Below are 57,671 nucleotides of genomic sequence, written 5' to 3'. Positions count from 1 at the left end.
CGACGGCGCTCAGCGGCGAGGCGGCAGCGAACCTGCTTACCGTTTTCAGGATAGATCCTTTTTCCGCGGTCTCCGCCGCGCTCATGAATTTCGTGGCGCTCACGGCCGGCATCTGCGCGCTCGCTGATAAAAAAAATATAATCACACCGCGCAAGACGGCCTTTTTTCTTTTCACCTGCACCGGCATCCAGGGTATTTTTTACTCCAACGGCCTTTACCTGCTGACGCTCTTTATGGCGCTTACACAGTTCGGCGTGACGGGGCTCTACAGTAATTTTGAGACGAAGAAAAAACCTGGCGGAGAGTCAGTCTATTATTACATTTCGCGCGTGACGATGCTTGTCATGTTTTTTGCCGGCGTGCTCACTTTAAAATTTGAATACGGAACGGACAATATCAACGTGCTCGCCTCACGCATCGTCTCATCCGGCCCGTCGCTTGCGGCCTTCATCCTGCTTGCGGCGCCTATGCTCTATCTTTTCATAAAACCGTCTCCGTACCTTCCTGACGCGTCGCGCAACTGCTTTTTCGGCATAAGGACGCAGGCGTCGCTCTTCGTCGTCTTTCGGATAATTTTTTCTATCTATGGTCCAATGGACGGGCTGCAAAAGGTGCCGTATCTTTTTATCATGCTTGGCTTCGCTCTAATTCTGCTGGCCGTTTTCCTTTCATGCGCGGTGAAGGACCCCGCCGCTTTCATGAATTCAGTCGTCATGTATATGAAGGGGATGGTGCTCGCGGCGATAGGTATCGCGATGCACGGCGTCTTCGGCGCGGAGCGTGCGGCGCTTTACGGCGTGAGCGCGCTTGAGGGGATGATTTTGCTGTGGCTCGTATTCCTGCCGATAACTGCGGCGCTTGCCGTAATCACGGTATATCTGAAACAGGAGGGCGGCGGAGTTGAGATGTGGCGCGGAGGCGCTTTGCTTGACCGCGCGCCTATGGTGGCGGTGACGCTCTTTTTGCTTGCGGCGATGGTGAGCGGCCTGCCGCCGTTTATCGGGTACAGCGGAAAGCAGCTCCTCTTTCGCTCCGCTAATTTCATAAACCCGCTTGTTTTTGTATTTCTCTTCATTTTCACCGTGCTGATGCTGCTGACCTCTCTTCGTTTTCTCGTTTCGCTGATGACGGGCGGGCGCTCTCCTGGCTCGGAATTTGTCTTCAGCGGCGAGGCTACGATAGCTCTTCCGCTTATACTGCTCCTTACGCTGTTTGTGGGCGCTACGATGCTTCCCGGGGCGCTCTATGAGGAGTCGGTCGCGCCGTCCGTGGAGGCGCTTATCAACAGAACCGCGCCTGATTCGTCTGGCGCCGCGGAGGCCTCTGTGAAATGATACTGTTTAGGATAGCTACTGGATTTTTTATATGGGACGTATATAAATGGCTTTCTGTTTTTCTGCTCGCCGCGATAATCTTAGGGTTTTTTGTCAGCGCGGCCGTCCGTGTGCACGGCGGCCGGCTGGTGCGCGAGGAGAGGGCGAGGAAAATGGAGTATTCCGGCGTTTTCGACATCGAACGCTTCGCCGCGGCGATAACAAAACTTACTGTGGAACCGTGGGCCGAAATGCCGGCGTGCGGGTTGATTTGTCTGGCGGCGCTCGTTCTGTTTTTTGCCGCCGCTATATTTTTAAGGTGAGATGATATGGAATATATTTGGGCGTTTTTTAAATACTTCAACGCATGGCTGCTGATGGGCTTCGTGCTGGCGGCGGCGGTAGCTGCGGAAAAGATATATATAATTTTTACGGTGATAATCTCACGCAAAACGCTGCGCGAGGTGGGCGTGCCGCTTATCAAAAATGTTCGCGGAGCTTTCCGCCTTGAGGTCGGCCTTCCTGAGAGCGCCTCCGTCAATATCGCGCTGTACGGCCCCGCGCTTGCCTTTGCCGCGCTGATGACGGTCTGCGCCAGCATCCCGTTCAGCACCTTCATCCCGATAATCGACAACGGCGCCGATGTCATACAGATATTGCAGTTTATGCTGCTTTCGGAGGTCTTGGCCTTGATCTCGCTCTATGCGCTTGGCACAAAACAGGCTGAGAATGCGGCGCGTATCGAAATGGGCAAGGTGATCCGGCTTGCCGTACCGGTAGCTGCCTGTTTTGCCTCTCTCGCGGCCTTTCTTATAAAAAACGGTCTGGACAGCGACCCGTTCAGCCTCAACTCCTTTTCCATCGCGGGACAGCTTACGGCAATGTCCAGATGGGGCGTCTGCGGAACGGCTCTTTTTATCTTCACTATTTTGAGCCAGATACCTCACAGGGACTTCATGACGGGCTGCGCTCTGCTGAAACAGGGAGAGATTCCTGAGTACACAGGCGCGCCGCGCGGCATACTTCAGGTATGGGCGGTCTTTCGTTCGTTCATCATCGTGGCGCTCGTCACCTATATGTTTTTCCCCTCTAACTTCATAGCCACCATCAATAACGCCGTCGGCATCTCATGGCGCAGTCAGGCGCTGAACTTCGTCATCTTCTGGTTCTCAGTGGTGATTATGAGGACCGTCGCCGTGCCGGTCTGCTGGCTTTTGCTGGATCTGCTCAAGGCGCGGCTGCCCAAGCCGCTGCGCGAGACCTTCCTCGTTACCGCGTTTACAGCCTGCGCCATGCTTCTGCTCTATTATGAATGTATTCTGCTTTCACAGGAGGCTGCGGCCTTTTAACGGCCCTTTATGATATGAAAAATATAAAAGCAAACGCGGAAGGTGAAGTCCTAGTTATCTCAACCGGAGGCACCATAGTCTCTGTCGATCATGGTTTTGGCGCAGAACCGGACGCCGCCGCCGCGCACGCGGTGCTTGGAAGCGCCGCGGCCTGTTTTGCGGCGCGCGGCCTTCGCTGCTGTACGGATTTCATCTTCGGCGAGGCGGGCCGCGACAGTTCGGATATTGGGCCAAAAGAATGGGCCGCCATTTCCGCAAAGATAAACGACGCGGCGGCGCACGGCGTAAAAAAAATACTTGTCATTCACGGCACGGACACGATGGCCTTCACGGCGGCGTGGCTCGCGCTTGCCGCGCCCGGCGCCGCGGTGGTGCTCACAGGGAGCCAGAGGACGCCCGAGGCTTCTGATTTTGACGGCGACTCAAATCTGCGCGGCGCGGCGGAGCTGCTATGTTCGATAGATGAAGGCGTATTCATCCATTTCGCCGGAAAAAACTTCCGCGCCCCCTATGTGCATAAGGAAAATTCGTCGGAGCTTGACGCCTACACGCAGAGCTGCGGCGCGCGCGCCCTTCCTGAAGCGCCGCGCTCTCTGCTTGATGCCGCGGCAAAAGTCGGCTCGGTCCCTTCCGAGGAGCTTCTTCTTTTGCACGTTTACCCCGGCGTCGCGCCCCGCTTTGACGGCGCGTCTAAGATAGTGCTGCTTGAGGGCTACGGCGCCGGCAACATGCCGCAGCGCCTCCATGAAGCGTTTGCCGCGGCCTATGCCGCGCAAAAGCCCGTTGTCATCGCGGCAAGCTCCTGCGTCCACGGGGCAAAAGCGCCCGGCCTTTACGCCGGCGTGGGTATAGCGGGGCTTGCCGCAAAAAATTTCACAGTTTTTAGTCAAGGGAGCTATTCCCTTGAGTTCCTCATTGCATTATCATATCTTGCATTAGCGGCGGAACCGTCCGCTCCCGAAAAAGTTTTGGAATTATATCTTGAAAAATTTTAATAGATCACCGGAGGCTTAATCATGGCGTCAGAAAACAGAAATTTTATCAGTGACATAATCGCGGAGGACATCAAAAACGGAGTCGTAAAAGAGGTCGTGACCAGATTTCCGCCCGAGCCGAACGGCTACCTCCATATCGGGCACGCAAAATCCATCTGCCTCAACTTTGGCATGGCGAATGAGTTCGGCGGCAGGTGCAACCTTCGTTTTGACGACACGAACCCGGCAAAAGAAGAGACGGAGTATGTAAACTCGATAGAGAACGACGTCAAATGGCTTGGTTTTGAGTGGTCTGAACTGCGCTACGCCTCCGACTATTTCGACCAGTTCTACAAATGGGCGCTGGACCTTATCAGGGCGGGCAAAGCCTACGTCGACGATCAGAGCGCGGAGCAGATACGCGAAAATCGCGGCACGCTTACGAAGCCCGGCGCCGACTCTCCTTACAGAGAGCGCACTCCTGAGGAAAACCTCGAGCTATTCGCTAAAATGACAGCCGGCGAATTTGAAGAGGGAAGCCACGTGCTGCGTGCGAAAATTGACATGGCAAGCAATAATCTTAATCTGCGCGACCCAGTCATCTACCGCATATTGAAGCGCGAACACCACAGAACGGGCGCAAAATGGCTCGTCTATCCTATGTACGACTTCGCTCACGGTTTTGAGGACGCTATAGAGGGCGTCACGCACTCTATCTGCACGCTGGAATTTCAGGACCACCGCCCGCTCTACGACTGGTTCATCGCAAGCGTCGACGCGCCGCACGTGCCGCACCAGTATGAATTCGCGCGCCTCAACATCACCTACACAGTCATGAGCAAGCGCAAGCTTCACGAGCTAGTCGAGCTTGGCATCGTAAACGGCTGGGACGACCCGAGGATGCCCACGATAAGCGGTTTCCGCAGACGCGGCTACACAGCCTCTTCAATTCGCAGATTCTGCCGCGAGATAGGCGTCTCAAAGGCCGACAGTCTGGTCGAAGTGGAGCTGCTGCAGCACTGCCTGCGCGAAGAGCTCAACAAAACCGCAAAACGCGGGATGGCCGTGCTAAGGCCCCTTAAGGTGACGTTGACGAATTGGCCCGAAGGCTTCGTAGACGAGCTGCCCGCGGAGAACAACCCAGAGGACGAAGCGGCCGGAAGCCGTACCGTGAAGATGGGAAAAGAGATATACATCGAAGCGACAGACTTCATGGAAGAGCCGGTGAAGGGCTTCTTTCGCATGTCGCCCGGCAAAGAGGTGCGCCTCAAACACGCCTACATCATCAAATGCGAAGAGGTCGTAAAAGACGCAGAAGGAGGCGTAACAGAGCTGCGCTGCACCGTGGACATGGAAAGCCGCGGCGGAGACGCGCCGGACGGACGCAAAATAAAGGGCACTCTGCACTGGGTCTGGGCGCAGGATGCAGTGACCGCGAAAATAAATATGTACGACAGCCTCTTTACCCTGCGCAATATGAACGACATGGAAGATGGCAAAGACTATAAAGATTATCTGAACCCAGAGTCTCTGGTCGTTATAGAAAACGCGCTTGTGGAACCGTCGCTTGCCGCAGCCGCCCCGCTTGATAAATTCCAGTTCCTGCGCCACGGCTATTTCTGCGCCGACAGCGAAACCACGCCGGAACGCCCCGTCTTCAACCTCACAGTCTCATTGAAAGATTCATGGGGGAAAGAACAGAAGAAATAACGTTGCGCCACTGACGACAGTTGGATCAAGCTGACGCTCCAGGCTTCTTGAGGCTTGCTGCGTCGGCTTTATTTTTATCAGAAGTTAGCCGCCCGACGCACTATTGCTCTTGCTAACGTATATTAATCTAATATATACTGGCTATACATTGAATTACAGGAGGGGTTGCTATGGCAGCGGAAACATCCGTTATAACAGTTAGAGTAAAGAACGACACAAAACGGCTGGCGATGGAAAACGCGGAGGCAGCGGGTATTCCGCTTTCGACGCTCATAAACGCGTTTCTTGTAAAATTCGCGGCGGAGGGCGTCGTGCCTTTTGAGATAGGCGTGCCATGCACTCCGAACGCAGTGACACGCTCCGCTATGAGGGAGGCAAGAGAAGGACGCGCGACGCGCTGCGCCTCCATCGCGGACATGTATGCCAAATCAGGCATAGACAAGCCCGGCCATGCGTGAGCTTGACATCACCAACCAATATAAAAAAGATTTGCGCAGAGCCGTCAGACAGGGCAGAGATACCGATAAGCTTGATGAAATGATTTTTTTGCTCCTAAACGACGAGTGTATTCCAGAGAAAAATAAAGACCATGACCTCAAAGGCGGCAGGATAGGTTTTAGGGAACTTCATCTAGAGCCGGACTGGCTGTTGATATATGAAAAGCCCGACGAATTACGTCTTACACTGACACGGCTCGGTAGTCACTCTGAACTGTTCTGAGCGCGCTACGCTGAGCATAAAAATAACGGGAGCGATGATTTTCGCTCCCGTTATTTTTATGGCTTTGCGTATGGAAGCCGGCTAAAGGGCGCGGGCGTCAGGCCTCCGGTTTCAGGCGTCTGAGGTCAAGCTCGTCCGAGAGCATTTCAAGCGCCTTCACGCCGGCTACGGAGTTGCCGTTTGCGTTAAGCGCAGGAGAGAAGACTCCTATGCCCATGCGCCCGGGAGCCGCCGCGAGCACTCCTCCGCAAACGCCGCTTTTGCCTGGCAGCCCCACGCGCACGGCGAACTCGCCGGATTCGTTATAGAGGCCGCATGAGCTCATGAGGCCCAAAAGTATATATACGGTCTCCTTGGAGATAATCTTTTCCCCCGTGACGCAGGAGTGTCCGCCCGCCGCTATCATTGCCGCTATCTTTGCAAGAGAGCCGCTAGTGCAGCGGATGCTGCATAGCGTGAAATAAAAATCAAGGATTGAATCAACGTCGCCGTGCAGAAAACCCATGCTCTTCATAAAATATGCAAGTGCGCGGTTCCTGTCGGCGCTTCGTCTTTCCGAGGCGAAAACTTTCTCGTCTACGCCGTTTTCAGCGCCGGTTATTTTTTTGAAAAGTTCAAGGATAAGCCCAACGGAATCATTCTTATACGCCTTGTAGATGAGCGAGCAGACTGCGATGGCTCCGGCGTTCATGAACGGATTTGAGGGTTTTGAGGCGGTCATTTCGATCCGCATCAGCGAGTTGAAGGAGTCGGCGCTCGCCTCCATCCCGACGTGGCGAAAGACGTTGTCACGTCCGAAATATTCAATGGCGAAGGAAAGCGACAGTATCTTCGACATTGACTGCAATGTGAATATCTCCTGAGTGTCTCCCGTTTCCACAGCCTCCGCGCCAACAGGCTGGCAGCTCAGCGCGAAAAGCTCCGGGGACATGAGGGCTAGCTCCGGAATGTAGTCCGCGACCTTTCCGTCGGCGGACATGACTCGCGATTTATTGGCTATTTCATTCAGTAACGCCGTGCTTAGGACCCTGTCGTCTCGCATCTTCACCGCTCCTTATATGAGGCCGTAGTGCGTAAGTCTCTTTTTTGTCTCCTCTTTACCAAGCTGCGCCGCCACCTCAAAGACGCCGGGGCTTACCTTGCGTCCGGTCAGCGCCCAGCGCAGAGGCGTCGCCGCCTCTTTCATAGAGCTTTCGTTTGCGGCGAATATTCTTTCGGCCTCTTCGTGCAGATGGCCGCACTCGCCGCAGCCCCACGCCTCAAGCAGCTGCCCGTAGATCGTTTGCAGCTTAGGGCGCAGCTCCTCTTTGATGTCGGAGCCGTCGTAGCGCTCTGTTACGCGGCTGAAATCGAGGAAATAATCGCTGAACTCCGCCACCTGTATGGTAGTTTGGCCGCGGCCTCCCATCGTCTGAAGCGACGAGGCGAGATATTCGTCTGAAAAATCGCAGACGGGCAGCCCCATCTTGTCCCAGAAGGGGCGTATCACCTCAAGCAGTTTTTCTGGCGCCATGCGCTTCATCTGCTCCTGATTGAGGTGGTTCAGCTTGTCAACGTCAAGCACGGCGGGTTTTCTTGTGACGTTCTTTATGTCGAAGAGTTCGACCGCCTCTTCGCGAGTAAAGATGTCCTGCCCGCTGCGCGGCGACCAGCCCAGCAGAGCCAGGAAGTTGAATACGCCGTCGGGCAGGTAGCCCATGTCGTTGTATTCAAAGACGCTTGTCGCGCCCTGACGCTTTGAGAGCTTCTTTTTATCTTTGCCGAGTATCATCGGAAGGTGCGCGAAGGAGGGCGCCTCAAAGCCTAAAGCGTCGTAGATGAGCAGCTGCTTCGGCGTGTTGATGACGTGGTCTTCGCCGCGGATGACCATATTTATTCCCATCGTGTAGTCGTCGATGACGACGGCGTAATTGTAGGTGGGCATCCCGTCGCGCTTCATGATGACGATGTCCTTTATCGTGCCGTCCTGATTGACGGAGGCGTTTTCGCTGAGCACGTCGATGTCGCCGTAGACCTCGTCGTGGAAGTGCAGTTTTTTGCCCGGCTCTATCTTGTAGAAGACGGCGCCGTCATGTTCGTAGGCTTTGCCTTCGTCAAGCAGCTGCTGCGCGTATTTTTTGTAAAGGTGCATGCGCTCCGACTGACGATACGGGCCGTATTCGCCGCCCTTGTCGGGGCCTTCGTCCCAGTCCAGCCCCATCCAGCGCATTCCGTCTAAGATGCTCTGCTCGTATTCTTTTGTCGAGCGTTCGAGGTCGGTGTCTTCGATGCGCAGCACAAAGACGCCTCCTGTGCGGCGCGCGAGCAGCCAGTTGAAGAGCGCCGTGTGCGCGCCTCCGATGTGAAGCGAGCCGGTCGGGCTTGGTGCGAACCTTACTCTTATCTTCTTTTCCATCTATAATTCCTCCCAAAAAAAATTATGTTTTTTTATGCGGCGCGAATAACTGCGATTCCTTTAAAATCAACTTTGGAGTATCATAAAGGCGGCGCGCTTTATGCGCGAAGATGCAGCACCGCAGTTGTTTATTATAGCTTATGATAGCGGAGGATGGTCAATATGAAAAAGCAAATGTTGCTTGTGGACGGGCATGGTCTCGCCTTCAGGGGCTATTACGCGCTGCCGATGAACCTTGCGGCGGAGGACGGAACGCCGACAAACGCCATACTCGGCTTTACAAATATGCTGCTCAAAGCGCTCGACGAATGGCCGGTGGAGGGGCTGGGCATCTTTTTTGACGTAAAGGGGCCGACGAAGCGCCACGAACTTTTTAAAGATTATAAAGACGGGCGCAAGCCGACGCCGGAATCTTTCAAGGAGCAGCTCCCGATAATCTTGGAACTCTGCCGCGCTATGGGCTTTCCCGTCTTCACGCGCGAGGGCGTCGAGGCGGACGACCTCATCGTCTCCACCGCGGACGAAGGCGCGCGTGACGGCTGGGAGGTAAAGATACTTTCGGCAGACAAAGACCTCTTTCAGGTAATAAGCGACGACATCGAAGTGATCCGCCCGTCGCGCGGAGTGACGGACTTTGGCCTTTACAACGAGGCCAGCTTTGAGGAAAAATACGGCTTCAAGCCTCCGCTCATGGCGGACTATCTGGCGCTTGTCGGAGACGCGGTGGACAACATCCCCGGCGTGGCCGGCATCGGCGAAAAATCCGCGAAGGAGCTCGTCTCGCGCTACGGGGCGCTTGAAGGCATCTACGAACATCTGAACGAGATGGGCAAGGGACGCCGCGCAAAGCTGGAGGAGGGACGCGAGCTTGCTTTCAGAAGCCGCGAACTTATCGTGCCTCAAAAGACGGAGGCGGTGAAGTTTGTCGACCTCGACGTAAAAGAGCCGGACATGAAACAGCTTGCAGCGCTCTGCACAAGGCTTGGAATGAAAAAACTGCTCTCGCGCTTTGAAGGCGCGGAGGGCGTCCTTGCCGAAGAACAGGCGAAGGCCGCGGCCCAAAACGCAAGTGACGAGGCGGCGCGCGCCGTGCGGGTCTCTCTTGACGCTCTGCTTAGATCAAGTGAGCTGTCGCTTGCGTCAGACCCGGAGGACAAAGATAGATTCTTCGCGGCCGACCGCGCGCACAATGTGGCTAGCTTTTCGCTCTCCTCTCCGGACGAGCTTTCAAAGATAGCGCAGTGGGCGAAAGATGGAACCCTCACGCTCTATGGGTACCGCGCCCTCATGACGGCCCGCCCGGAAATGCCGCTGCCTGACGCAGCGCGCATAAACGACCTTGAGACCGCGCATTATCTTCTGCATCCGGACCAGAGCGGCGAAAAAGGCATCGCACGAGTCATAGGCGGTCCTCTTCCTTCGGGAGAAGAACTTGCCCTCAGACTCTTTGATTTCTACGGCCTCTGCGTGCCGGGGATTGAAAAATACGGCCTGGAAAAGGTGATGCGCGAAATAGACCTGCCGCTTGCAAAGACGCTTGCTGAGATGCAGCGTACTGGCATCTACGTTGACGCAAAGAGGCTGGCCGCCGTGGGCGAGCGGCTTGAAAAGAGCGTAGCCGAAACACAGGAAGATATCAACGCCTCAATAGGAGAGCCGGTCAACCTTTCGTCGCCGAAACAGGTTGGGACGCTGCTCTTTGAGATGCTGCACCTGCCGCCGATAAAAAAGAACCAGACTGGCTACTCGACCGACGCCGGAGTGCTTGAAGAGCTTTCAAAACTGCCGGAGCCGATGTGTGAGATGCCGAAAAAAATAATAAAATTCCGCGAAGAGGCCAAAGTCAACACCGGCTTCGTCCAGCCGTTTTTGAAACTTGGGCGCGAGGGCGGCGGCATCATCCACTCCACCTTTGACAACTTAGCAACCGGCACAGGACGCCTTGCCAGCCGCGACCCAAACGTGCAGAACATGCCGGTCTTCGGCGACTGGGCCGACGCATTCAGGGAATGCTTCGTCCCGCGCAAAGAGGGATACGTCTTTGTCGCGGCCGACTATTCGCAGATAGAGCTTCGCGTTCTCGCAGACCTTACAGGCGAGGAAAAGCTCATGCAGGCCTTCCACGAGGGAAGCGACATTCATCTGGAAACCGCGTCGTGGGTCTTCGGACTTCCGCCGGAGGATATAACGCCGGAGCAGCGACGTTTCGCAAAGGTCGTAAACTTCGGACTGCTCTACGGCATGAGCGCCTTCGGCCTCGCGCAGAGGCTCGGCATCCAGCGCGGCGCGGCGCAGAAGATGGTGGAGCGCTACTTCAGCGTGCTGCCTAAAGTGAAGGAATATATAAATACAAGCATCGCCGAAGCGAAGGAGCGCGGATACACGCTCTCCTCCTTCGGCCGGATAAGGCCGCTTGCGGAGGTGGCGACCGTAGCCGGACGCGGCAACAGCCCGCTCGACCGCGTGGCTATGAACACGCCGCTTCAGAGCGCAGCGGCCGACATCGCGAAGATAGCGCTCTTTCGCTTCGACGAGGCGCTTAAGAAAGATTTTCCGAACGCGCGCATCGTCCTCCAGATACACGACTCCATAATCTGCGAATGCAGAGAAGAAGATGCTGCGGCCGTCGAAAAACTGCTGGTAGAAACGATGGAGGGCGTCAACGTTTTGAAGGTGCCGCTGAAAGCCGAGCCAAAACGCGGACGTTCGCTGAAAGAGGTCTAGGAAACAAAAAAGTTCGCGGCGCCTGCGCAACAAAAAATATGCGAAATGGCGCGCGCATAAAAAAGCAGTCTGTTTTTTTCGTTTTTCAGCGCAAAGTTTCTCTTGGTAAAACTTGCGCTTGTGATGAATCTGGCATATAATACATTGCTGTATGTTAGACGTACTTGAACATCTGGAGGTGCAACAAATTGAAGAAGGATATCCACCCGAAATATGAAGTCTGCAAGGTGACCTGTGCCTGCGGCAATACATTTGAAACAAAGTCAACAGTCGGAGACATGAGAGTTTCCGTCTGCAGCGCATGCCATCCTTTCTACACCGGCAAAAAGGGCCGCGTCATCGAAGCGGGGCGTCTTGAGAAATTCCGTCAGAAATATGCCGGAGTTGACTACGGACAGAAGAATGTGAAAGAGACCGCCGAATAGCTTTTTCATTTAAGAAGGGAGGTGCGCTTGTGTGCGGCTCCCTTCTTTTTTCATCTCTTTTCACAAAAATTAATTTTTTAAAATTTTTCTTGATTATAAATCGTTAAGGAGTGATTCCGGCATGGCCGTTTTTGCAAAACTAATAGCAGCAACGCCCGAGGCCGACCGCATTGTAGCGGCGGCGGCGAAAATTTGCTACAGCCCGTCCGGCGCTGCGGAAATTCTTGACGGCCTTGACCCGGCAAAGACCGCCTCTTTTTTGAAAATGCTGCGCGAGGCGGGACATCTCTCCACCTTTGAACACGCTTCGTTTACCTTCGCCGTAGAAGGACTGAGCCGTGTCGCGACCCACCAGTTGGTGCGTCACAGAATGGCCAGCTACTCTCAGCAGAGCCAGCGCTATGTAGAGATGTCGGGTTGCCGCTGCATCGTGCCTCCGTCGGTCGAAGCGGACGCGAGGGCCGCGCTTATCTTCAAAGCTCAGGCTGACGCCGCTCATGAGGCCTACATGAAGCTCGTCGAGCTTGGCGTGCCGAAGGAAGACGCGCGCTTCATACTGCCGCACGGAGCGGAGACGCGCCTCGTCGTCACGATGAACGCGCGCGAGCTGCATCATTTCTTCGCGCTGCGCCTTTGCCGTCGCGCCCAGTGGGAGATACGCGACGCCGCGCGCGCGATGCTGCGCGAAGTGCGCGCCGCAGCTCCGCTGCTCTTTGAGACGGCGGGGCCGTCATGCGTAGTCTCAGGGAAATGCACGGAGGCGCACCCCTGCGGAGAACCGTATAAAAATATGGAGAGCCTGCTTTCCGAATGAGCCCCCTCCATCTGCTGAATATAGCGGCCGCCGCCCTTACGGAACTTCCTCCGAAGCGCATACCCGTAGGCGGTCAGGCCGTGATCGAAGGCGTCCTGATGAAGGGCCCCGAACACTGGGGGCTTGCCGTGCGCCAGCCTGACGGCAGAATATGCCTCAAGTCATGGCTTGGCTCGGACTGGCTGAAAAACGGCGTTTGGAAATGGCCCGTCATTCGCGGATTCGCCACAATGGTGGAGATGATGCGCATAGGGATGCGCGCGCTCTCCATGTCTGCCGACATAAGCCTTGGCGAAGAAGAAAAAATATCCCCGTGGGAGATGGCGCTCTCCATTGGCGCCGCGCTCATCGGCGTCGTAGGAATATTCCTTGCGCTGCCGATGTTCATCTCGGAGTTCATAACCTCGCACTTCGCGCTTTCCCATTTTGGAAAAAACATCGTGGAGGGCGTGACGCGAGGCGTGATCTTCATCGCCTACATAGCGGCCATCTCGATGTGGAAGGATATAGCGCGCGTCTTTGAATATCACGGCGCGGAGCACAAGACGATAAACGCCTATGAAAACGGCGCGCCGCTCACCCCGGAAGAGACCGCGAAATATTCAAGGATACACAGACGCTGCGGCACCTCCTTTCTGCTCGTCGTCATAGTCGTCAGCATCATGGTATTCTCGATAGTCGGAGGCGGCTCCGTTTTGTGGCGTGTTGGAAGCCGCGTCGTGCTGCTGCCGATCGTCATCGGGCTCTCCTATGAATTTATACGAGGCGCCTCCAATTCCGAAACATGGGGCAAAGCCTGCATAAAGCCGGCTCTTTCGCTCCAATATATAACTACGCGCGAACCCTCGGCCGACCAGCTGGAGGTAGCGCTCGCCGCGCTCGACGTGGCGCTTGACCCTAATAAAGATAATACAGGCGGTGAACCGACAGATGGAACTGATTGATAAATTAAAAGAGATCGAGGCCAGCTACAGGGAGCTCGAAGAAAAGATGGCAGACCCGGAAGTTGCCAACAACCAGCAGGAGATGCAGCTGCTTGGTAAAAAACATGTGGACCTCACCCCGATAGTGGACGCCTTTGCGCACTATGAGGCCGTCCTCAAAGGCATCGGCGAGGCGAAAGAGATGATGTCGGGCGACGACCCTGAGATGAAGGCTCTGGCCGAAGAGGAGCTTGCGGAACTTGAAGCGCAGGTGCCGCAGCTTGAAACGGACATACGCGTGCTGCTGCTTCCGAAGGACATCAACGCGGACAGAAGCGTCATCATAGAAATTCGCGGCGGCGCGGGCGGCGACGAAGCCGCGCTCTTCTCCGCGGACCTCTACAGGATGTACACCCGCTTCGCCGAACGCCAGCGCTGGAAGACGGAGATACTCTCCGGCAGCGAAACCGGCATAGGCGGCTTCAAAGAAATAATATTTAAAGTAGACGGAGTAGGCGCCTTCAGCATGCTTAAATTTGAAAGCGGCGTCCACCGCGTCCAGCGCGTGCCGGAGACCGAAGCGAGCGGCCGCATCCACACCTCGACCGCCACCGTCGCGGTGCTTCCCGAGGCGCAGGACGTAGACGTGGAAGTGCGCACTGAAGACCTTCGCATAGACACCTACCGTTCAAGCGGCGCGGGCGGACAGCACGTCAACATGACCGACTCCGCGGTGCGCATCACGCATATTCCGTCTGGCATAGTGACGACGTGCCAGGACGAACGTTCGCAGATAAAGAACCGCGCAAAGGCGATGGCGATGCTTCGTACGAAACTGTACGACGCGGAGCTGCAGCGCCAAAACGCGGCTATGGCGGCCGAGCGCAAAGGGCAGGTCGGAACGGGCGACAGAGCGGAACGCATACGCACCTACAACTATCCGCAGAACAGAATCTCTGATCACAGAATAAACCTGACGCTCTACAAGCTGGACCAGATACTTGACGGCGATATGTACGAAATGATCCGTATGCTCTCCGAAGCGGAACAGGCGGCGAGGCTCCAGGCCCTCTCGCTGTAGGAACGCGGCGTTGAAGATACAGGAGATACGGCGCGCCTGCTTTGCTCTGCTTTGCGAAAGCGGGACGGCGAGGCCCCAATATTCGGCCGATTTGATAATCAGGACGAAACTGGGCATCGAACAGGCGGCGCTGCTTTATAAAAATGAAACGATCCCCGAAGAGACTGTCAAGGGGATCGTTTCATTAACGGCGCGCAGGGCAAAAGGCGCGCCGCTTGCCTACGTGCTGCACGAAGCGGAGTTCATGGGCCACCCGTTCAAAGTGGGTAAAGGCGTGCTCATCCCGCGTCCTGAGACGGAGCTTCTCGTTGAGGCCGCGGCCGCCATGTTTCCCTCGGGAACGCCGGCGCGCTTTGCCGACTGGTGCGCGGGCAGCGGCTGCATCGCCATCTCTTTGCTGCTTGAAAACCCGAAGCTCACCGGCCTCTGCGTCGATAAAAGCCCGCAGGCGCTTCGCTGGTGCGCCATCAACAGGCGAATGCACAAGATGGAGGCGCGCCTTGATCTTATAAAAAACGGCGAGCCGTCGGAGGCGCCCATAGCGCCGCTGTCGCTTGACTTCATCACTGCAAACCCGCCGTACATACCGGAGGAAGAGATACCCGGCCTCATGCGCGAGGTGGCGGACTACGAGCCGCACATGGCGCTAGACGGCGGAGCCGGAGGGCTTTTTCTTTTCAAAAAATTCTTTAAGGCATTTCCGCCTTTCTTAAAATCTGGCGGTATGTTATTATGCGAAACGGCCGGGGAGGCCCAAATAAGAGCGCTTGAACTGCTGGCGCCCGACGAATTTGTTCTTGTGAATAAAATATCAGATTATAATGGAATTATTCGCCATATTATATGGCGCAAAAGATAAAATTTTATATAATAGCTATATTAAGAGAGTACTGCCCATACAACGAACAATAAATTATTCATCAAGGAAGGATGTTTTAAATGGAAAAGAGAGAACTGGTAATAATCGGCGCGGGCCCTGCGGGTCTTACATCGGCGATCTACGGACGCAGAGCGGGGCTTGACACGCTCCTTTTGGAAAAAGGTATCCCCGGCGGACAGATCAACATCACAGACGAGATCGAAAACTGGCCCGGCGTCATCCACTCGACAGGTTCAGAGCTTGGAGAATCGTTCCGCAAGCACGCGGAGCATTTTAAGACCGAGTTCCGCGACTGCACGGTCAAGAGCCTTGAAGTGCGCAACGGTTCCAAAATAATCGTAACGAACAAAGGCGAGATCGAGGCCGAGGCCATCATCATCGCGACAGGCGCCAGCTTCAGAAAGCTCGGATGCCCCGGCGAAGCTGAACTCACGGGCGCGGGCGTAAGCTACTGCGCGGTATGCGACGCGGCCTTCTTTGAAGGCGAGACTGTCGCGGTCGTAGGCGGCGGCAACGTCGCGGTCGAAGAGGGCGGCTACCTCACGCGCTTTGCCGACAAAGTCTATATAATCCACCGCCGCGACGAGTGGAGAGCCGACCGCTCAGCCATCGAGCAGGCCTTCGCGAACCCGAAGATCGTCCCCATCTGGAACAGCGTGGTAGAGTCTATCGAGGGCGAAGGCGTAGTTGAGAAGCTCGTACTGAAAAACGTCAAAACCGGCGAAATTTCAGACCTCCCCGTTGCCGGCTGCTTCGTATTCGTCGGCACAGAGCCGAACGTGCCCTACCTTGGCGCTGAAAACTCAGTCGTCAAACAGTCGCGCGGCGGCTGGGTCGTCACCAACGACAAAATGGAGACCTCCGTCGAAGGCATCTTCGCCGCGGGCGACGTGCGCGAGAAGTACCTCCGTCAGGTCGTAACGGCCGCGGGCGACGGCGCTGTAGCGTCAATGGCTGCCTACGCGTACATCACCGAGCAGCTTCACCTTCGCTCAGTGCTCATCGATCCCGACGAAGTCGTCGCGCTCTTCACCTCAAGCATCGACCAGGACCAGGTGAAGCTACAGGTCGAAGCCGAGAAGCTGGCGAAAGAAAACGGCACGAAAATAGCCTTCATCGACGGTTACAGAAACGGCAAGATGGTTGAGAAGCTCGGCATCGCGCAGCTTCCGACGATCGTTCAGATGAAAAAAGGTGCAATGGTCCGCTTCGCCGAACCGAAATCTATACAGGACATAAAAGATTTCATAGCGTAAGCTAAACACAAATAGTTCTTTCCGCCGCTCCTCCGTCGACAGCCAGCCTGTCGAAAGGGGGGCGGCTTTTTTATGCGCCGCAGATTGCGCCGCCTTTTTGCAAAATTATAAATGTTACATATTTGTTCGGCAAAAGCCCTTCTTCGTCTGTGACAATTATGGGTATAATAGATTTAGACTTTCCGTAGAAGGGAGAGATGGCTGTGAAAAAACACCTGATATTCGCGCTTGCGGTCTTGCTCCTCGCGCAGACGTGCGCGGCGTTTGCCGCGGCGTCGCCGGAGCCGAGCGACAAGACTATAAAAAAAGAAGAAAAAATAGGCCGCAAGGGAGCGGCGGAGATAGAAAAACAGATACCGCGCGTGCTGGACCCATCCGCCGAGGCGAAGCTCGCCATGATAACCGAGAAGCTTACCCCGTATATGCAGCGCGGCCTTGACTACAACGTGCGCATCATCGAGATGAAAGACCCTAACGCCTTTGCGCTCCCCGGAGGGCAGACCTACATCACGACCGGGATGCTTGAATTTTTGAAGAGCGAGGACGAGATAGCGGCGATACTTTGTCACGAGTTCGTCCACGCGGACCGTGCACACGGCATAGTGCAGGCCAAGCGCAACAACAAACTGATGCTGCTTTCGATAGCTGGACTCATTGCCGCGACGCAGGCAGGAAGCTCCGGCGCGGGCGTTGCGATGATGGCGAACGGCCTTCAGACCGCTATGATGAACTCCTATACGATAGAGCTCGAAAAAGAGGCCGACGAGCGCGGCATCGACATACTCTACAAAGCGGGCTACAACCCGGCCGCAATGCTAACTACGATGGAGCGGCTGCGAGTCGAAAAATTAAAACGCGCTCAGTATGAGCTGGGCATTTTTCAAACGCACCCCGAAGAGGAGGAGCGCGTCGACGCGGCGCTGAAATACCTGCGCGATAAGGGCATCGAAATAAAACGCAAAGATGTGGTGCAGTCGCTTAAAGTGACGGTCGACGCAGCCTCTGCGGACGTGAGGCTTAAGGTCGACGGCTCGTCGCTCATCGTGCTGCCGAAGACGGATGAGGCGCAAAAACTTTTCACAGTTCTTGCAAAGAGGCTCGACGAGGCGCTGGAGCTTGAGCTTGCGCCGTACGACATAAAAATTTTGGAGCTTGACGGCAAAAAGGCGCTCTATATCAGGCGCGACAAAGTGCTTGCGGAGGACGAGCTGATACAAGGTATGCCAGCGCTGCCCGAGATACGCGACAGAATAAACGACGCGCTCAACAAATCCCGCAGGGGCAGCCCATTGACTGACTATTTTCAATAAGCCCCAAAGAGTCTTAAATCCTGTAAAATGTAGCGTATAGACGAGGAGGGGTATTATTGTATATTTCACTTTACCGCAGATACAGGCCCCAGACATTTTCAGATATGGTGGGGCAGAGCGCGGCGGTCGGCGTGCTGCTTGAGTCGCTGCGCGAAGGTTCGCTCGGACACGCCTATCTTTTTTCCGGCCCGCGCGGCTGCGGCAAGACCTCCGCGGCGCGGCTTGTCGCGAAATCTCTTGACTGTTCGCGCAGAGATGATAACTGCGAGCCGTGCGGCGAATGTGAGAACTGCCGCGCCATAGCGGCCGGCGAACACCTTGACGTAATAGAGATAGACGGCGCCTCAAACAGGGGCATAGGCGAGATACGCGACCTTAAAAGCCACGTCAGCCTGAAGGCCCTTTCCGCCGCCTATAAGGTATATATCATAGATGAAGTCCACATGCTTACGGACGCCGCCTTCAACGCGCTCCTAAAGACGCTGGAGGAGCCTCCCGCAAACGTCGTCTTTCTTCTTGCCACTACGGAGCCGCACAAGGTCCCAGTCACCATACGTTCACGCTGTCAGCACATCCCGTTTCACAGAATAACTATCGCGGATACGGTGGCGCGCCTGAAATACGTCTGCTTGCAGGAAAATATCGCGGCGGACGACGAAGCTGTCTGGGAGATAGCGCGCCAGTCGGACGGCGCGCTGCGCGACGCGCTGTCGCTCACGGAACAGGCCGTAGCGCTTGGGCGCGGAAGCTTGAGCGTTGAGTGCGTGCGCGACCTCACAGGAGGAAGCAGCAGGAGCGAGCTGGAAAAATGGGTCGCGCAGCTGCGCACCGCGCCAAACGAGGCGGCGGCGTCGCTTGCCGGCGTCATGGCGCACGGCGTCTCGCCGGAACGTCTTTGCGAGGCGCTTTTCGTCCTCTTCCGCGATCTTTGGCTTTATTCGATGTGGAAAGAAAAGGCGCTTGACGCGCTTGAGACGTCTGAGGCGGAAAAGGCATATCTTGCCGCCGAAAGCGCGTTCTGGGACAAAGAAAAACTCCGCGCCGCCTGCGCCCTCTGCAACAGGCTCATGCCGCGCGCGCACTACGGAATGAAGGGCGACGTATTCAGCGGGCTCGTCTACATGGGGCTGCTGGACATCTTGTCAGGCGACGTTCCGCGCCTCGTACAGCCTCCCGCGGCGCCCGTTCCCGCGCGCGCCGCACCGACTGCCGCGCCGCTTTATACGCAGCAAGAGAGGCAAGTCGCGGCGCACCGCGCGCCGGTGCAGCAAGAGGCGCCCAGCCTCCCTCCCGAAGTGGCGCAGCCGGAAGAGGACGAGCCGTATATACCGTTTGCCCCGGCTGATTTGGGTGAGGCGTATGCGGCACAGGAGCGGCCGGTTTTAGCGCAGGCGCAGGCCTACGACGCCTCCGAGCTTTGCGCGCGGCTTGGCGACAACGAATTTTCGCGACTCATCGGCAAGCTTGACACGGACCGCCTTGCAATCGCGGCCGCGCTGCTTGACGCGGAGCTTTGCCGCAGCGACGGCAGTCTTGAGGTGCGCTTTGAACGCCCCGCGCCCGCGCGCAACTTCCTCGCCATTCCCAAAATCAGAAAAGCGCTGGTAGCGGCCGCCGCGAAATTGTGGGGCATAGAGGCCGAGGGCGGCGAAGAAAATAAACAGGCTCAGTCGTCCGCCTCGGGCAACATTTTTGAAGAGGCCGCAGCGCCCGTAAAAGAAGCTGGCCGCGCCGCGAAGCAGACGGAGGAAGAGACGCCGGAAGACGAGGCTCATTCGCTTGCCGCGCACGTGCTGCGGCTTGCCGGAGCCGAGCTACTCTACGTAGAAAGCGACGCCGCGGACGACGAGCCGGACGCCGAGCAGATCTAAGCAAAAAATCGGCATGAATATAAAGGGAATGAATAAATATGGAAAACGGTAAACCATTCGCACACCTGCACGTTCACAGTGAATACAGCCTGCTGGACGGCGCCAATCGCTGTTCTGCGCTAGCTGCTGCAACGCGCGACATGGGCATGAACGCAGTCGCTCTTACGGATCACGGCGTCATGTTCGGCTGCGTGGAGTTCTACAATAAATGCAACGAAGCCGGCGTGAAGCCAATTTTAGGCTGCGAGGTCTATGTGGACCCGAACGGGCATACCTGCCGCGAGGGGAAAAGCCAGAACCACCTCATACTGCTGGCCGAAAACGAAGAGGGCTATTACAACCTCACAAAGCTCGTCTCAATAGCGAACACCGACGGCTTTTACTACAAACCGAGGATCGACCACGATCTGCTCGCAAAACACAGCAAAGGGCTTATCGCCTCATCAGCCTGTCTTGGCGGGGAGATACCGCAGTTCATCATAAAAAACGACATCGAGGCCGCTCTGGCCCGCGCGTCGCTTTATAAGGACATCATGGGCGAAGGAAACTTTTTTCTTGAAGTGCAGCCAAACGGCATCCCTGAGCAGGCGATAGTCAACAAGACGCTCGTTGAGATGTCAAAAAAACTCGGCATCCCGCTCATCGCGACAAACGACTCGCATTACATGAAGCGTTCGGACGCCTCGTGGCACGACATACTGCTCTGCGTAGGCACGGGGAGCAAGGTGACAGACGAAAAGCGCTACCGCTTTCAGGGGGACGATTATTACTTCCGCTCGCCGGAGGAGATGTGGAGCATCTTCGGCGCGGAGCTGCCCGATTCGCTGATAAACACGCAGAAGATAGCGGACCGCTGCGACGTCAAGCTAAAGATGGGCCACTACTATCTGCCGGAATTTCCGCTGCCCCCCGGCGAGACGCTGTCGACGCATCTGCGCAGGATAGCGGCCGAAGGGCTGCGCCGCCGGCTCAAAACTGAAGAGCCGCCGCTGGACTATCTTGAACGGCTCGAATACGAGCTTGGCGTCATAGAGCAGATGGACTTTCCCGGATACTTCTGCATCGTCTCCGATATCATCGTCGCGGCCAAGTCGCGGAACATCCCGATAGGCCCTGGCCGAGGCTCCGCTGCCGGGTCGCTTGTAGCCTATTCGCTTGGCATAACGGACCTCGACCCCATAAAATACGACCTGCTCTTTGAACGCTTCCTGAACCCAGAACGCATAAGTATGCCAGATATCGACACCGACGTCTCCGACAAGGGGCGTGAAGAGCTTATCGCCTACATCGTTGAAAAATACGGCGTCGACCACGTATCGCAGATAATAACTTTCGGACGCATGAAGAGCCGAGGCGCTATAAAGGACGTCGGGCGCGCGCTCGACATCCCGATAGCCGAGGTCAACGCCATTGCGAAGCTCATACCGGCTATGCCTACGCCCGATATAAAAGACATTAAAGGCGCGCTTGAACATGTGCCGGACATGAAGACGGCATACGAGTCAAAGCCGGAGATAAAAAAACTGATAGACACGGCGATGCAGATAGAGGGGCTGGCGCGGCACTGCTCGCAGCACGCGGCCGGTGTCGTCATAACGCCGAAGCCGACAAGCGACATGGTTCCGGTGCGCAAGTTCGGCGAAAATCAGGTGGCCACGCAGTATCCTATGGAGCCTGTGGAAAAGCTGGGGCTGGTCAAGATGGACTTTTTGGGCCTCCGTACCCTCTCCGTGCTTGACGGCGCGGTGAAAAATATAGAGGGCAATGGCAAGGGGCGCATTGACCTGAACGACGTGCCGATGGACGACGCGAAGACCTTTGAAATGCTCCAGCGAGGAGAGACGCTAGGCGTCTTCCAGCTTGAATCCGCCGGCATCACGGCGCTGGTGCGGCGGCTCAAGCCCGACTGCTTCGGCGACGTAATCGCCCTCATGGCGCTCTACCGCCCCGGCCCGCTTGAAAGCGGGATGGTCGACACATACGTCAAATGCAAACACGGACAGGATCAGGTGCATTATCTGCATCCGAAGCTTGAGCCTTACATGAAGGACACCTACGGCGTCATCCTCTATCAGGAACAGGTCATGCAGAGTGCACAGGCGCTGGCAGGCTACTCGCTTGGCGAAGCCGACCTTTTGCGGCGCGCGATGGGAAAAAAGAAAAAAGAGGTCATGGAAAAGGAACGCGTGAAATTTGTCGACGGCGCCGTCAAAAACGGCGTTGACGCAAAGAACGCGGGAGAAATATTTGACATCATCGAAAAGTTCGCGGGCTACGGCTTCAACAAATCCCACAGCGCGGCCTACGGCCTCATCGCCTACTGGACGGCGTGGCTTAAAGCAAATTATGGGCCGGAATTTCTCGCCTCCTACCTCACGAGCCTCATCGGTTCCAAGATGGAGGTGCTCGGGCAGTACATAAGAAGCGTGCGCGACTCGGGCTACCCCGTTCTGCCGCCGGACATAAACGAATCAAAAGAGGACTTCACAGTCGTAGGCGAGGTCATAAGGCTGGGGCTATCCGCCATAGCGAAGGTTGGAGACGCCGCCGTAGCGAACATCATCGAAAGCCGTGCGAAGGCAGGACGCTTTACGTCGTTCTGGGACTTCCTGACGAAGATAGATACGCGGCAGGTCAATAAGGGCGTCATCGAAAATCTGATCAAGTCCGGCGCATTCGACAGCCTCGAACAAAACCGCGCGAAGTTGCTCAACTCAGTGCCGCTTTTTGTCGAGCAGGCGCAGCGTCAGTCGCAGGATACCAACCAGGCCTCGCTCTTCGGGGACGAGGACGACGCTATGCTTGTGCCGGAGATGGCGGAGATGGACGACTTCAACGAACGCCAGAAGCTGGACCTTGAAAAAGAGAGCATGGGGCTTTATATATCCGGCCATCCATACGACCAGTATGAGGAAAAGGCGACGCCGTACGTCACCTGCCCCATCTGTCAGCTTGGCAGATGGCAGTCTGGGCAGCCGGCGGTCACGGCTGGGCTGCTTACCGCAGTCGCGGAGAAATTCAGCAAAAGCTCCGGCAACCCGTACGGTACGGCGGTCTTTGAGGACAACTGCGGCACTGTGGACGTCTTGATCTTCGGCTCGCGCTGGACGCAGTTCAAGCCGATACTTGAGCCGGGACGCCTCTATTTTATAAAGGGCAAGCCGCGCGAGGACCGCGGAATATCAATAATGGCGGACGACATATTCACCGAGGACGAGTACAGTGTGAAATTGGACCGCCGCGCAGTCATCACGCTTCAGTGCGCGGGCGCGGCGGGAAAGTTCTACGACGATTTCTTTAAAATACTGACAAAGCATCCGGGGAAAAGTGAGATAATCCTTAAGATGGCAAACGGGGACGAGACGACCGTCTCTTTGATAAAAAAGATAAAGGTCAACATCTGCCCGGAGCTGAGAAAAGAGCTTGACGACATGTCGCAGGGACTGGTCACTTTCATATAGGCGGCACAGACAGGAGAGGAGAAGTAAAGATGGCTGTAAATTCTGAACACACGGCGGACTATATCACAGTAAAGGCGCTGGAAAGCGGCGTCACCGTCACCGGAGTAACGCGCGGCGCGGAGAATAAATTTCTGCACACGGAGAAACTTGAACAGGGCGAGGTCTGGATAGCGCAGTTCACGGAAAATATATCGGCGATGAAGATCAGGGGACACGCGAAGGTGATAACCTCTCACGGCGAAATCGAAAGTGGAAGATGAGGAAATCAAAGAGATAAAATGGAAAAACTGGAACGCAGTGTAAAGATAACATGCACCATAGGCCCGGCCTGCTGGGATCACGACACGCTATACGCCATAGCGGAGGCCGGCATGAATGTGGCGCGGCTGAACTTCAGCCACGGAGACCATGAGTCGCACGGAAAAACGATAGCGAACGTCCGCGCGGTGGAGCAGGAGCGTCAGCAGCCCATAGCGGTGCTGCTTGACACAAAGGGCCCCGAGATACGCACCGGAGAACTGCCGGGGCACGGGAAGATCATGCTTGCAGCCGACACGGACTTCACGCTGTTTTTTGATAAAAAAACCGGCGATGAAAACGGCGTCTACATAGACTACCCGCCGCTTGCGCGCGAGGTGAGCGCAGGTCAGAATATTTTCATCGACGACGGCGCGATAAACCTCGAAGTGCTTGAAACGTCGGCTGATGGAGTCAAGTGCCGCGTCATCGTAGGCGGCGAGCTTGGCGAGCACAAGGGCGTCAACGTCCCTGGCGCGGATCTTTCCGTGCCGACGCTCACCGAGAAGGATATCGCGGACCTTCGCTGGGGCGCTCTGCACAACGTAGACTACGTCGCCGTCTCCTTTGTTAGAAACAAGGAGGACATAATCGAGGTGCGCCGGATACTTGAAGAGGCGGGCGCGTCGGCTAAGATAATCGCAAAGATGGAGACGCGACAGTCCGTCGACAACATAGACGAGATACTTGACGTCGTTGACGGCATGATGGTGGCGCGCGGAGACCTGGGCGTTGAGATGAACACCGAAGACGTCCCGATGGTCCAGAAAGAGATAATAGAAAAATGCCGCGCTCAGGGCAAGCCCGTCATAGTGGCTACGCAGATGCTCGACTCAATGATACGAAACCCGCGCCCCACACGAGCTGAGGCAAACGACGTGGCAAACGCCGTCATCGACGGCGCGGACGCGGTCATGCTCTCTGGCGAGACGGCGGGCGGAAAATATCCCGTAGAGGCGGTGCGCACTATGAATAAAATAATCATGCGCACCGAGCGCGACCGCGAGCTGTGGCGCAGGAAGCCGCGCGCGACGCCCGCAGTCTGCGAGACGGCGGACGCGGTAAGCCACGCGGCGCGCGACATAGCAAAAGAGGTAGGGGCGGTCGCGATACTTTCGCTCACCTCCACCGGAGGCACGGCGCGCATGGTCAGCAAGTACCGCCCGCCCTGTCCGATAATAGCGGCGACGCCGAACCTTTCTACATGGAGGCAGCTTGCGCTCGTGTGGGGGGTCCAGCCCTTTATATGCCCGATGACGGGCGAACTTGAAAAATCAGTGACGAACGCCGTCACGCTCGTGACGCAGGAGGGGCTTGCGCGCACCGGCGACAACATCGTCATCACCTCTGGCGTGCCGCTAGGCGAGCCGGGCAGCACAAACATGCTCAACGTCTGGCGCATAGGCAACGTAGTCGGCAACGGCCTCTCACTCGGACGCAGGAGGCTCACGGCGGAAGCGGTGAAGGCCTTCACGCCGGAGGAGGCTCTTTTGAAGGCTGCGCCGGATAAGATACTCGTCATAAAAAAGAGCGGCAGGGAATATATCCCGGCGCTTGAAAAGGCGGGCGGCGTCATCACAGAGGAGGCCGGCCTCACCACGCACGCGGGCGTCATAGCGCTTGACCGCGGCGTGCCGTTCATCACGGGAGTGCGCGGAATAATGGATAAGGTCGAAGACGGCGTGATGCTTACGATCGACGGGGTGAGCGGCAGGGTCTATATGGGCAGGGCCGTCTGATGGCCCTTATCGGGACGCACGTATCTGTCGCGGGTGGCCTCGACAAGGCCTTCGCGCGCGCGGAGGCGCTGGGCTGCGAATCCATGCAGATATTTACGCGCAGCCACCGCCAGTGGCAGAACAAGCCGATAACTTTGCAGGAGGCGGAAGATTTCTTCCGCGCCTGGCGGATGTCGTCGGTAAAATGCGTCGTCTCGCACGCCTCGTACCTGATAAACCTCGCCTCTTCGGAGGCTGAGATCCTCGAAAAGAGCAGAAACGCGATACGCGAGGAGGTAGAGCGCTGCCATCAGCTCGGCATCGACGACATCGTTCTGCACCCGGGGTACGCAAAGGGCGCCACGGAGGCGGCCGCTATAAAAAACATAACGGAGTCGCTTGCACGGCTCTTTGACGAAACATCGGCCTGCGGATGCCGGATACTGCTTGAAACGATGGCTGGGCAGGGGAGCGTAATAGGGGCGGAGCTTGAACACTTCAGGGAGATACAGGAGCAAATGGACTACGACGAACGGCTTGCCTTCTGCGTGGACACCTGTCATGTATTCGCCGCGGGCTACGACCTGCGTTCTCCCGAAGCCTACGAACGTTTTGTCGCAGCCGTCGACAAGCATATCGGCACCGACAACGTCCTCTGCTGGCATTTGAACGACAGTAAAGCGGAGCGCGGCTCGAACCTTGACCGCCACACGCATCTGGGAGACGGGGAGATAGGTTTTCAGCCCTTCGCGCTGCTTATGAACGACGAGCGTTTTGCGAAAGTGCCTACGATCCTTGAAACGCCCAAAGAGGGCATAGGCGACGAGGGCAACCTCTCTTTTTTGCGAAAGGTGCGCGGGCAGTAGACGGCCTCTGATTGCCTTTGCCGGCAATAACGAGTATCATTAAAACGCGGTGCGGCCTCTGCGCCGCGCCGCTGGTTCCAGTCGCGAGCGGGACAAGAAGGGAGGAGTGCTCTGTTGGCTTTTTTTGACCTGCGCTGGCAGGATTTTTTAGACATACTGATAGTTTCCTTCCTTATCTTCAGGGTGCTCATGCTGCTCGTTGGAACGCGCGCGATGCAGCTCATACGCGGCGTGCTCATCATAGGCCTCATCGGGGCCGTTGCGAACATTCTGGAGCTGCGCAGCCTCTCATGGATCATCGAAAAAATGCTCGGCGCCTTTATAATAGTCATTCCGATACTTTTTCAGCCGGAGCTGCGCCACATGCTCGAAGAGCTCGGCAAGGGCCATCTATGGAAGGTGGGCCGCGACGAGCAGGAGATAGACACGCGCGCCGACCAGCTTACAAAGGCCCTCATCTATTGCAGCACCCAGCGCATAGGCGCGCTCTGCGTGCTTCAGCGCGACACGAGCCTTAAAGAGGTCTGGAGGACCGCGGTGCTTCTACAGGCCGACATCACGGAAGAGCTGCTGGTCTCCATCTTCTGGCCCGGCACGCCGCTTCACGACGGCGCCGTCGTCATGGATCAAAAATGTATAATATCCGCGGGCTGCTATCTGCCGCTCACGGAAAAGACGGACCTTTCAAGATGGTTCGGCACGCGTCACCGCGCGGCGCTCGGCGTCACGGAGATGTCCGACGCGATAGCGCTAATAGTCTCCGAGGAGCGCGGCGAAGTCCGCGCGGCGGTAGCGGGGCATTTCTCAAAGCCGCTCAGCGAAGAGCAGCTGCTTAGGATATGCAGCCACTACTTCAGCTACGAGAAAAAAGAGACGAACTTTATGGAGCGGCTGCGCGAAGAGATACAGCAGCAATGGGCGGGGAGTGATAGAAATGCGTAAATTCGGCCTCTCCTCTTTTACGAAAAAATTTAAAGAGTTCGATAAAAAAATCTCTGAGGCGAGCGGCAGCTTCAACTATAAGGGAGAGTCGTTCCTTCAGTCGAAACTTTTTCTGGGCGGAGTCTCTCTCTTCATGTCGATATTCCTTTGGTCGTTCGTTGCGCTTGACGGAAATTCCGACGCAGCGCGCACCATCACTGCGGAGATAAAATATACGAACCTTCCGAAGGGCGTCTCTTACTATACGAAAGACCGGCGCGTCGAGGTCAAAGTCGTAGGCAGGATAAACACGCTTTCAAGCGTCGGCCCCTCCGACATCGTGGCCGAGGTCAGCCTGGCGGAGATGCAGCCAGGGAAATATAATCTGCCGATACGCATAGAGGTGCCGTCGTTCGCGCGCCTGCGCAGCTGGCAGCCCTCAATGGCCGAAGTCGAGATATACAGACACGTTGAACGCACGCTGACGCTGACGCCGATGCCCGAAGGCCTGCCGCCGGACGGCACGGTCATAGGTTCAATAGACCTTTCACCGTCAAAGGCCGTCATAAGCGGCCCAGAAAGCGACGTCATGGCGATACAGAGCCTTGAAGCGGCCATAGCGCTTGACAGGCTCGACAAAAACGGCTCCGTGACGGCGCCTATAATATTACGCGGAGCCGCCACGACCTTCGCCGGAGAGAGCGCGAAGGGACGTCTTACAATAACTCCGTCGGAGACGAAGGCCAAAGTAGTTTTTGAAAACGAGATAGCCGGAGAACGCATACCTGTCAAAGTCTCCGTCGTAGGGCAGCCGCAGGAGGGCCTTCAGGTCGAGTCGATCAAGGTCATTCCCGACAGCGTCTCGATACGGGGCAGAAGCGCCGCAGTCCGAAAAATGCAGTCGCTTGCCCTGCCTCCCGTCGACATATCGGGGCTTGACCAAAACATACAGCTCATGATACCGATGCAGCCGGCGAAGCTTGACCCGGACGTTGAGATAACCGGCACAGACCGAGCGCGCGTTGAGATAAAACTTTCAAAGAAAATGGGCGTAAAGACCTTTGTCAACGTGCCGCTTATGGTAGAGGGCGAGGATGTCGGCAAAGAATGGCGGCTTGCGCCGCAGAGCGTCTCAGTCTCAGTTGAAGGCCCCGTACTTGACATCGACGGGCTCACAGGGGCGCACGCTCCCTGCGAACTCTACATAGACGTTTCAAACATCGTTTCAAAGCAGGCGCAGCTTCCCGTGCTTGTCAAAAACTTAAAAAGAAATTTCCAGATAGTGAAGATAGAACCGGAGCAGATAGCGGCGTCGGTCATAGACTGACGGACGGCGGCGCGCTTGTCATATTTTGAGCGCGGCGGATAAATAAAAAATCTTTATATTCTATTATAGGAGTGAGCCTCTTTGAATAATTCCAAAGCGGAGAAGAAAAGACAATTTTTCGGGACCGACGGCGTAAGGGACATTGCAAACAACGGTATGATGCGCCCCGAGGCCGCGATGCGCCTAGGCGCGGCCTACGTCATTTTTCTGCGCCAGAATGGCTTTGCCCACCCCGCGATAGCGGTCGGGCGCGATACGAGAAGGTCGGGCGAAATGCTGCAGGCGGCGCTTATGGCAGGCATCACCGCGGCCGGCGGAGACGCCTGCGACCTTGGCGTCATTCCTACGCCCGGCGTCAGCAGCACCGCCGCCGCAAACGACTTTGCAGGAGGCGCAGTCATCAGCGCCTCTCACAACCCCGCGGAGTATAACGGCATCAAATTTCTTGACAAAGACGGCTTCAAACTGACAGACGACGACGAAGCCGACATAGAGGCGATATTCCTGGATGCCTCCGCTGCGCTCTTCGCACGTCCAGAGGAGATAGGAAGCGTAAGCGACGGTTCCGTCTACAGGCTCCAGTATTTGGAGAGGCTGCACAAGCTCATCCGTGAGATAAAAAACAAAAAAGCCTCCGTCGTTATCGACGCCGCGAACGGCGCGGCATCTGCCTTCGTAGAGCCTCTCTTCAAAGAGTGGGAAGGACGCGCCGTCTTCATGGCGGACACTCCCGACGGCATGAACATCAATAAAAACGTAGGCGTCACGCACATAGAGACGCTCGCCGCGCGCGTAAGGGAAGAGGGTGCGGAACTTGGCATCGCCTACGACGGCGATACAGACCGGGTGCTGCTCTGCGATTCTTTGGGCCGCGTGCTGGACGGGGACATCATGCTCTGGGTCATCGGAAGGTGGCTTGCCTCGCGCAACGAGCTGGGCGCGGGAGTCACCGCGACCGTTATGTCAAACATGGCGCTTGAAGACCTGCTGGACGAAGAGGGAATAAAAGTTTTCCGCTGCGCCGTAGGAGACCGGTACGTACTCGATACGATGCGGCGCGAGGGAGGCCGCATCGGAGGCGAACAGTCGGGGCACATCATAGCGCTGGAATACGCAAACACCGGAGACGGGCTCTGCTCAGGGATACTTTTCTTAAAGGCGGTAGGCGAACTGAACGAAGATATAACGACGCTCTACGACCGCTTTGAAAAATATCCGCAGGTGCTTCGCAACATGAGGGTCAAAGACAAAAAATGCGTTATGGAAAGCCCTAAGGTCGCGGAGGCGGCTCGCGCCGCTGAGGCGCTTCTTGCGGGCAAAGGCAGGATGCTGCTGCGACCCTCTGGAACGGAACCGCTCATCCGCATCTTCGCGGAGTGCCGCGACGCTGAACTGATGAACCGCGCAGCCGACATAATGGAGGCAGCCATAAAGGAGTACTGCGCATGACCGCTAAGACGCAGAAAGAATACAAACCGATAAAAAAAGCAGTCTTTCCAGTAGCTGGGCTTGGTACGAGATTTCTCCCCGCTACAAAGGACATTCCAAAAGAGATGATGCCGCTCGTAGACCGTCCGCTCATACACCACGGAGTTGACGAGGCAGTAGCCTCCGGCTGCACCGACGTCGTCTTTGTAACGGGGCAGGGCAAAGAGAGCATCAAAAAATATTTCGAGCCGTCACCCGAACTTTCGGCGATGCTGCGCGAGCGCGGCAAAGATGAGCTTGCCGACAAAGTTGACGCAATCAGCCGCATGGCGTCGTTCCATTACGCCTTTCAGGAACGTCCGCTTGGCCTGGGGCACGCGCTTCTTTGCGCTGAGGAGCTTTGCGGCGATGATTACTTTGGGCTTTTGCTTCCCGACGACGTGATGGCGGCCGAGCCTACCGTTCTTTCGCAGCTTGAACGCGTCAGAGAAAAATACGGTTTCTCCGTACTCTGCCTCGAAGAGGTGGCGTGGGAGGATGTCTCAAGATACGGCATCGTCGACGCGGAGGAGATAGAGCCGGGCGTCTATAAGATACGTGCGCTCGTCGAAAAGCCGTCGAAAGAAGAGGCGCCGTCAAATCTCGCCATCATGGGGCGCTATCTGCTCTCCCCGAAAATATTCGATCATCTGAAAAAAATCAAAAGAGGAGCCGGAGGCGAATTTCAGCTGACGGACGCCATCTCCTCCCTGCTTGACGAAGAGCCCGTATATGGCGCCGTCTATTCAGGCAAACGTCACGACTGCGGCGTCAAAGAGGGCTGGATAAAGGCGACCGTCGCAAAGGCGCTCGAAGACCCCGAGCTGCAAAAAATAGTTCTGGATACTGTCAAAGAAAGCGGCCTGCTTTCGTAATATAAGATCCGCCAATAAAAACAACAAACGACGCGCCCCGCGGGTGAAAGCTCACCCGCGGGGCGCGTCGTTTTCGTTAATCCGCCTTTTGTATCTCTTCCGTGAACGGATAATATATCCGAAGATCCGTTATCTCTTTGAGCGCCGTGTCGCTCTTGCCGTCGGCCTCTTTCAGACGCTGCCATTTTCCGCCGTTGTAACGCGCCAGCACCAGAGATTTTCTGCCGTAGGTGGACCACATGTCCCACAATTTTTCTCCGGCTGCGGGGCCGGGCACAAGTCCCTCTTTAAAGAGGGGGATGCTGCCGCCGAGCTTTGATTTGCCGTCCGCCGGCCCTATGACCAGCCACTGCGTCATGTTCCAGACGTTCTGCATCTCTTTTGAGCTGATTGCGTGGTCCCACGGGATTATCTGAAAACCGCCGACTACGCCTCGCGGCGACGTGCTGACGTCGATGACGCCGCTGTGGTTCGCGCGTATCGCGCCAGTGCGTTGAAAAAGCGTGCCCTCAAAACGGCCGGTGCCGCCAAGCGGCCTGATGACGCGCCCAAGCAGCTCGTATCCTCTTTTGTACCAGCCTATGACGCGGCCTCCCGGACGGTTTTCGATGTCCACCATATAGGGCAGGTCGTCGAACTCGTCCGCCTTTATTATAAGCACGTCGCCGCTGCGCGGAAGGTAGTGCGCGCCGGCCTGAGTGTTGTAGGAGCTTATCTCCTTCACCGTTCCGCCGCGCTCGACGAAAACTTTAGAGCCGACAGGCGGCGCCCACGCGCCAAATACGCCCTCTCCCGCCTTTGTTGAGATCACAAGTGAAGCTCCTGCGCCCGCAGCTGGCGCTATCGTCTCCTGCGGGATGATGCTCATCGTGCGCCCCTTGTCCTGTTTTACGGCAAGAAGCATGTGCATGGCGTTCACTGCGGAGGCGCAGACGGTCCCCGGCGTGCTCCACGCGCTTGCGGTGTAGCTGGGCCAGCGCGTCGTCGTGGGCAGCTTGACCACGGCGCCTACCACGCAAGTCGCGCCAGCGGAAGTCGTCACAGTAACAGGCGCGCCTACGGTCATCGGCGCCTTTATCTCAAAGAGGGGCCTCTGCGCGCAAAACGCGGAGACTGAAGACGCCGCCAACAGCGCGGCTGCCGCCGCCGCGGCGCATAATATTTTATTTATTTTCATTTTTATTTACCTCGCAAAATAATATTTACGGCAAAGCCGCGTAATTATTATAGCGCCGCTTTGCCGTCCCGTCAGAATTTCACTGGCATCGGGAAGAACCATATTGCCCAGATGTTGCCCACGAAATGAAAGAGCGCCGGCGGGAAGAGATTTTTATATCTGTATTTGAGCCAGCCCATGATGAGCCCCGGAAAAAATGTTGCAAGAGATATCCAGTAGGGAGCTACGATGAGGTGGATGGGCGCAAATATCATATTTGTCACCACGATGGCGGCGTAGGGGTGCAGCTTTTTTTCAAGCACCGGCTGGAGCCAGCCACGGAAAAAAGTCTCTTCTATGACCGCCGCGGCAAGCCCAGAGCCAGCCATGTTCAGCGCGGTCCATAAACCCCTGTGCTTGGGAAGGTTTTCCCACGGCCAGTTCATGGCGACTACCGTCAGCCCCGCCAATATTAATGCAGACACACAAAGTGTCTGCATCATATCTCTGATATTGAAATCCCAATAGAGGCCGAGCGTATCAGGTGAAACTTTTTTATACCAGCACCAAAAATAGGGCCAGTATAAAAGAAAGAGCCCGGCCGCAAACGATATGGCAGTGCCCATAAAGCGGCGCTAAATTTTCAGGCAGTCGGAGCAGAGGCCGTAGAAGAATATCTCCGTACGCTCGATCTGCGCGATGTTGTCGCGGACTGAGGCCGCCGATTTGAAAATTTCGTCCTCGTCAACGGGAATGTCAAAAAGTTTTCCGCATTTTCTGCAAAGGAAATGGCCGTGCGTCGAGGTGGTGGGGTCGAAATAGACCCTCTTGTCGTCGATGCTCAATATTTTGATGAGGCCGGCGTCAGCCAGAAGCTGCGCCGTGCTGTAGAGCGTCGCCACCGACATCGTTGAATATTCCGCAGAGAGTTCGCGGTAGAGCGTATCAGCGGAAGGATGATCCGTGCGTCCCTCTAGCTGATGAAGAATAGCTATCCTCTGCGCGGTTATCTTCGCGCCTCTTTCTCTAAGTACCGCAATTCCGTCGTCTACTGTCCACATATATACTACCTCCGCTATAATTAATCTTAAATTAATATTATTATTATAAATCATAAACGCCGCTTTGTGTATTATAAACTGAAAAATGTTTTTGAGGCTTGCGGATTTGCGTATTTTAACGTTATAATGTCCGTTGCACATAGTGGGGTGTAGCCAAGCGGCCTAAGGCAGGGGACTTTGAATCCTCCATCGATGGTTCGAGTCCATCCACCCCAGCCAATACAGTATAGACGCACCTTTTATCATAACAACGTGCTTTTGAAGGGAGCCGGAAAAGTGAGTCAGCCAAAAAAAATGTTTGGGGTCTTGATCCTGGCCGCGGGAAAAGGCACGCGAATGCGAAGTAAAACCCCAAAAGTTCTCCACCCGATGCTCGAAGAGCCCATATTATACTATCCTGTAAATACGGCCGGTGAGGCTGGATTTACAGATGTTGCCGTGATTGTCGGTTTCGGCGGCGAAGAGGTCGAGGCGTGGACGAAAAACAACTTCCCCGATGCCGCTGTAATATGGCAGCGCGAGCAGAAGGGTACGGGGCACGCCGCAAAGCTTGCGCAGCATTGGTGGCAGGATTACGAAAACGTCATCGTGCTTGCGGGAGACGCACCTCTTTTGAAGCCGGAGACGCTCTCGCTCTTTGCGGAACGCCACGTAAGTTCGGGCAGCGCCTGCAGCTTTCTCAGCTTCGACCTTGAAGACCCGACCGGCTACGGCCGCGTCATCCGCGACGGAGGCCGCGTCCGCGTCGTCGAACACAAGGACGCGAGCTGCGAGGAACTTCTTGTCAAAGAGGTCAACAGCGGCATGTACATATTCAATACAAAGGCGCTCGCTTCCGTCATCGACAAAATCACCTGCCGCAACGCGCAGGGCGAGTATTATCTGCCGGATGCGCTTTCGCTCATCCAAAACGGCGGAGGCCTTGTCGAAGCGGTAAAGACCGGAGATCCGCAGGAATTTTTGGGCATAAACGACCAGATACAGCTTGCGCAGGCCGCCCGCATAATGAGGGACCGCATAGTTTTTGAGCTGATGAAAAACGGCATGCAGTGCATGGACCCCGAGAGCCTCTGGATAGGGCCAAAGGTGAAGGTCGGTTTGGGAGTGACCATACACCCGAACGTCCAGCTGTGGGGAGAGACGGTCATAGAGGACGACGTATTCATCGGAAGCTTCACCGTTCTCAGAAATTCATTAGTATGCAATAACGCTAACATAAAGGGTTCCGTGCGCCTCAACGATTCAACGATAGGCCCGCGCGCCTCGGCCGGCCCCTTTTCGTTTATGCGCGAACATGGAGAGCTTCTCGAAAACGCCCACATGGGACGTTTTGTGGAAATAAAAAAGAGCCGCATCGGAGTCGGCTCAAAGGTGCCGCACCTTTCCTACATAGGCGACGCCGAGATAGGCGACGATACAAATATCGGCGCCGGCACAATAACCTGCAACTACGACGGCGTCAAAAAGAACCCCACGAAGATAGGGGAACGCTGTTTTGTCGGAAGCGATACGATGTTCGTGGCGCCGGTGACGGTGGGCGACGACGTCTCGACAGGGGCTGGCTCAGTCATAACTAACGACGTGCCGGACGGCGCCCTTGCCTTGGGCCGCGCGAGACAGTGCAACATAGAGGGCTGGACGGCCGCGCACCGCGCTAAAAAAGAAAAATAGATTCTGTATTCCCGGGTTTATTACAGAATTATTTCAAGGAGGAAAATAAAATGTCCGCAGGATTAAGAGAGGTAAAGATTTTTTCAGGCAGCGCCGACCCGCAGTTTGCGGAAAACATCTGCATGAATCTTGGTGTGCCTCTTTCCGCATCAAAATTATTCCGGTTCTCTGACGGTGAGATCGGCGTGTCGATCGAGGAAAGCGTGCGCGGAGCAGACGTCTACGTCGTGCAGCCGACATGCGAGCCGGCCAACGAGCATCTTATCGAGCTTTTGATAATAGTAGACGCTCTAAAAAGAGCCTCGGCCTATCACGTCAACCTCGTCATGCCCTATTTCGGCTATGCCCGTCAGGACAGAAAGACGCGTTCAAGGGAACCCATCACCGCGAAGCTTATCGCAAACCTCCTCGAGAAGGCCGGAGCGGACAGAGTCATCTCCGCAGACCTCCACGCGGGACAGATACAGGGATTCTTTGACATCCCCGTGGACCACCTCACAGGCATCCCGCTTCTTGCCTCTTATTTCCGCCGCGTGCTCGCGAAGGAAATAGAGCATGACCTGGTCTCAGTAGTATCTCCTGACATCGGCGGCGTCGTCCGCGCGAGAAAGTTCGCGGAGCAGCTAGGCAACGCAGACCTTGCCATCGTCGACAAGCGCCGTTCGCACGAGGTTGCCAACCAGTGTGAAGTAATGGAAATAATCGGCAACATAGACGGCAGAACATGTATCCTCGTTGATGATATAATAGATACCGCTGGCACTATGGTGAAGGCGGCCGAGGCTCTCAAAGAGAGGGGAGCAAAGGACGTTTACGCCTGCGCTACGCACGGCGTGCTCTCCGGCCCCGCCATCGACAGGCTCAAAGAGTCCGTGATAAAAGAGATGGTGCTGACGGACACCATACCGCTCAGCGAAGAAAAGAAGCTGGACAAGATAAAAGTCCTGCCCATCGCTCCGCTCTTCGCGGAGGCGCTAAGAAGAATACATTCGGAGCATTCCGTAAGTATCCTGTTCCGTTAAGCGGACAGCCATAGATTTATAAAGTAAAAAATTTGAGGAGGAAACACCAATGGCATCTAAGCATCAGACAGTAAAACTTGATTTCACAAAGAGAGAGACGACCGGAACCGGCGTATGCCGCAAGATCCGTTCAAAGAACCTCGTCCCCGTGGTCCTTTACGGCCCCGACTACAAGCAGGGTCTGGCCGGCACAGTCTCCACAAAGGCCGTATCCATCGTGGCCAACAGCGCCCACAGAGAAACGACGCTCATCGAGCTTTCCCTGAACGACGGCACAGCGGCCCAGGCCCTTATCCGTGAAGTCCAGCGCCACCCGCTCACGCAGCAGATCCGCCACATAGACCTCTATCAGGTCGTCAAAGGCCACAAGATCAAGGTCGAGATCCCCATCCGCATCCTCAACGCGGAGCTTGCGAAGGGCGTCAAAGACGGCGGCCTTCTGACGCAGAGCATGCGCTTCGTCCTCGTTGAAGTGCAGCCCAGCGACATCCCCGAAGAGCTTACCTTCGACGCGAGCGGCCTTGAAATGGGCGCTGAAGTCTTCCTTAAAGACATCGCTATGCCGGAAGGCGTAGAGGCGCTGGAAGATGCTGAAAAGCTCATCCTCCACATCTCAGAACCCAAGACTTCAGATGACGAAACGTCAGAGGAAGACGCTGAAGGTTCAAAAGAGGTAGAAGTCGTTGCCAAGGGCAAGGCGGCAAAAGAAGAAGCATAATATTTTCTCCAATTAAATTTTACTGCTGGATAACCCGGCATCAGTCGTATATTCCGGCTGATTCCGGGTTATTTCGCTTTTTGGGGCGCACGCGGCCGGCTGGCGCGTCCGCCCGTATAAAAATATGAAATCAAAGAGAAAGAACAAATCATGAAACTAATCGCAGGACTGGGCAATCCGGGATATGAATATGTATGGACGCGGCATAACGCTGGCTGGACGATAGTGGACTCCTTCGTAAGACGCCTTGGCCTCGGCTGCCCGCAGATAAAATTCAGAGGCTCCTACTGGGGCCCCGTCTCTCTCTGCGGACAGCGCGTGGGCTTTCTGGAGCCGCAGACCTACATGAACCTGAGCGGACTCTCCGTAGGCGAGGCCGCGCGCTATCAAAACCTTGAACCGGAGGATATACTGGTCGTCTCCGACGACGTGGCGCTTCCGTTCGGCAGGCTGCGTATGCGCAAGAGCGGCTCCGCCGGCGGCCAGAACGGACTTAAATCCATCATAGGCGCGCTTGGCACGCTGGACGTGCCGCGCCTTCGCATAGGCGTAGGTTCTCCGCAGGGGAAGATGGACCTTGCGCAGTGGGTGCTTGGAAAAATTCCGCAGCATGAGCAGAAAGAGTGGCCGAAGATAGAGGATGCCGCGTGGGAGGCGCTTGAGCTTTGGCTCACGGAGGGCATCGACAAGGCGATGACGAAAGCGAACGGCTTCAGGCTCGATGTCGGAGAATAAAATGCAGTGCAGCGAGCTTGCCCTTCTTGACGCAGACCTCTGGAAACGCAACAGGTCGGTCCACCTTGGCGCAAAGGGCGCGATGCGCCCGTGGGTCTGCCGCAACATAGATTCGCCGCTCCTTGCGCTGCTTCCCGATGCGCGTCAGGCGCGCGACTTTGCGGCGGACGCGCTTGAGCTTGGACTTTTCCCCTCCGCGCTTGTGCTGCCCGAACTGCTTATGTCGGAGGACGATTCAAAGAGCGAGGCTCAGAAGGTGGTACGCGGCGACGTCCTTGACCGGTTCAAATACAAGGGCGGAGTGCTCGCGGCGACCCCAGCCTCTCTGATGGCCCCGTTCTCATCCGGCGGGGATTTCATGGAGCTTGAATGCGGGAAAGAGGTCGGGCGCGGGCGGCTCATCGACTGGCTCGCAAAGAAAGGCTATGAAAAGAGCGACCTCGTCTGGACGCCGGGACAATTCGCTGCGCGCGGCAGCATCGTCGATATATTCAGTCCCTCGGACATGCACCCCGTCCGCGTGGAATTTTTTGACGACGAAATAGAAAGCGTAAGATTTTTCGTCTCCGAGACGCAGAAGAGTCTGCGCAGCGTAGGCCGTACCTCCGTCCAAAGCCTCATAAGCAGATCTGAGAGCGTCATAGAAAATTATTTCCCGCAGGATATGCGCGTCATATTTTTTGACCCGCACGGCCTTGACATGACCGCGGAAAACACCGTATGGCTCTGGAAAAATCTTGAGCCGGGCAAAGCCGGCGCCGCGCCGTGGGAGGACTGGGAAAAACTCTGCGGCGCGTTTACCGCCTACAGGCGCCTGCGCGTCATGCAGGACGTAAAAAACTGCGCTGCGCGTATGCCGGTCATGCAGTTCCCGAACTTCCGGGGCAAACTCAAAGAGGTCGAGCTTTACTGCCTCTCCCTTAAAAAAGAGGGCTACGATATCCGCGTCGTCTCCGAATCCGGGCGCAACCGCGAATGGGCGCGCGTCAACGGGTTTGAAACGCAGGAGGGGCTTTTGAGCGAAGGCTTCATAGACCAGTCTTCAAAGACGGCCGTAATGACAGACCTTGAACTGTCTGGCATAACGCTCGCTCGCCGAGGCGTTGAAAACAGAGCGCCCGACGACTGGGGCGCGGGGCTTATCCCCGGCCAGTGGGTCGTCCACGACGACTACGGCGTCGCCGTCTATCAGGGCGCGGAGCGCGTAAAGACGGCGGACGGTGAGCAGGAGTATTTAGCGCTGCGCTTTGCAGAGGAACGCAGGCTGCTCATCCCCGTACTGCAATTTCATAAAATTTCCCCCTGGTCTCCGCTTCCGGGGCAGGAGGCCGCGCCGGACAGCCTGAAAGGCTCGCACTGGCGGCGCGCCTCCGAGAAGGCAAAGCAGATGGCTGAGGCGGCCGCGGCCGACCTCGTCAAAATATACGCGGAGCGCGAGCTGAGCCGCGGCTTCGCCTTCCCCGATAACCGTGAGATGATGCGCGAGATAGAGGACAGCTTTATCTACAAAGAGACCGTCGACCAGATAATGGCGATAGACGACGTGGAGCGCGACATGGAGCGCCCCGTGCCGATGGACAGGCTCATTGTGGGAGACGTCGGCTTCGGAAAGACCGAAGTCGCGCTGCGAGCCGCGGCGAAGGCGGTCTTTGCGGGACGTCAGGCCGCGATCATGGCCCCGACCACGCTGCTTGCGCAGCAGCATTTTGAGACATTCACGGCGCGTTTTGCAAACACGCCTATCCGCATAGAGGTTCTATCGCGCTTCGTAGCGCCCTCGCACCAGAAAAAAATCGTGCTGGACCTCGCTGAAGGCAAGGTCGACATCCTCATTGGAACGCACAGGATACTTACCGGCGACGTTAGATTCAAAGAACTTGGACTGATAGTCATAGACGAGGAGCACCGTTTCGGCGTCATGCACAAGGAGCATCTTAAAAAAATGATGCCCGGCGTCGACGTGCTGATGCTGTCGGCGACGCCGATACCGCGCTCGCTCTCTCTTTCTATCAGCGGCCTGCGCGACATGTCGATACTTGAGACGCCTCCGCAGCGGCGTCTGCCGGTGATAACCGTGGTGCGCCCCTTCTCCGAGGAGCTGTTGAAGAGCGCCGTGCTGCGCGAGAAGAACCGCGGCGGCCAAATATTCTTTGTCCATAACCGCATCGGCGATATACAGGAGAGGGCCGTCATGTTAAAGCGTCTTTTCCCGAAACTCAACATAGCGGTGGCGCACAGCCGGACTTCAGAGGCGGCTCTTGAAAAGACGATGACCGATTTCGCGGGCGGACGCATTGACATACTCCTTTGCACCACCATCGTAGAAAGCGGACTGGACATCCCCTCCGCGAACACGCTTATCGTAGACGACGCGCACGAGCTCGGCCTCGCGCAGATGTACCAGCTGCGCGGCCGTGTAGGACGGCGCGAGGACCAGGCATACGCCTTTCTCTTTTATCCGCCGGATGCTCGCATCTCAGTTGAGTCGAGCGAGCGGCTAGAGGCGATAGCTGAGCTGGACGAGCTTGGCGCGGGCTACAGGCTTGCGCAGCGCGACCTTCAGATACGCGGCTCGGGCGACCTGATCGGCATCTCGCAGCACGGCAATTCAAGCAAGATAGGCTACCAGAAATACTGCGACCTGCTCGCCGAAGAGATAGCGAAGATAAAGGGGCAGTACAGGCCGCAAATGCAGATGGAGATAGGCTTTCCCGTCTCCATTCCCTCCGCGTACCTGCCGCAGGAAAATCTGCGCGTCACGCTCTACCGCAGGCTGCTAAAAACCGACAACGTGGAAGAGGTGCTCGAACTGCGCGCCGAGACGGAAGACCGTTTCGGCAAGATACCGAACGAACTGGACTTCCTCTTCAACGCCGCCGTCATAAAGGGCGCGGCCTACGAGCTTGGCGTGACGAAGATGATATGCAGCCAATACGAGATAGTGCTTTGCGCCTCTCCAGACGGCGCGTGGGAGCGCCTGGAACTGCCGCCGAAATGGCGCCGCCGCGTCGACGGATTGATCGGCCCAGGCGGATTTACGGGAATCAAAGAACTTGCGCAATTAATTCAGGAACAAATGGCGGCAATCTGATAGAATAGCAGTACAGAGGTGATCGCGATGAATGGAAAAGATGCGGCGTCCGAAGCGACGCGCGAAAAATTTGCGAAACTTGTCGGCGTGATGAAGCGCCTGCGCGAGCCGGACGGCTGTCCGTGGGATCGTGAGCAGGACTATCTGTCTCTTCGCCGCTATATCATAGAAGAAGCCTACGAGCTTGTACAGGCCATAGAAAACGAAAACATCCCAAACATGTGCGAAGAGTGCGGAGACCTCATGCTGCAGGTGGTATTCATCTCCTGCATGGCGGAGGAGCGCGGAGACTTCACGGTCTGCGACGTAATGGACACTCTTACGAACAAACTGATCAGGCGCCATCCGCATGTCTTTGGCGAGGTCAGCGTAAAAAATACCGAAGAGGTGCTCAAAAACTGGGAGCAGATAAAGTCCGCGGAACGCAAAGAACGCGACGAGGATTCTTCTCTTATGGCGGGGGTCCCGCGCGGGATGCCCGCGCTTCTGCGTGCCTACCGTATACAGGAGCGCGCGGCGAAGCCCGGCTTTGACTGGCCGAAGGGCGACGCGTCGCCTGTTATGGCGAAGGTCGAAGAGGAACTTTGCGAGCTGAAAGAGGCGATGGCCGCAGGCGACAAAGATAAAACGGCCGAAGAGCTTGGAGATCTTATCTTTGCCGCGGTGAACCTTTCTCGCCATCTTGGGATAGAGCCCGAGATAAATCTTCACAAGGCCTGCGAAAAATTCGCGGGACGCTTTCGCAAGGTAGAAAAATCTGTTGAAAGGTCAGGCCGCCCGTGGAAGGACTTCACGCTGGACGAGCTGGACGGCTTCTGGAACGAAGCTAAAAAACAATAAAACAAATCAATCGGAGGAATAGCAAATGACAACAATGACCACAGAAGAAAAAATCAAAGAGGTACTTGCCAACCACGTATCACCCGCTCTCCAGTCACACGGCGGCGACTGCTCCTTCGTCAAATATGACGAACCGACCGGCACGCTCTACGTTGCTATGGAGGGCGCCTGCGGCAGCTGCCCCTTCGCGCTCGAGACGCTTCGCATGACAGTCGAACAGGCGGTCAAAGCCGAAGTGCCCGAGGTCAAAGAGGTCGAAAGGGTATAGGCGCGCTTTAAAATTATGAAGGAAACAAATCAGGAGGCAGAGACGCTCCTCTCGCTTACAGACGAGTCCGTCGTCCGCCTTCTCGCGGAGCACGAAGAGATACTCCGCCTTGTCGAACAGAGCTTCCCCGTAAAGATTTTTGCGCGGGGCAGCTCTCTCTCGATAAAGGGCGACGACGAAGAGCTTGTAAAAAAGCTTGAGAACCTGCTTGTGCAGTACGCGGAGCTTTCGCTCTCCGGGCACAAGTTCAACAGCGCTGAGATACGTTACGGCCTAAACAGCATCCAGAAGGGCGAGACCGTCAACCTTCGCTCTCTATATAACGATATTGTATGCGTCAGCAACCGAGGCAAGGCTATCCGCCCGTACACTCCGGGCCAAAAGGGATACATCGCGGCGATACGCGACAACGACATCACCTTCGGCATAGGCCCCGCTGGCACAGGCAAGACCTATCTTGCGGTGGCGCAGGCGGTGGCCTATCTGAAATCAGCCAAGGTAAACAGGATAATCCTGGTCCGCCCCGTAGTTGAGGCGGGCGAAAGGCTGGGCTATCTGCCCGGCGACCTGAACGATAAAATAGCGCCGTATCTGCGTCCGCTTTATGACGCCTTTTACGAGCTGCTCCCTGCGGAGAAGTTCGACCGCTATTTCGATAAGGGAGTGATAGAGCTTGCGCCGCTTGCATACATGAGGGGACGCACGCTCAACGACAGCTTTATAATCCTGGATGAGGCTCAGAACACGACGCCGGAGCAGATGAAGATGTTCCTGACGCGCCTGGGCTTCGGTTCAAAAGCGGTCATCACCGGAGACATCACGCAGGTGGACCTTCCCGGTTCAAAGGAATCCGGGCTTAAAGTGGTGCAGAACATTTTAAAAGATATCCCCGGAGTGTCGTTTATAAGGCTCAACGACGGAGACGTCGTGCGCCATGAGATAGTCCAGAGGATCGTGAGGGCTTACGAAGACTATGACAGACGGAGACCAGAAAAGCAGTCTGATAATAAGTAAAATAAATGAACTCACTGGCGAGTTCGCTTTCAGGCCGGAAAACAGACCCTACATAATTTTCCGGGCCATCCTTGTCGTGGTCGCGGTGCTGCTTGTCAGCATCAACTGGTACATGTTCGACAGGAGGGAAAACTACCAGGTAGGGCTTCCCTCCACGCGGACCTATTTCGCGCTCACCTCCCAGCGGTACGAGGACCGCGCGGCGACGCTCGAGCTTCGCCAGCGCGCCGCCTCGCGCATAATAGACGTAATGGTGCAGGACGAAAAAATAGCGGCCGAGGTGACCCGCCGCCTTGAACAGCTCCAAAACGGAGAATATCCGAGGCTGTTCAGCGGTCCGCTTCTCAATATATTCGACAAGCAGAGCGCGGCCTCCAAAAAGGCGATAATAGCGGCGGCCCTTTCGATAGGCGCGAAGGTGCGCGACGAATCCACCGACAGGGATCAGCAGACGACGCTTATCTGGAAATATCTGCGTCAGACGCCGCTCACTCAGGCCGAACGGAACGTCGCCTTCCAGATGCTCGACGTGCTCATGAACCCGTCGCTTGCCTCCGACGGCGAAATGGTGCAGAAATTAAAGGACGACGTAGCCGCGCAGATACCGGCGGTCGTCAAAGAGATACGTCCCGGCGCGGTGCTGGTGCAGAAGGGGCAGCCCGTCACACCGTCGATAGCGAAGCTGCTCGTCTCGCAGGGCTACCCGGATGCCGCCTTCCCGTGGAAACACCTTTTCTTCATCATAGGCGCCATTGTTATATGGAGCTTTTGGCCGGTCTGGATAGCGGGCGGCCTCCGCGAAAAACTTCCGATGCGCGAATGGATATACATCGCGGTCGTGCTCTCCGTCGTATGGACGCTTGAAGTAGCCTTCGCGCGCGTAGGCGGCGGCTACTCCATGGCTGTGCTGGGCCTCACCGGATGGCTCTGCCTCACGCTCCCCGTATCGCTTTCATTTCATATCATCTTTGGCGGCGGCGTCATCAGCGTGCTGCTCGCCTTCGGCACAAACCCCGGCATGGTCTGCCTGGGCTGTCTGCTTGCGGCCTTCTCTGCCGGCATGGGGCGCATACTCTTCATCGACCCGCCGAACCACCGCATCACGATATGGCGCAACCTTTTCGTTCTGGGCCTCGGCCTTGGCGCAGTCTCCGTATGCGTCCACTGGGGGCTGGGGCTCTACTTCACATACAACCTCGTGCTGAGCGCCGTGCTCTACAGCGCCGTATGGGGCGCCATCGTCGTTGCGCTGCTGCCGCTCTGGGAAAATATTTTCGACGTCCTCTCGCCGCTGCGCCTGCTTGAACTTAGCCATCCCTCGCAGCCTCTGATAAAGAGGCTCCAGATGGAGGCGCCCGGCACCTATAACCACGTACTGATGGTGGCCACGCTCGCCGAGGCCGCGGCGGACAAACTGCACATGAACGGCCTGCTCGTGCGCGCCGGCGCCTATTACCACGACATCGGCAAACTGAAGAACCCGCAGTATTTCGTCGAAAACCAGCGCCCCGGCGTCAATATCCACGACCATCTGCCGCCCGCGCTTTCTGGACAGGTGCTCATATCGCACGTGAAGGACGGGCTTGAGATAGCGGCGCAGACTAACCTTCCAAAGGCGCTGAGGCGCTTTATAAGCGAACATCACGGCACTACGATACAGCGTTATTTCTATGAGAAGGCAAAGGCGCTCGGCGAAAACGTGACGGAGGAGCAGTTCAAATATCCGGGGCCGCGCCCTCAGTCGCGCGAATCGGCGCTCGTCATGCTCGCGGACTCCGTTGAGGCCGCGATAAAGGCGCGCAACAAGCCCTTTGAAAGCGACAGGGAGCTCTATGACTTTATCAATCAGGTCATACGAAGCAAACTGGAGAGCGGCCAGCTCAACGAAGTAGACTTTACGATGCGCGAGATGGCGAAGATAACGGAGGCCTTTATGGACGTCTTCCGCTCCACCTACCATTCACGCGAGGTGAAGGACATAAAAGAAATAGAAAAAGAGGCCCGGCTCAAAAAGGCGGCGGAAGAAGAAAACGGCAGCTACCTGCCAGTCTTCGACGCCGAAGCCGCTGAGGCCGCGGCGGATATCAAAAAGGAGGGAACAGCGTCATGAAGGCTACCATTTACTGCGGAGAAATAGCTTCGGCTGCGGAGACAAACTTTTGCTGCAATGAGACGATAAAAAAGATCGAAGAGGCGATAGGCGAATATCTGAGCGAGAACAAGCCGCTTCCCGCGGCGGCCGAAGAGGCGGAGATATCTCTCACCTTTGTGGACGAGGCGCAGATGGCGGATATGAACGACGAATACCGCGACGTTGCGGGCCCCACCGATGTACTCTCATTTCCGATGTGGGAGAATGAGGACGGGAACTTTGAACCTCCGACAGACTGGTCGACTCTGACATTGGGAGACATCATCGTCTGCCCCGAGATCGTGAAAAAGAACGCCGACGAGATCGGCAAAAGCGAGAAGAGCGAAACGATACTCGTAATATGCCACGGCTTTCTGCATCTGATAGGCTTCGACCACGCGGACGAAGATGAAAAAAACCGTATGTGGCTGGCGCAGGAGGCTCTTGTAAAAAGAGTCGAAGAGCTTTAATGAACGCGGAACGCGAACTGTGCGAAGCTGAGATAAAAAAGCTGGCCGCGGCGGCCGAGAGGGCGCGAGCCGCGGCCTACGCGCCGTACTCCGGTTTTTCCGTCGGAGCCGCGCTGCTTTTTGAAGGCGGCGAAACGGTTTCGGGCTGCAACGTCGAAAACGCAAGCTATGGACTTTCCCTGTGCGCGGAAAGAAACGCTATGGCGGCAGCCGTGGCGCGCGGCCACAGGCGCCCGATAGCGGCCGCGATAGCCGGGCCGAACGACGCCTTCTGCCCGCCGTGCGGAGCGTGCAGACAGTTTCTTTCGGAGTTCAATCCCGATATGAAAATCATCTTAAAAGGGCCGAAGGGGCCGGAGATATATTCCCTAAAGGAATTGCTCCCGCTATCCTTCTCGCTGGACAGGGAGTGAAATTATGAGCGAAGAAAAGAAATTCAGAAGCGGCTTTGCCGCTCTTCTGGGACGTCCGAACGTCGGCAAATCGTCGATAATAAACGCGCTTATCAAGGAAAAGGTGGCGGCGGTCTCGCCCAAACCTCAGACTACGCGCAACGCCGTGCGCTGCATCTACACCAACGCCGACGAACAAATAGTATTTGTCGACACGCCGGGCATACACGTGCCGAGGCACGCGCTTGGCGAGTTCATGATGAAAGAGGCCGAAGAGGCGCTAGGGCAGGTCGACGTAGTCTGTTACGCGGTCGAAGCCCAGGATCGCGAGGTGAGCGAACAGGACAAGCTGATACTGGAAGTCCTCGCGCACTCGCCGGTGCCTGTGGTGCTCGCCGTCAATAAAATAGACAAGCTGGCAAACGCCGACGACTACAAAAAGGCGGCCGCCCTATACGAAGAGTTCATCACGCCTGCCGCCGTCGTACCGGTATCTGCGAACAACAGGCGCGGCCTTGACGAGCTTGCGGCGGCCATAGCGGAACATCTTCCAGAGCAGCCCGCCATCTACCCGGAGGATCAGCTCGCCGACACGACGGAGCGCTTTCTCGCCTCCGAAGTGATACGCGAAAAGATATTCCGTCACACGGACGACGAAGTTCCGCACAGCGTAGCCGTCATAATCGACGAATTTAAAAGCCCCGACGAGTTCCCCGAGATGAAGGTCTGCGAGATACGCGCGACGATAGTCGTCGACAAGCCGGGACAAAAGGGCATAATCATCGGCAAGAACGGTGAGAAGCTCAAACAGATAGGCAGCGAGGCGAGGCGCGAGCTTGAAGAAAAATTCGGGCACAAGGTCTATCTCCAGATGTGGGTCAAGGTGAAGCCGGGGTGGAGGAAGTCTCCTCAGGAACTGCGCTGGCTGGGGTACAATAATTGACGCCCGAGCGTCTTCCGCAGGGATATTATAAAAAAACAGGAACGGTACTGCTCAGAAGGGATGCCTCCCGTGAGGGGCAGTCCCTTCTTATTTTTATGAGGGAATTTGGCGCAAGGTGGGTCGGCGCGCCGGCGGCCTCGTCGAAGAACCGCTTCGGAGGCGGCACGGAGCCGCTCGTCTGGGGCGAGTTCTCGCTCTACCAAAGCCCGACAAAATTATATTTGCAGAGCGTCGAGGTAAAAGAAGATTTTCTCTGTCTGCGCACCGACGCTGCGGCGCTGCTGTGCGCGCTGCGGCTTTACAAGCTGACGGCGAAGGAGACGCCCGTCGACTGCGAAAACGACGCGCTGCTGCGAATGCTCTGGAGCGCGCTCGTTCAGCTAAAAGAAAAGGCGCCCGCTCACATCACGGAATTTAGATACACATGGAAGCTGATGAATCTGTTCGGAATCGCGCCGTCGCTTGACCTCTGCTCCGACTGCGGCAGGCTCTTTTCGGAAGGCGCCGTATTTACGGGCGAAGGGCTGCTCTGCCCCTCCTGCGCGCGCGGCGGCTCCCCTGTAACGCAGCAGGAGCTGGCGGAACTGCGCTTGGCCGTTGCGCTGTCGCATGAAAATTTCATACTCTGGGCGCGCGGACAGTGTGAAAAAAATCTCTTTATCAATAATTTAAAAAAATTGTCGCCATTTTTTAGAAATATGCGCTAAAATAACACGAATAAATGAGGCAACATTGTCAAAGGAGGCAGCGGCAAGTGAATTTTCAGGAAATCATTATGCGCCTTGAACATTTTTGGGCTTCGCAGGGATGCGTCGTTCAGCAGCCATACGACATGGAAAAGGGAGCCGGTACCATGAACCCGGCGACGACCCTTCGGGTGCTCGGCCCCGAGCCGTGGCGCATCGCCTATGTCGAGCCCTCAAGAAGGCCGACAGACGGCAGGTACGGCGAAAATCCGAACAGACTCCAGCATTATTACCAGTATCAGGTGATCATCCAGCCGGCTCCTGAAAACATACAGGAGCTGTACATAGAAAGCCTCCGGGAACTTGGCATCAACCCCGATGAGCATGACATCAGATTCGTTGAGGATGACTGGGAAAATCCCACCACGGGCGCGTGGGGGCTTGGCTGGGAGGTTTGGCTCGACGGCATGGAAGTGACGCAGTTCACCTACTTCCAGCAGATGGGCTCCATAGACATGGAGCTGGTCCCCTCTGAGCTGACCTACGGCATAGAACGCATAGCGATGTTCGTGCAGAAGGTGGACAACGTCTACGACCTCGAATGGGTCGGAAACGTCACCTACGGCGACGTGCATCACAAGGGCGAAGTGGAGCACTCCACCTACAACTTTGAAATAGCGGACACCGACATGCTCTTTGACCTCTTCAACCGCTACGAGGCGGAGTCAAAACGCGTCCTCGAATCAGGGCTCGTGCTGCCCGCCTACGATTACGTCCTGAAATGCTCGCATTCCTTCAACCTGCTTGACGCAAGAAACGCGATAAGCGTCACGGAGCGCACCGGCTACATAGGCCGCGTCAGAGCGCTCGCCTCCGCCTGCTGCCAGGCCTACGTGCGCCAGCGCGAAGAGATGGGACATCCGCTGTTGGGAAAATTTGACAAATTTGAAAAAGGAGGCGTTCGCTGATGGCTGACCTTCTATTTGAGATCGGGACCGAAGAGATACCCGCGCGTTTTATGACGCGCACGCTCTCCGACCTCGCGCAGTTCGCCTGTGACGAGCTTTCCGCGGCGCACATCCCGCACGGCGAAGTTCGCGTCGCCTGCACCCCGCGCCGCCTTGCGCTTCAGGTAAAAGACGTGGCCGCAAGACAGGAAGACGCGGTCGAAGTGGCAAGAGGTCCGATGAAGGACCGTGCCTACGACGCAGACGGAAAGCCCACAAAGGCCGCGGAGGGCTTCGCGCGCGGCAAGGGCATCGACGTATCAGAGCTGAAGACGCGGGAGATAGGCGGCGCGGAATACGTAGTCGCTGAAAAAAGAATATCAGGCGGCGCAACCGCCGAAGTGCTTCCACAGCTTCTTGAAAAAATAACGGGACGCCTTTCGTTCCCCAAGAGCATGTACTGGGCCGATAAAAACGTCCGCTTCGCGCGCCCCGTCCGCTGGCTCGTAGCGCTCTATGGAGATATGCCGCTTGCCGTATCGTTCGGCTCTGTAAAAAGCGGAAATCTGTCGCGCGGTCATCGCTTCATGGGCAAAGCTGAGATAGAAATAAAAGATACCGGCGCATACGAAAAGGCTATGCGCGACAACTTCGTCATCATAGACCCAGAAGAGCGCAAAAAAATGATAATGGATGGCATCGCGAAAATCGAGTTTGAACTTGGCGCCAAGGTCACGGTAGACCCGGAACTCCTTGAAGAAAACGTTCACCTCAACGAATATCCGATACCCTTCTACGGCAGCTTCGACCGCGAGTTCCTTGAGATCCCGGCCGAGGTGCTCATACTCTCGATGGCGAAGAACCAGCGCTACTTCCCCGTGCACGACAAAGACGGAAAACTTATGCCCTACTTTATCGGCGTAAGCAACAACAAAGCGCGCGACATGAACGTAGTGCGCGAGGGCAACGAGCGCGTGCTGCGCGCCCGCCTCTACGACGCCGCCTTCTTCTGGAAGGAAGATCAGCAGAAATCCCTCGAAGAACGCGCGCAGGAACTAAAAAACGTCACCTATCAGGAACAGCTCGGCTCCGTCTACGACAAGGTGCAGCGCATCAAAAAAATTACTCTATGGCTTGCCGAGGCGCTTGGCGCTGATGTGGACGCGGCGTCGCTTGCTCGCGCCTGCGACCTTTCAAAAGCCGACCTCGTAACGAACATGGTCTATGAATTTTCCGACGTGCAGGGCGTAATGGGCCGCGAATACGCGCGCCGCGCCGGCGAGCCGGAAGAGGTAGCGCTTGCGCTCTACGAACAGTACCTTCCGAGGTTTGCGGGCGACGAACTTCCGTCGCGCGTGGACGGCGCTCTGCTTGGCATCGGAGAGAGGCTCGACACACTCTGCGCCATCTACAAAATAGGCATGGAGCCCTCCTCGTCGCAGGACCCGTACGGGCTTCGCCGCGCAGTGAGGACGATAAACGAACTTGTCTGGGGCATGGGGCTCGACATAGATATGGACGAAGCTCTTGCAATGGCCGCGTCGCAGCTTGACGCCTCCTCCGAGACGCTTGAAAAAATAAAGAGCTTCACGGCGTCGCGCCAGCAGGTGCAGCTCCGTGAAAAAGGCCAGAGCCATGAGGCTGTGGCGCTTGCGATGCAGACGGCGCCAAACCGCCCGCTTCAGATGTACCGCCTCTCCGAAGTGCTGACCAAGGCAAGCGGCGAACCGTGGTTCGGCGAGCTTGTCACCGCGGCGGTGCGCGTCAAAAACCTTCTTGCGAAGGCGGAAAACGCCACGGCCGCCGTCGACCCCGCGAAGTTCACCTCCGAGGCCGAAAAAAATCTTTACGCGGAGCTAGGCAAGCTGACAAAAGAGGCAAAGAGCGCCGTCGAAAACTGCGACTGGGAGAAGCTCGCCGCAACAATGGCGGAGCTTGCGCCGGTCATAGCGCAGTTCTTCAGCGACGTGCTCGTAATGGACAAAGACCCCGACATCCGCGCAAACCGTATAGCGCTGCTAGCCGAATGCCAGGCATTTTTTATGCAAATCGGTGATTTTGGTTTATTGAAATAAGAGTTATAATTAATTCAGGGTTCGTAGAGTCAAAAAATAAAGGAAATATGAAACGGCTGAAGGTTTTTGCTAAAAATGGTTAATGGAACACAGTTTCTGCAATAATATTTTTAGGAGGAAGTACAATGGCTGAATCAAAAAAGTATATCTATGACTTTTCCGAAGGCAGCGCCGAGATGCGCACGCTTTTGGGCGGCAAGGGTGCGAACCTTGCTCAGATGTGGAAGATAGGGCTGCCGGTGCCTCCGGGCTTTATCATCACTACGGAGGCCTGTCACAAATATTGGGAAGAAAAAGATTTTATAGCCGGTATCTGGGCCGACGTAGAGGCTGCTCTCGCCCGCGTTGAAAAGCTAGCCGGCAAAAAATTCGGCGCCACGGAAGACCCGCTGCTCGTCTCCGTCCGCTCCGGCGCGCCAGTGTCCATGCCCGGCATGATGGACACCATACTCAACCTCGGTCTCAACGACCAGACGGTGGAAGCGCTCGCGAAATCCTCGGGCGACGAAAGATTTGCCTACGACAGCTATCGCAGGTTCATTCAGATGTTCTCCGACGTAGTGCTCGAAGTGGGCCTTGAAAAATTTGAAAACAGACTTCAGGCCGCCAAGCAACACGCGGGCGTCGCCGAAGACTATCAGATACCGGCGGAAGAGCTGAAAAGCCTCGTCGCCGACTACAAAGAAATAGTAAAGGCCGCCGGCTGCGAATTCCCCAACGACCCGATGACGCAGCTTCGCCTCGCCATCGACGCGGTCTTCCGCAGCTGGAACACGCCGCGCGCCATCACCTACCGCAAAATAAACAACATCCCCGCCGACTACGGCACCGCGGTAAACATTGTGACGATGGTCTACGGAAACTTAGGCGACGACTGCGGCACAGGCGTCTGCTTCTCAAGAAGCCCCTCCACCGGCGAAAACAAGCTCTTTGGCGAATACCTCATCAACGCCCAGGGCGAAGACGTCGTGGCCGGAATACGCACGCCGGTTCCGATAGCGTCGCTCGAAAAGGCGATGCCCGAAGTCTACAAAGAATTCCACCGCATCGCGAAGCTGCTTGAAAACCATTACCGCGACGCGCAGGACATCGAATTTACAGTTGAAAAGGGCAAACTCTACATACTTCAGACGCGCAACGGCAAACGCACCGCGGCCGCGGCCGTCACTATCGCCATGGACATGCTTCACGAAGGCCTCATCGACGAAGCCACGGCGGTATCGCGCGTAGCGCCAGAGCAGGTCGAACAGCTGCTTCACCCGCAGCTCGACCCGAAGGCGAAGCGCACCGTACTTGTGAAGGGCCTCCCCGCCTCTCCGGGCGCCGCGGTAGGACGCGTTGTATTTGACGCGGACGAAGCGGCCGAACGCGGCGGAAAGGGCGAAGCGGTCATACTTGTGCGCCCCGAAACAACGCCGGACGACATTCACGGCCTCTTTGCCGCTCAGGGCGTTCTCACCAGCCACGGCGGAATGACGAGCCACGCGGCGGTCGTCGCGCGCGGCCTTGGCAAACCGTGCGTATCCGGCGCGGAGAGCGTAAAGATAGACCTCGCCGCGGAAACCTTCTCCGTAGGCGGCAAGACCATCAAAAAAGACGAATTCCTGACGCTCGACGGAAGCACCGGCGAAGTGATAGAGGGCAAAATGGAGCTGATGGAGCCACAGTTTGACGACAACTTCCGTTCGCTGCTCGACTCGGCCGACAAAATCGCAACAATGGAAGTCTGGGCCAACGCCGACACCCCGACCGACGCAAAGAGGGCGCGCGCCTTCGGAGCGAAAGGCATCGGCCTCTGCCGCACGGAACACATGTTCATGCAGGCCGACCGCCTTCCCGTAATGGAAAAAATGGTAGTAGCAGACACGACCGAAGAACGCGTAAAACAGCTCGACGAACTCGAAAAGATGCAGGAAGAGGACTTCCTCGGCATATTTGAGGCGATGGACGGGCTGCCCGTGACGGTGCGTCTCCTTGACCCGCCGCTCCACGAGTTCCTCCCGAAGATCCCCGAACTCCAGAAGGCGCTTGAAGGACTCGATGTCGAAAGCCCCGAAGCCAAAAAGATACTGGCGACGATGGCTCGCGCGCGCGACCTGCACGAGCAGAACCCGATGCTCGGCTTCCGCGGCTGCCGTCTTGGCGTAATCTATCCCGAAATATACGAGATGCAGGCCCGCGCCATCTTCAACGCGGCGTGCCAGCTGACGAAGAAGGGCGTTAAAGTAATTCCCGACATCATGATCCCTCTCGTAGGCTCACGCGAAGAAATGAAGCGTATGCGCGAACTCGTTGACCGCATAGGCGCCGAAATCATCAAGACAAGCGGCGTAGAGCTCGAATATAAAGTCGGCACGATGATCGAGCTGCCGCGCGCCGCTATGGTGGCCGACCAGCTCGCTGAATACGCCGAATTCTTCAGCTGCGGCACAAACGACCTGACGCAGACCACATTCGGTTTCTCACGCGACGACGCCGAAGGCAAGTTCCTCGCGCAGTACGTTGAAGACGGAGTGCTCCCCGTCAACCCGTTCGCACAGCTCGACCGCGACGGAGTAGGCGCGCTGATGAAGATAGCCGTTGAAAAGGGCCGCGCCGTGCGTCCCGACATACAGCTCGGCATCTGCGGCGAACACGGCGGCAACCCGTCCAGCATCGCCTTCTGCCATTCGCTCGGCCTCACCTACGTGAGCTGCTCGCCGTTCCGCGTTCCAGTGGCGAGGCTCTCGGCCGCTCTGTCTGCAATAGGCGCGCTGAAGTAAAAACACCATTTTAAACATTTAAAATACACAGCATAAGCGCCGCGCCCAAAAGGAGCGGCGCTTATGCTTTTCAAAAACATTTTAAAACGTGTATAATATAGGTGCGCCAGATGTGTGGTGTATGTTGGGTGCGTGACGTGAAGGAAGTGATCTTTATGAAGGCTATGCGAAAAAAGGCGTTCACACTGGTGGAGCTGCTGATAGCAATAATCATTATAGGCGTACTTGCCGGTTTAATGATGATATCTGCGGGCGGCGCGACCGACAAGGCAAACGTGACCAGATGCGTTGCCGACAGAAGATCAATAAAATCGGCGCTTAACATCTACAGAGCGGAACACGGCGGCTATGAAGGCTTTAGCGATAAACTGAAGGATATGTTCGATAATTATAACGGGGCCGGCGTGGAGACGGATAAAATCAAAGGGATATGCCCCATTGATGGAATATATACTATAACAAGCGAAGACCAAAAAGTTATAATAACCTGCAGCCTCCACTCAGATTCAGCAGACAGCGCGAAATATTATACGGACGAAGAAATCAAGAACATGTTTGGAAGACTGCATGAGACTTACACATATAAAGATCGCTATAAACAACCCACAAGTACGAATAATAGAGGAGAACCAGGTTCTTTAGATTCCAATGGCGCGGCAAAGGCTGGTCTGTTGATTGAAGACTTAACAAAGCGCTTCCCTGAGTTGGACATAAGCGCATATTCGTGGCGTCTGATTGTTAATGAGGGTGGTAATTATGACTTCTACCTCACGAAAGATAAATTCACTAATGAGACCGCGGTCGGCACCCCTATAAAAGCAACTAAATACTCATTTGATGCCGGTGGCAACTGCTCGTCTTCAGAAGAGATAAATACAACTGTGGAGGAAAAAGAAGTGAACGGGAATACTCCAATCAAAGTAATAAAGAAGCCTTAGTAATACAAAATGTCAATCCGTGAACGTTGGGAACAAATCGAATCTCAAATACTGTCGCCGCGCGCGTGCCTCTCTGTGAACAGCAAAGGGCGCGAGCGTCCTGAAAAGCCGTGCTCCATACGCACCTGCTTCCAGCGCGACCGCGACCGCATCATACACTGCAAATCTTTCCGGCGGCTCAAATACAAGACGCAGGTGCTTCTGCTGCCAGAGGGTGATCACTACAGGACGCGCCTCACTCACACGCTGGAGGTATCGCAAATAGCGCGCACCATATCGCGCGCGCTGCGCCTCAACGAAGACCTCACAGAGGCCATAGCGCTCGGCCACGACCTGGGACACACCCCGTTCGGCCACATGGGCGAAAAGGTGCTCAGCAAACTTGCCGCGGCAAACGGACTTTCCGGCTTCCATCACGCGGCGCAAAGCCTCCGCGTAGTAGACCTGCTTGAAAAAGACGGAGAAGGGCTGAACCTCACGTGGGAGGTGCGCATGGGCATCATCCAGCATTCAAAAGGGCAGGTAGACGTCCGCTCCGGCTACGACCTGACGAACCCGACCACCATGGAGGCCTGGGTGGTGCGCGTCTCCGACTCTCTCGCCTACCTGAACCACGACGTAGACGACGCGGTACGGGCCGGACTGATAGAGGTCGCCATGCTGCCGACAGAGGTTCGCGAAATAGTTTCCGTCTCGAACGCAAAACGCATAAACCAAATGATAACCGACGTCGTGGAGAACAGCACCGACAGCGCCATAAAGTTCAGTCCAGAGATGCTAGAATACATTGAGCGCCTGCGCAACTTCCTTTACGAGCATGTCTACACGCGCGCCAACGCACAGATAGAAGATTCGCGCGTCGAGCATGTGCTCTCCGCGCTCTTTGACGACAGAATGAAGAAAAACGGCGGCTCCGCGCAGGAGGCGGTGGATATGATCTCCGGCATGACCGACAGGTTCGCGCTGCACCTCTTCCAAAAAAGGTTTGTCCCCAGCCCGTGGCCCGAGCCTAAAATATAGACGGCCGACATACAGGTAAATAAAAAATCTGCGGCGAAGAGGCGTTGCCTCTTTGCCGCAGATTTTTATTTGCCGTTTTTTGCGTCTATTCTATGATTTTATATTTTTTCAGCAGCTCGTCGTACTTTTTATCCATCTCTGACTGCTGGCTGTGGTCGTTCTTATACGGCGCAGAGGGTGTTGAGCTTGGAAGCTTGACCTGCTCCTTCGGCGTCGGTTTTTTCTGCTGCACCGGTATCTCCTCGGACGGAGCCGCTGGCGTAACCGTCTCGCCCGTGTCGGAAGAGGCCGCAGGCGCAGCTGCCTCGCCCTCTCCCTCTGCGCGCATCGCGTATCTTCTGGAGGTCATATCATCGTCAATAGGCGCAAGCAGAAACTGCGGTGCGTTCTCGTCGCTCTTTGCCGCAGAAAGCGCGCCGCCGTGGAACGGGCAGGCCGCGGTCGGCGCGTGTCCCACTGGAAGAAGCAGCGTCGTAGACGGGCAGCCCTGTGCCGCAAGAAATCCCGTCTTTTTGCAGACGCTAACGGCCTCCACCTCAGCGTCGTCCGGGATAGAGAAGGTCGAAGGCAGATTAAGCTTGGTCACCGCGTAATCCACAAACTCGCGCCACACGGGAAGAGCCGCTATAGTGCCAGTCGCCCTGCCGCCCAACGGTTTGTGGTTGTCGTTGCCGACGTAGACCACGACGACAAGCCCCGGGATGCCGCCCGCAAACCACGCGTCCGTCCAGTCGTTCGTCGTACCAGTCTTGCCGAAGGTCTCATAATTGGGCAGCTTCGCTCTGGAACCTGTGCCCCAGCCCGTCACCTGCTCCAGCATCGAGCGCATAGTGACAGCCGTGGTGGATGAGATAGCGTTTGATATCTTTGGGCCGTTCTGTTCAAGAGACTCGCCGCCGCGCGACAATATCTCCTTCACCGCGAACGGCTCCACCTTATAGCCGTTGTTGGCGAAAGCGGAATAGGCGACGCTCATTTCAAGCGGAGTGACGCTCGCCGTGCCGAGCGCCATCGAAAGGTCGTCCGGGATGTACGGCGTACTGATGCCCATTCTTCGCGCAAGGTCCGTAATCGAACCAACGCCGCATATCTGCGCAAGGCGGACGGCGGCGGTATTGATAGATTTTGCGATTGCCGTGATGAGCGTCACCTCGCCGTCAAATTTATTTGACGAATAGTTGCCCGGCGACCAGCCGTTCGCAAAGTTCAGCGGAGCGTCCAGCACGTGGTCTACGCCGCGGTAGCCCTGTTCGAGCGCCGCCGCGTAAACGAACGGCTTAAAGGCCGAACCTGGCTGGCGGTAGGCCTGCGTAGCGCGGTTGAACTTGCTCTTGTCAAAATCGCGTCCGCCGACCATAGCAAGGATCTCGCCGGTGTTAGGGTCAAGCGCGATAAGCGCGCCTTCGTGCCCCATCCTTGACACTATCTGTTCAGCCTTTTTTTGAAGGTCGATGTCTATCGTCGTGTTGACGCGCAGACCGCCGCGGTAAATTTTCTCCGTTCCGTAGTTTGGAAGAAGCTGCTTAAAGAGTATATAAGATACGAAATAGGGCGCCTCGCCGATAGTGAGAGAGCTGCGCCTCCGCGTGCGCGCGTTAAGAGGCGGCTTCGTATCGATATACCTGTCGTAATCATCTTTAGATATCCAGTCGAGGTCGAGCATGCGTCCCATGACATAGGCCTTCCTCGTCTGCGAGCTCTTTTCGTTCTTAAACGGCGAATACTTCTCAGGCGCCGCGACCAGCCCAGCAAGTATAGCCGACTCGTCGATGCCGAGATTCTTGGGAGCCTTTCCGAAATAGGACTTTGCCGCCGCCTCTATTCCATAGGCGCCGTGTCCCATATATATCGTATTCAGGTACATTTCAAGAAGCTGATCCTTCGTATAGATACGTTCCAGCCGAAGCGCAAGCACCGCCTCCTTCGCCTTTCGTATCATAGTCTTTTCCTTTGTAAGGAAAAGATTTCGCGCAAGCTGCTGCGTGATCGTGCTCGCTCCCTGCTTGGCTCCGCGGTGGAAAAAGTCCACAATGCCGGCGCGTACAATGGCGATCGGCCTTATCCCTGAATGTTCGTAGAAAGAATCGTCCTCAGCCGCGAGTATCGCCTTCACCATCCACGGAGAGATGGCGCTCAGCTTCACCCATGTTCTGTTTTCCTGAAACAGTTGAGTGACGACGCGCCCTTTTCTGTCGTAAATAGTAGTGGCTAGGCTCGGTTCGTGATCCAAAATCTCCTGCGAAGAGGGGAGCGCCGCCGTAATATCCTTTAGGAAGAATATCATAGCCACAGCTATCACCGCGCCTATGACCACGCAGAAAAAGGCGGCCGAAGCTATGAGTGAAGTGAGCACGGAGCGTTTCTTCTTGGGAGATTTATTCTCCAAAGAAAAATCCATGTCGCTTTTAGATGTTTTAGACATTATTTTAAACCTCCGAAATTCATCGTACATATAGATACATTATACCACTTTTCGGCGCGCCTCCGACTTTGAGTTTTTTCAAAATTGAGCCGGTAAAGGGGGTTGCATTTTTTACTAATCTATTATATACTACCTCCTGTCGCCGATACGAGGCACCACGAAATAAAAACGGCGGCACGAACCATGTCAATAGAATACAGTGCATAAGAAATAGAAATTAGCTTATAACCAAGTCAATTTCAAGTCAGCGAGAATGCCAGAAATCAAACGGAGAGTTTGATCCTGGCTCAGGACGAACGCTGGCGGCGTGCTTAACACATGCAAGTCGAACGGAAAATCAATGAAAGCTTGCTGATTTGGTTTTTAGTGGCGGACGGGTGAGTAACGCGTGAGGACTTGTCCCAGACAGGGGGACAACAGTTGGAAACGGCTGCTAATACCCCATAAGTCGAGAGATAAAAGGAGCAATCCGGTCAGGGAGAGACTCGCGTTCTATCAGCTAGTTGGTGAGGTAACGGCCCACCAAGGCGAAGACGGATAGCCGGACTGAGAGGTCGAACGGCCACATTGGAACTGAGATACGGTCCAAACTCCTACGGGAGGCAGCAGTGGGGAATATTGGGCAATGGGGG

48 protein-coding genes, 1 tRNA gene and 1 rRNA gene (1 of these 50 running past the window's edge) are annotated in these 57,671 nt (G+C 56.1%); 44 read left to right on the top strand and 6 right to left on the bottom strand.

What is annotated here, in order from left to right:
* From RRY12_07645 to RRY12_07615, 7 genes are all read left to right on the top strand, one after another.
* A protein-coding gene (locus tag RRY12_07645; GenBank protein ID MEG2184533.1) for a hypothetical protein crosses the window boundary here: on the top strand, positions 1–1,334 show its 3' portion. Its footprint begins 268 nt before the window's first position; 1,334 of the gene's 1,602 nt are visible here — the last part of the coding sequence; its start codon lies beyond the left edge, outside the window; its stop codon occupies positions 1,332–1,334.
* Positions 1,331–1,636, top strand: a complete 306-nt coding sequence (locus RRY12_07640; protein MEG2184532.1) for a hypothetical protein — start codon at positions 1,331–1,333, stop codon at positions 1,634–1,636. The genes RRY12_07645 and RRY12_07640 overlap by 4 nt, the downstream gene beginning before the upstream one ends.
* A 6-nt stretch (positions 1,637–1,642) precedes the next feature.
* Positions 1,643–2,662, top strand: coding sequence for a hypothetical protein (locus tag RRY12_07635; GenBank protein ID MEG2184531.1), 1,020 nt, complete (start codon positions 1,643–1,645; stop codon positions 2,660–2,662).
* Between the two features lie 14 nt (positions 2,663–2,676).
* Positions 2,677–3,657 (top strand): asparaginase domain-containing protein, encoded by a 981-nt coding sequence (locus RRY12_07630; protein MEG2184530.1) that lies wholly within the window; start codon positions 2,677–2,679, stop codon positions 3,655–3,657.
* A 21-nt stretch (positions 3,658–3,678) separates the two neighbouring features.
* Positions 3,679–5,346: a glutamine--tRNA ligase/YqeY domain fusion protein gene (locus tag RRY12_07625; GenBank protein ID MEG2184529.1), complete on the top strand. Its 1,668-nt coding sequence runs from the start codon at positions 3,679–3,681 to the stop codon at positions 5,344–5,346.
* 170 nt (positions 5,347–5,516) lie between these two features.
* A complete protein-coding gene (locus RRY12_07620) occupies positions 5,517–5,804 on the top strand; it encodes a type II toxin-antitoxin system RelB/DinJ family antitoxin (GenBank protein MEG2184528.1) in 288 nt (95 codons plus the stop codon).
* Complete coding sequence (locus RRY12_07615; GenBank protein ID MEG2184527.1) at positions 5,797–6,066, top strand: type II toxin-antitoxin system YafQ family toxin; 270 nt, start codon at positions 5,797–5,799, stop codon at positions 6,064–6,066. Before RRY12_07620 ends, RRY12_07615 begins: the two co-directional genes overlap by 8 nt.
* Positions 6,067–6,163: 97 nt before the next feature.
* On the opposite strand, the gene glsA is transcribed toward RRY12_07615, so the two are convergent.
* Together glsA and RRY12_07605 are read right to left on the bottom strand one after the other, a co-directional pair.
* The gene (gene glsA / locus RRY12_07610) at positions 6,164–7,108 is read right to left on the bottom strand and encodes a glutaminase A (GenBank protein MEG2184526.1); all 945 of its coding nucleotides are present in this window, start codon (positions 7,106–7,108) and stop codon (positions 6,164–6,166) included.
* A gap of 12 nt (positions 7,109–7,120) precedes the next feature.
* On the bottom strand, positions 7,121–8,461 hold the full coding sequence (locus RRY12_07605) for a glutamate--tRNA ligase family protein (protein MEG2184525.1): 1,341 nt from the start codon (positions 8,459–8,461) through the stop codon (positions 7,121–7,123).
* A gap of 162 nt (positions 8,462–8,623) precedes the next feature.
* On the opposite strand from RRY12_07605, the gene RRY12_07600 reads away from it, so the two are divergent.
* The 17 genes from RRY12_07600 to galU all read left to right on the top strand — a co-directional run bounded on the left by RRY12_07600 (position 8,624) and on the right by galU (position 30,677).
* Positions 8,624–11,185, top strand: a complete 2,562-nt coding sequence (locus RRY12_07600; protein ID MEG2184524.1) for a DNA polymerase — start codon at positions 8,624–8,626, stop codon at positions 11,183–11,185.
* A 188-nt stretch (positions 11,186–11,373) separates the two neighbouring features.
* On the top strand, positions 11,374–11,610 hold the full coding sequence (gene rpmE / locus RRY12_07595) for a 50S ribosomal protein L31 (GenBank protein MEG2184523.1): 237 nt from the start codon (positions 11,374–11,376) through the stop codon (positions 11,608–11,610).
* Between the two features lie 121 nt (positions 11,611–11,731).
* The gene (thyX, locus tag RRY12_07590; protein MEG2184522.1) at positions 11,732–12,424 is read left to right on the top strand and encodes an FAD-dependent thymidylate synthase; all 693 of its coding nucleotides are present in this window, start codon (positions 11,732–11,734) and stop codon (positions 12,422–12,424) included.
* The gene (locus RRY12_07585) at positions 12,421–13,368 is read left to right on the top strand and encodes a DUF1385 domain-containing protein (GenBank protein ID MEG2184521.1); all 948 of its coding nucleotides are present in this window, start codon (positions 12,421–12,423) and stop codon (positions 13,366–13,368) included. The genes thyX and RRY12_07585 overlap by 4 nt, the downstream gene beginning before the upstream one ends.
* Positions 13,355–14,428 carry a peptide chain release factor 1 gene (prfA, locus tag RRY12_07580; protein MEG2184520.1) on the top strand — a complete coding sequence of 358 codons (1,074 nt, stop codon included), beginning with the start codon at positions 13,355–13,357 and terminating at the stop codon, positions 14,426–14,428. The genes RRY12_07585 and prfA overlap by 14 nt, the downstream gene beginning before the upstream one ends.
* 10 nt (positions 14,429–14,438) lie before the next feature.
* Positions 14,439–15,287 (top strand): peptide chain release factor N(5)-glutamine methyltransferase, encoded by an 849-nt coding sequence (prmC, locus tag RRY12_07575; GenBank protein MEG2184519.1) that lies wholly within the window; start codon positions 14,439–14,441, stop codon positions 15,285–15,287.
* Positions 15,288–15,367: 80 nt separating this feature from the next.
* The gene (gene trxB, locus RRY12_07570) at positions 15,368–16,564 is read left to right on the top strand and encodes a thioredoxin-disulfide reductase (GenBank protein ID MEG2184518.1); all 1,197 of its coding nucleotides are present in this window, start codon (positions 15,368–15,370) and stop codon (positions 16,562–16,564) included.
* Between the two features lie 203 nt (positions 16,565–16,767).
* Positions 16,768–17,874 carry a M48 family metalloprotease gene (locus RRY12_07565; GenBank protein ID MEG2184517.1) on the top strand — a complete coding sequence of 369 codons (1,107 nt, stop codon included), beginning with the start codon at positions 16,768–16,770 and terminating at the stop codon, positions 17,872–17,874.
* A 56-nt stretch (positions 17,875–17,930) separates the two neighbouring features.
* Positions 17,931–19,745 carry a DNA polymerase III subunit gamma/tau gene (gene dnaX, locus RRY12_07560; protein MEG2184516.1) on the top strand — a complete coding sequence of 605 codons (1,815 nt, stop codon included), beginning with the start codon at positions 17,931–17,933 and terminating at the stop codon, positions 19,743–19,745.
* A 38-nt stretch (positions 19,746–19,783) separates the two neighbouring features.
* Positions 19,784–23,206: a DNA polymerase III subunit alpha gene (locus RRY12_07555; protein ID MEG2184515.1), complete on the top strand. Its 3,423-nt coding sequence runs from the start codon at positions 19,784–19,786 to the stop codon at positions 23,204–23,206.
* A gap of 29 nt (positions 23,207–23,235) precedes the next feature.
* Positions 23,236–23,466 (top strand): trp RNA-binding attenuation protein MtrB, encoded by a 231-nt coding sequence (gene mtrB / locus RRY12_07550; protein ID MEG2184514.1) that lies wholly within the window; start codon positions 23,236–23,238, stop codon positions 23,464–23,466.
* 18 nt (positions 23,467–23,484) lie between these two features.
* Positions 23,485–25,242: a pyruvate kinase gene (gene pyk, locus RRY12_07545; GenBank protein MEG2184513.1), complete on the top strand. Its 1,758-nt coding sequence runs from the start codon at positions 23,485–23,487 to the stop codon at positions 25,240–25,242.
* Entirely contained in the window at positions 25,242–26,087 is an 846-nt protein-coding gene (locus tag RRY12_07540) for a deoxyribonuclease IV (GenBank protein ID MEG2184512.1), read from the top strand. The genes pyk and RRY12_07540 overlap by 1 nt, the downstream gene beginning before the upstream one ends.
* A gap of 114 nt (positions 26,088–26,201) precedes the next feature.
* Complete coding sequence (cdaA, locus tag RRY12_07535; protein MEG2184511.1) at positions 26,202–27,029, top strand: diadenylate cyclase CdaA; 828 nt, start codon at positions 26,202–26,204, stop codon at positions 27,027–27,029.
* A complete protein-coding gene (locus tag RRY12_07530; protein MEG2184510.1) occupies positions 27,022–28,335 on the top strand; it encodes a CdaR family protein in 1,314 nt (437 codons plus the stop codon). Before cdaA ends, RRY12_07530 begins: the two co-directional genes overlap by 8 nt.
* 81 nt (positions 28,336–28,416) lie before the next feature.
* Positions 28,417–29,784: a phosphoglucosamine mutase gene (gene glmM / locus RRY12_07525; GenBank protein MEG2184509.1), complete on the top strand. Its 1,368-nt coding sequence runs from the start codon at positions 28,417–28,419 to the stop codon at positions 29,782–29,784.
* Positions 29,781–30,677, top strand: a complete 897-nt coding sequence (galU, locus tag RRY12_07520) for a UTP--glucose-1-phosphate uridylyltransferase GalU (protein MEG2184508.1) — start codon at positions 29,781–29,783, stop codon at positions 30,675–30,677. The genes glmM and galU overlap by 4 nt, the downstream gene beginning before the upstream one ends.
* Before the next feature lie 76 nt (positions 30,678–30,753).
* On the opposite strand, the gene RRY12_07515 is transcribed toward galU, so the two are convergent.
* The 3 genes from RRY12_07515 to RRY12_07505 all read right to left on the bottom strand — a co-directional run bounded on the left by RRY12_07515 (position 30,754) and on the right by RRY12_07505 (position 32,894).
* Positions 30,754–31,854: a hypothetical protein gene (locus RRY12_07515; protein ID MEG2184507.1), complete on the bottom strand. Its 1,101-nt coding sequence runs from the start codon at positions 31,852–31,854 to the stop codon at positions 30,754–30,756.
* 71 nt (positions 31,855–31,925) lie between these two features.
* The gene (gene mrtS / locus RRY12_07510; protein ID MEG2184506.1) at positions 31,926–32,459 is read right to left on the bottom strand and encodes a Synerg-CTERM system glutamic-type intramembrane protease MrtS; all 534 of its coding nucleotides are present in this window, start codon (positions 32,457–32,459) and stop codon (positions 31,926–31,928) included.
* Between the two features lie 9 nt (positions 32,460–32,468).
* The gene (locus tag RRY12_07505) at positions 32,469–32,894 is read right to left on the bottom strand and encodes a Fur family transcriptional regulator (protein ID MEG2184505.1); all 426 of its coding nucleotides are present in this window, start codon (positions 32,892–32,894) and stop codon (positions 32,469–32,471) included.
* A gap of 143 nt (positions 32,895–33,037) precedes the next feature.
* On the opposite strand from RRY12_07505, the gene RRY12_07500 reads away from it, so the two are divergent.
* The 19 genes from RRY12_07500 (at position 33,038) to RRY12_07410 (ending at position 54,617) form a co-directional block, all read left to right on the top strand.
* Positions 33,038–33,113 (top strand) — tRNA-Gln (locus RRY12_07500).
* Between the two features lie 75 nt (positions 33,114–33,188).
* Complete coding sequence (gene glmU / locus RRY12_07495) at positions 33,189–34,565, top strand: bifunctional UDP-N-acetylglucosamine diphosphorylase/glucosamine-1-phosphate N-acetyltransferase GlmU (GenBank protein ID MEG2184504.1); 1,377 nt, start codon at positions 33,189–33,191, stop codon at positions 34,563–34,565.
* A 50-nt stretch (positions 34,566–34,615) separates the two neighbouring features.
* Complete coding sequence (locus RRY12_07490) at positions 34,616–35,587, top strand: ribose-phosphate pyrophosphokinase (GenBank protein ID MEG2184503.1); 972 nt, start codon at positions 34,616–34,618, stop codon at positions 35,585–35,587.
* Positions 35,588–35,636: 49 nt separating this feature from the next.
* Positions 35,637–36,305 carry a 50S ribosomal protein L25 gene (locus tag RRY12_07485; protein ID MEG2184502.1) on the top strand — a complete coding sequence of 223 codons (669 nt, stop codon included), beginning with the start codon at positions 35,637–35,639 and terminating at the stop codon, positions 36,303–36,305.
* Between the two features lie 150 nt (positions 36,306–36,455).
* Entirely contained in the window at positions 36,456–37,040 is a 585-nt protein-coding gene (gene pth / locus RRY12_07480; GenBank protein MEG2184501.1) for an aminoacyl-tRNA hydrolase, read from the top strand.
* A complete protein-coding gene (locus RRY12_07475) occupies positions 37,027–40,131 on the top strand; it encodes a DEAD/DEAH box helicase (protein ID MEG2184500.1) in 3,105 nt (1,034 codons plus the stop codon). The genes pth and RRY12_07475 overlap by 14 nt, the downstream gene beginning before the upstream one ends.
* Before the next feature lie 27 nt (positions 40,132–40,158).
* Positions 40,159–40,971 carry a nucleoside triphosphate pyrophosphohydrolase gene (gene mazG, locus RRY12_07470; GenBank protein ID MEG2184499.1) on the top strand — a complete coding sequence of 271 codons (813 nt, stop codon included), beginning with the start codon at positions 40,159–40,161 and terminating at the stop codon, positions 40,969–40,971.
* Between the two features lie 25 nt (positions 40,972–40,996).
* Entirely contained in the window at positions 40,997–41,239 is a 243-nt protein-coding gene (locus RRY12_07465; GenBank protein ID MEG2184498.1) for a NifU family protein, read from the top strand.
* Between the two features lie 15 nt (positions 41,240–41,254).
* Positions 41,255–42,253, top strand: coding sequence for a PhoH family protein (locus tag RRY12_07460; protein ID MEG2184497.1), 999 nt, complete (start codon positions 41,255–41,257; stop codon positions 42,251–42,253).
* Positions 42,213–44,363 (top strand): HDIG domain-containing protein, encoded by a 2,151-nt coding sequence (locus RRY12_07455; GenBank protein ID MEG2184496.1) that lies wholly within the window; start codon positions 42,213–42,215, stop codon positions 44,361–44,363. Before RRY12_07460 ends, RRY12_07455 begins: the two co-directional genes overlap by 41 nt.
* Complete coding sequence (gene ybeY / locus RRY12_07450; GenBank protein ID MEG2184495.1) at positions 44,360–44,854, top strand: rRNA maturation RNase YbeY; 495 nt, start codon at positions 44,360–44,362, stop codon at positions 44,852–44,854. The genes RRY12_07455 and ybeY overlap by 4 nt, the downstream gene beginning before the upstream one ends.
* Complete coding sequence (locus tag RRY12_07445) at positions 44,854–45,267, top strand: cytidine deaminase (protein ID MEG2184494.1); 414 nt, start codon at positions 44,854–44,856, stop codon at positions 45,265–45,267. The genes ybeY and RRY12_07445 overlap by 1 nt, the downstream gene beginning before the upstream one ends.
* A gap of 4 nt (positions 45,268–45,271) precedes the next feature.
* Positions 45,272–46,189: a GTPase Era gene (gene era, locus RRY12_07440; protein MEG2184493.1), complete on the top strand. Its 918-nt coding sequence runs from the start codon at positions 45,272–45,274 to the stop codon at positions 46,187–46,189.
* A complete protein-coding gene (recO, locus tag RRY12_07435; protein MEG2184492.1) occupies positions 46,186–46,896 on the top strand; it encodes a DNA repair protein RecO in 711 nt (236 codons plus the stop codon). Before era ends, recO begins: the two co-directional genes overlap by 4 nt.
* A gap of 47 nt (positions 46,897–46,943) precedes the next feature.
* Complete coding sequence (glyQ, locus tag RRY12_07430; GenBank protein MEG2184491.1) at positions 46,944–47,843, top strand: glycine--tRNA ligase subunit alpha; 900 nt, start codon at positions 46,944–46,946, stop codon at positions 47,841–47,843.
* A complete protein-coding gene (glyS, locus tag RRY12_07425) occupies positions 47,843–49,897 on the top strand; it encodes a glycine--tRNA ligase subunit beta (GenBank protein MEG2184490.1) in 2,055 nt (684 codons plus the stop codon). The genes glyQ and glyS overlap by 1 nt, the downstream gene beginning before the upstream one ends.
* Positions 49,898–50,022: 125 nt before the next feature.
* Positions 50,023–52,659: a pyruvate, phosphate dikinase gene (gene ppdK / locus RRY12_07420; GenBank protein MEG2184489.1), complete on the top strand. Its 2,637-nt coding sequence runs from the start codon at positions 50,023–50,025 to the stop codon at positions 52,657–52,659.
* 155 nt (positions 52,660–52,814) lie between these two features.
* On the top strand, positions 52,815–53,597 hold the full coding sequence (locus RRY12_07415; protein ID MEG2184488.1) for a type II secretion system protein: 783 nt from the start codon (positions 52,815–52,817) through the stop codon (positions 53,595–53,597).
* Between the two features lie 9 nt (positions 53,598–53,606).
* On the top strand, positions 53,607–54,617 hold the full coding sequence (locus RRY12_07410) for a deoxyguanosinetriphosphate triphosphohydrolase (GenBank protein MEG2184487.1): 1,011 nt from the start codon (positions 53,607–53,609) through the stop codon (positions 54,615–54,617).
* Positions 54,618–54,702: 85 nt separating this feature from the next.
* Here RRY12_07410 and RRY12_07405 read toward each other — a convergent pair whose 3' ends face one another.
* Positions 54,703–57,039, bottom strand: a complete 2,337-nt coding sequence (locus RRY12_07405) for a PBP1A family penicillin-binding protein (protein ID MEG2184486.1) — start codon at positions 57,037–57,039, stop codon at positions 54,703–54,705.
* 264 nt (positions 57,040–57,303) lie between these two features.
* On the opposite strand from RRY12_07405, the gene RRY12_07400 reads away from it, so the two are divergent.
* Positions 57,304–57,671, top strand: a 16S ribosomal RNA gene (locus RRY12_07400); the annotation flags it as partial.

Origin of the sequence: Cloacibacillus sp., from assembly GCA_036655895.1 — a bacterium.
Lineage (GTDB): Bacteria > Synergistota > Synergistia > Synergistales > Synergistaceae > JAVVPF01.
Note: the sequence above shows the minus strand (reverse complement) of the source record. Positions and strands in the feature narration are given on the sequence as shown.

Coding starts and splice junctions, on each gene's coding strand:
- RRY12_07640 (MEG2184532.1), top strand. CDS start 1,331: ATGATACTGTTTAGGATAGCTACTGGATTTTTTATATGGGACGTATAT.
- RRY12_07635 (MEG2184531.1), top strand. CDS start 1,643: ATGGAATATATTTGGGCGTTTTTTAAATACTTCAACGCATGGCTGCTG.
- RRY12_07630 (MEG2184530.1), top strand. CDS start 2,677: ATGAAAAATATAAAAGCAAACGCGGAAGGTGAAGTCCTAGTTATCTCA.
- RRY12_07625 (MEG2184529.1), top strand. CDS start 3,679: ATGGCGTCAGAAAACAGAAATTTTATCAGTGACATAATCGCGGAGGAC.
- RRY12_07620 (MEG2184528.1), top strand. CDS start 5,517: ATGGCAGCGGAAACATCCGTTATAACAGTTAGAGTAAAGAACGACACA.
- RRY12_07615 (MEG2184527.1), top strand. CDS start 5,797: ATGCGTGAGCTTGACATCACCAACCAATATAAAAAAGATTTGCGCAGA.
- glsA (MEG2184526.1), bottom strand. CDS start 7,108: ATGCGAGACGACAGGGTCCTAAGCACGGCGTTACTGAATGAAATAGCC.
- RRY12_07605 (MEG2184525.1), bottom strand. CDS start 8,461: ATGGAAAAGAAGATAAGAGTAAGGTTCGCACCAAGCCCGACCGGCTCG.
- RRY12_07600 (MEG2184524.1), top strand. CDS start 8,624: ATGAAAAAGCAAATGTTGCTTGTGGACGGGCATGGTCTCGCCTTCAGG.
- thyX (MEG2184522.1), top strand. CDS start 11,732: ATGGCCGTTTTTGCAAAACTAATAGCAGCAACGCCCGAGGCCGACCGC.
- RRY12_07585 (MEG2184521.1), top strand. CDS start 12,421: ATGAGCCCCCTCCATCTGCTGAATATAGCGGCCGCCGCCCTTACGGAA.
- prfA (MEG2184520.1), top strand. CDS start 13,355: ATGGAACTGATTGATAAATTAAAAGAGATCGAGGCCAGCTACAGGGAG.
- trxB (MEG2184518.1), top strand. CDS start 15,368: ATGGAAAAGAGAGAACTGGTAATAATCGGCGCGGGCCCTGCGGGTCTT.
- RRY12_07555 (MEG2184515.1), top strand. CDS start 19,784: ATGGAAAACGGTAAACCATTCGCACACCTGCACGTTCACAGTGAATAC.
- mtrB (MEG2184514.1), top strand. CDS start 23,236: ATGGCTGTAAATTCTGAACACACGGCGGACTATATCACAGTAAAGGCG.
- pyk (MEG2184513.1), top strand. CDS start 23,485: ATGGAAAAACTGGAACGCAGTGTAAAGATAACATGCACCATAGGCCCG.
- RRY12_07540 (MEG2184512.1), top strand. CDS start 25,242: ATGGCCCTTATCGGGACGCACGTATCTGTCGCGGGTGGCCTCGACAAG.
- RRY12_07530 (MEG2184510.1), top strand. CDS start 27,022: ATGCGTAAATTCGGCCTCTCCTCTTTTACGAAAAAATTTAAAGAGTTC.
- galU (MEG2184508.1), top strand. CDS start 29,781: ATGACCGCTAAGACGCAGAAAGAATACAAACCGATAAAAAAAGCAGTC.
- RRY12_07515 (MEG2184507.1), bottom strand. CDS start 31,854: ATGAAAATAAATAAAATATTATGCGCCGCGGCGGCGGCAGCCGCGCTG.
- mrtS (MEG2184506.1), bottom strand. CDS start 32,459: ATGGGCACTGCCATATCGTTTGCGGCCGGGCTCTTTCTTTTATACTGG.
- RRY12_07505 (MEG2184505.1), bottom strand. CDS start 32,894: ATGTGGACAGTAGACGACGGAATTGCGGTACTTAGAGAAAGAGGCGCG.
- glmU (MEG2184504.1), top strand. CDS start 33,189: ATGTTTGGGGTCTTGATCCTGGCCGCGGGAAAAGGCACGCGAATGCGA.
- RRY12_07490 (MEG2184503.1), top strand. CDS start 34,616: ATGTCCGCAGGATTAAGAGAGGTAAAGATTTTTTCAGGCAGCGCCGAC.
- RRY12_07485 (MEG2184502.1), top strand. CDS start 35,637: ATGGCATCTAAGCATCAGACAGTAAAACTTGATTTCACAAAGAGAGAG.
- pth (MEG2184501.1), top strand. CDS start 36,456: ATGAAACTAATCGCAGGACTGGGCAATCCGGGATATGAATATGTATGG.
- RRY12_07475 (MEG2184500.1), top strand. CDS start 37,027: ATGTCGGAGAATAAAATGCAGTGCAGCGAGCTTGCCCTTCTTGACGCA.
- mazG (MEG2184499.1), top strand. CDS start 40,159: ATGAATGGAAAAGATGCGGCGTCCGAAGCGACGCGCGAAAAATTTGCG.
- RRY12_07465 (MEG2184498.1), top strand. CDS start 40,997: ATGACAACAATGACCACAGAAGAAAAAATCAAAGAGGTACTTGCCAAC.
- RRY12_07460 (MEG2184497.1), top strand. CDS start 41,255: ATGAAGGAAACAAATCAGGAGGCAGAGACGCTCCTCTCGCTTACAGAC.
- RRY12_07455 (MEG2184496.1), top strand. CDS start 42,213: ATGACAGACGGAGACCAGAAAAGCAGTCTGATAATAAGTAAAATAAAT.
- ybeY (MEG2184495.1), top strand. CDS start 44,360: ATGAAGGCTACCATTTACTGCGGAGAAATAGCTTCGGCTGCGGAGACA.
- RRY12_07445 (MEG2184494.1), top strand. CDS start 44,854: ATGAACGCGGAACGCGAACTGTGCGAAGCTGAGATAAAAAAGCTGGCC.
- era (MEG2184493.1), top strand. CDS start 45,272: ATGAGCGAAGAAAAGAAATTCAGAAGCGGCTTTGCCGCTCTTCTGGGA.
- glyS (MEG2184490.1), top strand. CDS start 47,843: ATGGCTGACCTTCTATTTGAGATCGGGACCGAAGAGATACCCGCGCGT.
- ppdK (MEG2184489.1), top strand. CDS start 50,023: ATGGCTGAATCAAAAAAGTATATCTATGACTTTTCCGAAGGCAGCGCC.
- RRY12_07415 (MEG2184488.1), top strand. CDS start 52,815: ATGAAGGCTATGCGAAAAAAGGCGTTCACACTGGTGGAGCTGCTGATA.
- RRY12_07410 (MEG2184487.1), top strand. CDS start 53,607: ATGTCAATCCGTGAACGTTGGGAACAAATCGAATCTCAAATACTGTCG.
- RRY12_07405 (MEG2184486.1), bottom strand. CDS start 57,039: ATGTCTAAAACATCTAAAAGCGACATGGATTTTTCTTTGGAGAATAAA.